Raw genomic sequence first — 54,664 nt, forward strand, 5'->3', positions numbered from 1 at the left:
CGACATCCCCGCCGAGGACCTCGACGCCCGGGCCCTGAACCTGCTGCGCGAGCGCGGCATCGCCGACAGCGGCGATCACGTCATCCTCACCCGCGGCGACCACATGAACGCCCACGGCGGGACCAACACGGTCAAGGTGCGGGTCATGGCGCCGTGATGCCGCGACCCGGCGTTCCGGCGTTCCGGCGTTCCGGCGGCCCGGCGTTCCGGAATCGGGTGTTGCGAGGGCACGGGTGGCTGCCTAGAATGTACCGATCAGTTCATTTTCAGGCAGCCGACTGCCAGGGAGTCAGCGAATCCATGACCACATCGACCCATTCGCAGCTGTTCAGCCCGGTGCGCCTCAAGGGGCGCGAGCTGGCCAACCGCGCCGTGCTGGCACCGATGACGCGGGTCAGCGGCACCGCCGAAGGGCACGCCACGGCGGCGATGCGTGACTACTACCGCGATTTCGCCGCGGGCGGCTTCGCCACGCTGATCACCGAGGGCATCTATACCGACGAGGCGTACAGTCAGGGATACCTCGGTCAGCCGGGCCTGGCCAACGACGCCCAGCGCGACAGCTGGCGGCCGGTGGTGGAGGCGGTGCACGAGCAGGGCGGGGTGTTCATCGCCCAGCTGATGCACGGCGGCGCCCAGACTCAGGGCAACCGTTTCCGTGACGATACCGCCGGCCCGTCCGCCGTGGCGCCGAAGGGCGAGCAGCTCGGCTTCTATGGTGGCCAGGGCCCCTACCCTGTGCCGCGGGAGATGAGCGAAGCGGACATCGAGGCGGTCATCGCCGGCTTCGCCGATGCCGCCCGGCGCGCCCGCGAGGCCGGCTTCGACGGGGTCGAGCTGCACGCCGCCAACGGCTATCTGCTCGACCAGTTCCTCTCCACCGGCTTCAACCGGCGCAGCGACCGCTGGGGTGGCAGCATCGAAGGGCGCCTGGCCCTGCCCCGGGCGGTCATCCGGGCGGTGCGCGACGCGGTCGGCGAGGATTTCCTGGTCGGTATCCGTCTTTCCCAGGTGAAGGTGACCGATCCGGACTATCGCTGGGCCGGTCTGGACGAGGCCGATGCCCTGCTGCGGGGCGTGGCCGAGGAGGCTCTGGACTACGTGCACCTGTCCGACATCGACGCACGGGCACCCGCCTTCGAGGGCACCGAGAAGAGCCTGGCGGCCCTGGCGCGGGAGCGTGTCGGCGTGCCGGTCATCGCCAACGGTAATCTGGGCGATCCGGCGCTGGCGGAAGCGGTACTGACCGCCGGCGAGGCGGATCTGGTGGCGGTCGGCAAGCTGGCGCTGGCCAACCGGGACTGGCCGCGGCGCGTGCGCGAGGGCCTGCCGCTGACGGCGATGGATTTTGCTATGCTGGCCCCGCACGCCAGCCTGGCCAACGAAGCGCAATGGCGAGAACGCAATGGAGTCTCCGCAACCCACAGCGACACCCGGGAAACCGCCGCTCCGGCGTAAGGGCGAACATACCCGACGCCGCATCGTCGATGCTGCCGCCGAGCTGTTTCACGCGCGCGGCGTCGACGGCACCGGCCTAGACGCCATCCTGCGCCGGGCCGGTGCCGGCAAGAGCCAGTTCTACCAGCACTTTCGCAACAAGGATGCGCTGGTCGCGGCGGTGCTGGGCGATTTCGAGGCACGCCTCGAGGCGTCCATGGCGCCGCTGCGCGGCGAGATCGTCACCCTGGCGGACCTGGAGCGCTGGCTACTCGGCTTCATCGAGGAGCTGGAGGCGCTGCACTGCCGGCGCGGCTGCCCCGCGGGGACCATCGTCGCCGGCCTTCACGAGAGCGAGGACGGCTATCGCGAGGCCGTGAAGACCTGTTTCGTCGGGGTCGAGGCGGCGCTGACGCCGGTCATCGCTGACCTGCAGGCGCGCGGTGAGATCGCCGCCACGGCGCCGCCCGCATCCCTGGCGGCCTTCGTCATGGCCCTGCAGCAGGGCGCGGCGACTCTGACCAAGGCGCAGGGCGACGCCGCGCCCGCCCGCGAGGCGATCCGTCAGGCCGTGGCACTGCTGCGGGGCGGCGCCTCGGCCTGAGTCTGAGTTCAGGCGCCGGCGCCGCCGGCTCCCTCCCAACCTTATACGGCCTGTCCGGCCGCCCTACAGCCCCAGCTTGCCGCGCAGGGTCGAGAGATCCTCGGCCAGCACGGTCACCGGGCCGACCAGGGCGCGGCGGTCCTTGTCACTGACCTTCTCGTAGCTGACGAAGCCCGCCTCGGGGTCGTTCGCCGCCAGCCGGTAGTGGGCGAGCGTCGCCTCGACGGCGGCGAAGTTGTCCTCGACGCGTTCGACGAACGCCGGGTCCTCCTCGGCGATCAGCGGCTTGAACAGCGCGAAGATCTTCTGCGAGCCGTCCACGTTGCCCTGGAAGTCCCACAGGTCGGTGTGGCTGTAGCGATCCTCCTCGCCGCTGACCTTGGTCGCGGCCACCTCCTCCATCAGTGCCGCGGCGCCGCCGACCACCTTGGCCGGCGGAAAGGTCAGGCCCTGTACGCGGGATTCCAGATCCTTGACGTCGCTCATCAAACGCCTGGCATAGGGGGCCAGCCCGTCGGTGGTCTGCTGCTTGAACAGGCCGTACTCGAGGCGGTGGAAACCGGTGAAGTCGGGGTCGTCGACGCCCTTCTCGTAGTCGTCCTCGCGGGCGTCGATGCTGGCATCGAGGTCGGCGAACAGCTCGGCGACCGGCTCGATGCGCTCGTAGTAGACGCGGGTCGGCGCGTACAGCGACTGGGCGCGCTCCAGCTCGCCGGCCTCGATGGCCCGGGTGAAGTCGCGGGTGTGGCCGACGAAGGCGTCGAGGTTATCGAGCACGTAGAGCTTGTACTCGGCGACCGGCTCGACCAGCGCCTCGGGCTCGACATCTGCCCGGGCGGGGCCCTGCAGGGCCATGAGGCCGAAGGCGGCAGCGGCAATCAGCAACGAACGGGATGACATGCAATGACTCCTTGATCGGGGGTGGGGTGGTGGATCGGCATCAGGTCGCGGTCGCCTCGAGCAGCGCGCGACCCAGGTAGTCGGTTGCGTCGACGACGCCCGGCAGGGTGAAGAAGTAGCCGCCGCCGACCGGCTGGATGTACTCCTCCAGCGGCTCGCCGTTGAGGCGGTTCTGCACGGTGATGAAGCCCGCCTGCAGATCCGCCTGGTAGACGATGAACAAGAGGCCCATGTCGAACTGGCCGTTGGCCTCGACGCCGTTGGAGTAGTTGAACGGCCGGCGCAGGATGCGATGTTTCTCGAAGCCTGGCGTGCGGGGGTTGGCCAGGCGGATGTGGGCGTCGAGCGGGGTGATCCTGCCCTCGGGATCGGCGGCGTAGTCGGGCGTGTCGTGTTCCTGCGCGCCGTCCAGCGGCGCGCCGCTGGCCTTGTGGCGGCCGAACACGGCTTCCTGCTCGGCCAGCGGGGTGCGATCCCAGCGCTCCACGTAGTTGCGGATGATGCGCACCACCTGATAGCTGCCGCCCCGGGTCCAGGCCGGCTCCTCGGGGTCGTCGCCGGTCCAGATCAGCGCGTCCATCAGCGTCGCGTCGTCGGTGTCCGGGTTGGCGGTGCCGTCGCGAAAGCCCAGGTAGTTGCGCGCGCTGGGCGTCGGGCCGTTATCGCGGGGTGGCACCACCGGGACCGTGCCCTCCTGCTTCCAGCGCACCATCAGCAGCCCCGGGGTGTGCTTGATGAGATCGCGCAGGGCGTGAAGGGTGGTGTCGTGGGTGTTGGCGCAGATCTGCAGCGACAGGTCGCCGTGGCAGCGCTCCGGCTCCAGGGCATCGTTGGGGAAGCCGGTCATGCGCTGCAGGTGACGCGGCCGGGCGTCGGCCAGGCCGAAGCGCGTATCGAACAGCGAGGCGCCGAGCGAGACGGTGACGGTCAACCCGTCCGGGGCGATGGTCGGCCCGAGGATGCCGGAGTCCGCCGGCGGGTAGGCGGGGTCGCGCTCGGGGTAGGTACCGCCTTCGGTCAGGAAGGCGATGCGCTCGGTGAGGGTGCGCAGCAGGCGTTCGAGCCCGGTGCGGTTGCGGGCCAGTACGTCGCAGGCGACCACCATGCCGGCCGCCGGTCGCGGGGTGAGAATGCCCTGCTGGTGGCGGCCGTGGAAGGGGTAGGCCTGCGCCGTGGTGGTGCTGACCGGGGCACCGGTGACGGCATGATCATCGGCGGCCCGGGCCGGCCGTCCCAGGCCGCCGGCGGCGACCCCGACGCCGGCCGCGCCGAGCCCCTGCAGGAAGCGGCGGCGGTCCAGCGTGAACGGGCAGCGTGAGGTGTTGTCGGGTTGGTCACTCATGGCGGAAACCGTGATAGTGCAAACGATGACGCGTCAGCCGTTCAGGGCCAGCGCGGGATTGAGTTCCTGAAGGGTGTCTGCCAGCGCCCGGGTGTCTGCCACCAGGGCGTCGCGGTCGGCGCCGTCGCCGGCCGTGGTGCTATCGGGCAGGGCCTTCTCGAGTGTGTCGAGCGCGTCGTGCAGGCGTTGCCGCAGTGGCGGGGCGCGACGCTTGAGCAACGGATCGAGCAGCGCGACGATCTTGTCGGCGCCCTGGGTCAGGCCGCGCAGGTCGAGTCGCTCGCGGGCATCGAGTGCCGATTGATCGGCGCCCGGGTCGCCGCTGTGGTCGAGCCAGACCTGCAGTGCCCGGGCGCTGCCGTCGGCCAGCCGGGCCGGGGGGATCGACGCCTGGCGCAGGCGCGTCGTCAGCGTCCGGGCGTCTTCGCCCAGCTGCGCGGCGACCGGTGCCAGCCCCTCGGTGCTGCCCGCCGTGAACAGGCTGTGGGCCAGACGCTGGAAGCCGACGAATTGCGGGTCGTTCTCGCGGCGGGCGAAGTCGCTGGCGCGGGCGTTGAGGCGCTGGTCCAGGTCGCTGAACAGCCCGGTGGCCATCGCCAGGCGCTGGTCGATCAGCCGCGCCCGGCGGTAGGCGGCTCGGGCCGAGCCGAGATCCCCGGCGGCGATGGCCTGGTGCAGGGTGTCGGCGGCGTCGGTCAGCCGGCGGCCCTGCAGGGTGAGATAGACCTTGTACTCGGCCAGGGCACCGATGAAGTCCTGGCGCGCCAGGCGGGCCACCGGCGCCGCCTCGTCGTTGGCGGTGACGTGCAGCGTGCCGCGAGGGTTGCTCAGCAGGCCGCAGGTCATGGTGTAGTCGCCGGGGGCAAGGCGGGCGGTCAGCGGCTGGTGAAGGCCGGGGGCGATGTTCTCGCGCTCCTCGAGCACCATCACCCCGTCGAGAATCTCCCACTCGATGGCACGGTCGGAGGCGTTGACGATGGTGAAGGTGGTGTCACCGGCGGGCACGTTGAGTGTCTCGGGCCGGCAGCCCTCGGCGGTGACGACCAGCCGGGTGCCGGCGTCGGTGCGGTCGCGGGCGTCCAGCGTCAGGGCGAACAGCCCCAGCGCGGCCAGCATCGCCACGGTGGCGGCCAGGACGCCCAGCTTGAGCAGGCGCGGTGACGGGGCAGGGGATTGGCTCATGGCGGCTCTCCGGTCAGCGGGCATCGGCCTGCGGGGTGACGACCCGCGCCGGGGCAGGACGGAAGAAGATCAGCAGGGTAATCAGCAGGTAGCCCACGTAGACCACGGCCTCGCTGAGCGTGGGGGCGGGCTGGTAGCCGAACACGCCCGAGAACACCGCGCCCAGCGGCGAATCCAGCGGCAGGCTGCCGCCGAGATCGAAGAGCACCTGCTGGGCGTGGTTCCACAGCCCGGCCTCGTGCAGGGCGCGCACGGCGCCGGCAAGCAGGCCGGCGGCCACCAGCAGGATGAACAGCCCGGTCAGGCGGAAGAAGTGCGCCAGGTTGAGCTGCAGGCTGCCGCGGTAGATGGCCAGGCCCACCGCCACCGAGGCGAGGATGCCCAGCAGGGCGCCCAGCGGGGCGGCGCTGCCGGCGCTCTGCTGGAACACCGCGAGCAGGAAGAACACCGATTCCAGCCCCTCGCGGGCGACGGCGAGAAACACCATGCCGATCAGCGCCAGGGTGTGGCCCCGGCCGCTGGCGAAGGCGTCGTCGAGAGCGCCGGTCAGTGCCTGGCGCATGCCCCGGGCGGCGCGACGCATCCAGAAGACCATCCAGGTCAGCACGCCCACGGCGACCAGGCCGACGAAGGCTTCAAACAGCTCCTGCTCGCGCTGTGGAAACTCGGCGCTGGCGAACTGCAGGCCGGCGCCGACGAGCAGGGCCAGCGCCGTGGCCAGGAAGATGCCGATCCAGACGGCGGGCATCCAGGCGCCGCGGCCGGTCTGCTTGAGGTAGCCGGCGATGATGCCAACGATCAGGGCGGCTTCGAGCCCTTCGCGCAGCATGATGAGAAAGGGAACGAGCATGGCGGAGTCCTGATGAGACGAGGTGAAAGGACGCATTCTCGATAAAGAATGAGATTCGTTATCGAATGCAAAGAGTACTCCTTCCTCAAGGGCGGCGGCAAGTCGGCCGGGATGGCAGAATGTCGCGAAGCATCACGACAGCCGATCGAGGGAAACAGCGATGACGGAAACAGCGAATGCGGGAACGGTATCCGGAGGCGCGTCGCCCGGGGACAAGGGCCTGCCCGAGACCGGAAGCGACCTGCTGGCGGACGTGAGTCTGCCGGCGGCGGTGATCCACGAGCCGGCGCTGGCCCACAACCTGGCGTGGATGCAGCGCTTCGCCGAGTCCCACGGCGCGTATCTCGCGCCCCACGGCAAGACCACCATGGCGCCGGCGCTGTTCAGGCGCCAGCTCGATGTCGGCGCCTGGGGCATCACCCTGGCCACCGCGCCGCAGTGCCGGGCGGCCTTCACCGCCGGGGTGACGCGCCTGCTGATGGCCAACCAGCTCGTCGGCCGGGCCAACATGGCGATCGTCGCCGACCTGCTGGCCGCCGGTGCCGAGTTCTGCTGCGTGGTGGACGGCGCGGACAACGTCCGCGAGCTGGGGACCTTCTTCGCCGACCGGGGGCAGACCCTCGACGTGCTGATCGAGCTGGGCGTGCCCGGCGGGCGCACCGGCTGTCGCAGCGTGGAACAGGTCGAGGCACTGGCGCGCCGGATCGCGGCCGAGCCGGCGCTGCGCCTGATCGGCCTGGAGGGCTACGAGGGCGTGGTGCAGGCGGCCGATCCGGTCTCGGCGGTGCGCGACTATGCCGCGCGGCTGGTCGAGGCGGCGCGGCGGCTCGATCGGGCGGGGCACTTCCCGGTCGACACACCGATCATCACCGCGGCGGGGTCGGCCTGGTACGACCTGGTGGCCGAGGTCTTCGAGGCGTCCGGGATCACGGCGCGCCTCACGCCGGTCCTGCGCCCCGGCTGCTACGTGGTCCATGACCACGGCATCTATCGCGAGGCCCAGCAGGGCGTGCTGGCGCGCCACCCGGCCCTGCACGAGGGCCTGCGCCCGGCGCTGGAGGTCTTCGCCCAGATCCAGTCGATGCCCGAGCCGGGCCTGGCGATCGCCGCGCTCGGCAAGCGCGATATCGGCGCCGATACCCTGCCGGTGCCGCTGCGTCGCTTCCGCGAGGGCGGGCGTGCCGATCGGCCGCTGGACGTGACGGGCTGGCGGGTGACCCGGCTGATGGATCAGCACGCCTTCCTGGCGCTGCCGGCGGAGGCTGGGGGAGGGGATGACGTGCGCGTAGGCGACATCGTGGCCTTCGGCGCCTCGCACCCCTGCTTGACCTTCGACAAGTGGCGCCGGGTATTGCGCGTCGACGGCCACCTCGCGGTGCAGGAGGTCATGGAAACCCGCTTCTGAACCCGCGGCCTGCTCAGCGGGCGAGCTGCCAGTGGAACATGCCCGCCTTCTTGCGCAGGCTCGTGGCGACGATCGGGGGCTCGGTGGGCCGGCCCGCCAGGTCGTGGCAGACGTGCAGCGGCAGCAGATGCTCCTCCCGCGGGTGGCAGAAGCGGGCATGGGGGGCGCGCTCCCAGTGGACCAGCCGTTCGGCACGCCCCGGCGCTCGGAAGACCTCGCGGCACATCGCCACCTGCGTTACAGCTACATGGAGCCGGAGGCCGGCGATCCGCCCTACTGGGACTGACCAGGACTGGCGGCCGCTCCACCTACGACACCGGCCCGCATGGCGGTATTCCCACCCTGCTCGGCGAGGTGGCGAGATACGGCATCTTCGGGCGTGCCGGTCAGCCCGCGGAACATGCCCATCGAGCCGATCAGGGCCGACGACTCGTAGGGCACAAATACCCGCTCCCCCTGGGCCGCCATGTCGGGAAGGGTCTTGATGTAGGACTGGCCGAGCAGGTAGCTGACCACCGTGCGCTTGTGGTCTTCTCCCTCTCCGAGAGCCTCCAGCACCAGCTTGATGGATTCGCGTTCCCCCTCGGCACGCAGGATGGCCGACTCCTTGTCGCCTTCCGCGTTCAGGATCGCTGACTGGCGCTCCCCTTCCGCCCGAGCAATCGCCGCCTGCTTGTTGCCCTCGGCCTCGGTGACGGTCGCGCGACGCTTGCGCTCGGCCGCCATCTGGAGCCGCATGGCTTCCTCGACTTCTTCGGGCATGCTGATGTCCTGAACCTCGACACGAGTGATCTTTACTCCCCACTTTGAAGCCGGTTCCTCCATCGCGGACTGGATCTGGTCGTTCACCTCCGACCGGCTCTCGAACAACTTGTCGAGCTCCATCTTGCCGACGACGCTACGCAGTGTTGTCTTGGCCAGGACCTCTACCGCCTGCACGACGTTCTCGACCTCATAGACCGCATTCTTCGGGTCGATAATCTGGTAGTAGAGGGCGCCATTGATCCTGACCGTGACATTATCCGTCGTCACCACTGGCTGACCCGGGAAGTCCATCACGGTCTCCCGGCGATCGATGCGCGTTTCTTGCCGGCTGACGGCGGTGTATTCGTCGCCCCGCTTTTCATAGCGAATCATCGTGATGGCGCGTGGCTGCTCGATGAACGGGATAATGACGTTGATTCCGCTCTCGATGACACGGTGAAACGAGCCCAGCCGCTCGATGACCATCACTTCCGACTGGCGCACAATGACCAGCCCCTTGACGATGATGAGAATGCCGATCAGGACAATGATCAGCGCCAGCACGGTGGCCGGAGAAAACAGCAGCGCATCAGCCATGGGAGGCTCCTTCTTCTGGGTGGTTTTCCAGGTGCACGATGGCGGTGGCTCCCTCGAAATGATCGAGGATGACGGGCGTGCCGTCCGGCAGGGCCATTTCCCCGCTGCCGGCCACCCGCAGCCGATAGAGATCGCCCTTGATCTTGATGACAGTGGCCCGGTCGAAATCGCGTGTCAGGGTCTTGAACCGCTGGCCGGATTCCTGGCCACTGCCGGTGTTGCCGTACTTCATCCCCCTGGGGGAAAAGTGCGGCTGGAGTTTCCAGACGGCGAGTGGCGCCAGCACGCCCGAGAAAATGCCCATCGCCAGTAGCTGCATGCTGTACGAGGCATCCAGGGCCGCCACGACGGCCGTGAGCAGTGCCGCGGCCCCCAGCGCCAGCATGACGACACCGCCTGTCAGCAGTTCGGATAGCCCCAGCAGCAGAGCGATCAGGACCCATATCACCGGGGGACTCCAGCTCATCATTGTGGTCTTGCCTCCTTGTCGCTGCAGGGGGCCGGTTGCCCGGCCCGGGGTGTCGATCAGACTCGAGCCGCCAGATCCGCGAGGTTCACCAGGGTCAGCTTGCCGTCGCGGAGGAAAGCCCCCGTATCGGCGTAGAAGACGTTGCCCAGCCAGCGGGGCTCGGGGACGGGGGTGTGCCCCACCACAACGGCATCAATACCACCAATCGGCGTGATGTCGCCCTCCTTGATGCGGGACCGACTCCAGATGGTTGGCTCCAGGAGCGATTCGGGGCTTTCCCGCAACCCGTTCCAGTTCCGGGGTGGCTCGGCATGACAGATGCCGATGCGCTTGCCATCGACCACCACCTCCCGACCGAGCGGCAGGTAACGGGCAGCCTCCTCCAGCAGGGTTTTCACCTCGCGGGCATCCTCGCCATGAATCCAGCCGCCCCCGTTCGTCTGCCAGAGATCCCAGTCATGCCGAGTCCCCTGGTCGCCGAGCGCCGTCAGCGCCAGCCATTCGTGGTTGCCAAGCACGCAGTGGCAGAACGGCTCGAATACCAGTGACAGGCAATCGAACGAGCGAGCGCCCCTGTCGATCAGGTCGCCGACACAGAACAGCCGGTCCCGCTGACGATCGAAGTCCACGGCTCGCAGCGCGTCCTGCAGGGCGTCGTACTGGCCGTGGATGTCGCCCACCACGAAGTCGCGCCCCTCGGTATTTTCTTCATGGACGACAAACGCGGGGTCGGCCTTCAGTCCGGGCGTATACAGCCCGGCGAGTTGACGGAGCTGGTCCGCAACAGCCGCCCGGACCGGGGAATCCTCCTCATTGTCCTTGTCGATCACATCGGCAAGGGTGTCCAGCGAGTGATAACCGTCCGGCAGCAGGTGCCCGTGCACGTCGGCAGTGGCCGATAGAAAGCTCAGGGTCTCGCGGTCCATGCCGAGCCTGGGGTCGACCACCACCCTGGCCTGGCCGTCACGAACCTCAATGGTGAGCATGTCTGCGCCCTCCGTTGCGAAAGCGGATCGGGGCTGCACCCCGACCACGCCGATTGTCACGATACCCGCGCGCGAGACGCGTCCTTGAAGAGCGCTTCGGCGGTCGCTCTCCTGTTCTCGTTGAGCCTGCGGGCCTTGTCCGGCTGGCTGCCGACCTTCTCGCCGATAATGAGCCAATCGGTGCCGGTGCCGATAGCGCTTTTGCGCCACACCCGTGGCGCCCGACTGGAGGCGGCGGGGCCGGCGCGCTAGGCTGGGCGCGACCGCGCCGGGCAGCGCCGGCCTCGCTCGCCGACTTTGTAAACATCCTCTGACAGGGAATCGTCATGCCTCATCGCCCCTTCATCCGCGCGCTCGGGCTGAGCGCCTGCGGCCTGGGCCTCGCGCCATGCGTCGCGGTGGCCGTGGAAAGCCGTTCTGCCGCCCAGCCTGACACGGATGTCATCACCGTCACCGCCCCGCGTCTGACGCGCGAGCTCTACGCCACGCCCGCCGCCGTGTCGGTGATCGACCGCGAGGCGATCGCCCGGGGCCAGCAGCGCGTGCGCCTCGATGAGTCGCTGGCCGGCGTCCCGGGCCTGTACCTGCAGAACCGCTACAATTTCGCCCAGGGCGAGCGCGTGTCGATCCGCGGCTTCGGCGCGCGTACCCCCTGGGGCGTGCGCGGCATCACCGTGGTCGTCGATGGTATCCCCTACACCCTGCCGGACGGCCAGGCCCAGCTCGATGCCATCGACCTCGACAGCGCCGAGACCATCGAGGTGATCCGCGGTCCGGCGGCGGTGCCCTACGGCAATGCCGCCGGCGGGGTGATCGACGTCACCACCGCCAGCGGCGAGAGCGATCCGGGTAGCGCGATCCGCGTCGAGGCGGGCAGCGACGGCTATCGCAAGCTGTCGGTGCAGAACGGCGGCACCGAGGGACCTTGGTCGCATCACGTCAGTGCCTCGGCGATGGACTACGACGGCTATCGCGAGCACAGCGCCGCCCGCAAGTATCTGCTCAACGCCAAGCTGAGCCGCGAGCTGGGCGATGACCGCAAGATCACCGCCGTCCTCAACCTGCTCGACAGCCCGTTTGCCGAGGATCCCGGCGGCAAGACGCTCGAATCCGTGGAGGAAGACCGTCGGGCCGCCATGGATACGCGGGGGTACTACGACTACTCGCCGGTCGATATCGACTCGGGGCAGGAGGTCGACCAGCAGGTCATCGGCCTGCAGTACGAAGACCTGTCCGCCGGGCCCGGGGCGCTCACCCTCAAGGGCTTCTACCTGCATCGCGACTATCAGCAGCAACTGGCCTTCGCCGGGGGCGACCGTGACATCACGGACGTGCAGAACTACATCGCCTACGATCGCGACTACTACGGCGGCAGCGCCGAGTATCGCCAGTCGCTGACGCTCGCCGGGCTGCCCCTGCGCTACATGACCGGCGTCGACGTGGCGCGTCAGGTGGACGACCGTCACAGCGACGACGTGCTGATCGATGGCGAGCACGTGCGTCGCTCCCAGGACGAGACCCAGCAGGCGACCTCCATGGGCGTCTTCGCCCAGGGCGACCTGGAGCTCACCGAGCGCTGGACGCTCTCGCTGGGCACGCGCTACGACCGGGTGCGTTTCGACATCGACGATCACCGGCTCGATGACGGCGACGACAGCGGCGACCGGACCTTCGGTCAGTGGAGCGGCAGTGCGGGGCTGAGTTTCCAGTACCTGCCCGACCACCAGTTCTACCTGGCGACCGGTACCGCCTACGAGACGCCGACCTTCTCGGAGTTCGCCAACCCCGACGGCGGCGGCTTCAACCCGGACATCGAGCCGCAGGCGGCGTGGAACCGCGAACTCGGGCTGCGCGGCACCTTCGACAACGGGCTGGATTATGACCTCGCCGTGTTCTCGACCCGGGTCAGGGATTCCCTGGTGGCCTACGAGAATGCCGCTGGCAAGAGCTACTATCGCAATGCCGGCAAGAGCACCCGCGAGGGCATCGAGACCCAGCTGGGCTGGCAGTTCACCCCGAGCTGGCGTGTCGACAGCGCCCTGACCCTGGCGAGCTACGCATTCGACGACTACCGCGTCGACGGGCAGGACTTCGATGGCAACCGCATTCCCGGCGTGCCGGAGCGGACCTGGGTCAACCGATTGTCATGGCAGGGGCTCGACCGGCGCTTCGCCACCCTGGAGACCCGCTACATCGGCTCGATGGCCGCCGACGACGCCAACGACGAGACGATCGACGCCGTCTGGCTGGTCAACCTGCGCGCCGGCGACGGCTGGCGTCTGGGCGGCGACACCGTGCTCGAGGCCTATGCCGGGGTGCGCAACCTGTTCGATCGCGAGCACTACGCCAACGTGATCATCAACGCCAGCCACGAGCGCTACTATGATCCGGCGCCGGGGCGCACGGTGTATGCCGGGGTGGGCGTCGAATTCTGACGACTGATGCAAAAACGCCCCCGGCAGGGCCGGGGGCGTGGCAGGGCCGATCTCGAGGGCGGGCTCAGTCCTGGTAGTTGGTCTCGGAGTAGAGCACGCGGGTGCGCAGGGTATGGTCGACCTGCTTGAGTGCTTCGAGGGCCTTGGCGCCATAGGCCTTGTCGACGTCGATCACCACGTAGCCGACCTTCTCGTTGGTCTGCAGGAACTGGCCGGAGATGTTGATATCGTTCTCCGAGAGCACGCGGTTGATCTCGGACATCACGCCCGGCACGTTCTCGTGGATGTGCAGCAGGCGATGCTTGTCCGGGTGGGCCGGCAGCGCCACCTCGGGGAAGTTGACCGAGGTGATGGTGGTGCCGTTGTCGGAGTAGGTGATCAGCTTCTCGGAAACCTCGACGCCGATGTTCTCCTGGGCCTCGAGGGTGGAACCACCGATGTGCGGGGTGAGGATCACGTTGGCCAGCCCGCGCAGCGGCGAGACGAACTCCTCGTCGTTGCTCTTCGGCTCGCTGGGGAAGACGTCGACTGCCGCGCCCAGCAGCTTGCCGGCCTTGAGCGCCTCGGCCAGGTCCTCGATGACCACGGTGGAGCCGCGCGAGGCGTTGATGAAGATGCTGCCCGGCTTCATCAGCGCGAACTGTTCCTTGGTGATCATCCAGCGGGTCGAGGGCACGTCCGGCACGTGCAGGGTGACCACGTCGGCACGGGCCAGCAGCTCTTCCATGCTGCCCACCTGTCGGGCGTTGCCCATGGCCAGCTTGGTGACGACGTCGTAGTAGATGACGTCCAGGCCCACCGACTCGGCGAGCACCGAGAGCTGGGCGCCGATGCTGCCGTAGCCGATGATGCCCAGGGTCTTGCCGCGGGCCTCGTGGGAATTCTTCGCCGACTTCAGCCAGCCGCCCTCGTGAGCGCGCGTGCTCTTCTCGGGAATGCCGCGCAGCAGCATGATGGTCTCGGCCAGCACCAGCTCGGCCACCGAGCGGGTGTTGGAGTAGGGGGCGTTGAACACCGGGATGCCGCGGGCCAGTGCGGCGTTCAGGTCGACCTGGTTGGTGCCGATGCAGAAGCAGCCCACCGCGGTGAGCTTCTCGGCGGCGGCGAAGACCCGCTCGTTGAGCTGCGTCCGCGAGCGAATGCCGATGAAGTGCACGTCGCGGATCTTCTCGATCAGCGTCTCTTCGTCCAGCGAGGTGGAGAGGTGCTCGATGTTGGTGTAACCGGCGTTCAGGAAGTTATCCACCGCGGACTGGTGAATGCCCTCGAGCAGCAGGATCTTGATCTTGCTCTTGTCCAGGGACGTCTTGGCCATTGTCGATTCAACCCTTTCGTCGACTGACGACGCGAATTGGCGTCGGGAATGTGGAGTCTGTTGGCGGCGTTTCGAGCGGCAACGGCCCGTGGCGGGTACGAAAGGTGAGGGCCGAGCCAGGCATGGGACAGCGCAACAGGGCACACATGGTACCACACCGGCCTGTCGGCGGGATGAAAACGCTGCGTGTCCGGCATGAGCGAAATCGAAGTGGCGCCGGCGCCCGGGGCAGACGCACCCCGGGGATGAGCGTGTATACTGTGCGCCCAGACCCTGATACTGCGGCGCCGCCTGCCGGGCGGCCCGTGTCGATGAGCGAGACGCGCCATGGCAGACCAGGAAAGCGCAGCGCCCGGCGCTGACGAGGCAACCCCCGACGACTTTGCCGGCACCCTCGACCGGCTCGAGCAGCTGGTGGCCCGGCTGGAAGCCGGCGAGCTGTCGCTGGAGGCGTCGCTGGCCGCGTTCGAGCAGGGCGTGCGCCTGACGCGCGAGGCCCAGCAGCGTCTCGACGCCGCCGAACTGCAGGTCCGTGCCCTAGTGGAACAGCCCGACGCCAGTCTCGCGGATGCGCCCTTCGCCGCCGATACTCCGCCGGAGGACGGCCATGCTCGCTGACGCACGGGACGGGACGCAGCACCTGAGTGCCGACCGCGAGCGCATCAACGCGCGCCTGGAGGCGCTGTTCGCGGACCGCGCCGCCCCCGCCGAGCGGCTCGACGCGGCGATGCGCCACGGCGTGATCGGCAACGGCAAGCGCCTGCGCGCGATCCTGGTCTATGCCACCGGGCGCGCCCTGGGGGCCGACCTGGACGCCCTGGACCCGGCGGCGCTGGCCATCGAGCTGGTCCACGCCTACTCGCTGGTCCACGATGACCTGCCGGCGATGGACGACGACGACCTGCGGCGCGGCCAGCCCACCGTGCACAAGGCGTTCGACGAGGCCAGCGCGATCCTCGCCGGCGACGCCCTGCAGACGCTGGCCTTCGAGGTGCTCGCCGAGGCCGCGCATCCCCGCACGGCGGCGCTGGTGGGCACCCTGGCCCGGGCCGCCGGCCGTGGCGGCATGGCCGGCGGCCAGGCGCTGGACCTCTACGCCGTCGGTCACCGGCTGGATGCCGAGGCGCTGGCGACCATGCACCGCTACAAGACCGGTGCGCTGATTCGCGCCGCGGTGCGCATGGGCGGGCTCGTGGCGGTGCCCGAGGCGGACCCGCGGCTGGCGGCGCTGGACCGCTACGCGGCGGCGGTCGGCCTGGCCTTCCAGATCCAGGACGACATCCTCGATGTGGTCGGCGACACCGGCACCCTCGGCAAGGCCGCGGGCGCCGACGCCGCCCGCGACAAGCCGACCTATCCGGCGCTGCTGGGTCTCGACGGCGCCCGCGCCCGTGCCGATGCCCTGCGCGACGAGGCGCTGGCGGCACTGGCGCCGCTCGGCGAGGCCGGCGAGCCGCTGGCGGACCTGGCCCGTTACATGATCGAGCGCGACTACTGAGCCAGCATGGTATCGATGACTCCCCGGCCGAACCGCCGCGACCCGTGTCGCCCGCCCTTGCCGAAGGCGCCCGGGCGTGGCGCGAGCCTGCCCATCGAGCCGTGCCTCAACCGACAGAAGACAAGCCCATGAAGCTGTTCGACGAGATTCCGGTCGAGCGCCCGGCCACGCCGCTGCTCGACACCATCGACACGCCCGCCGACCTGCGTGCGCTGCGCCCGTCGCAGCTGGCCCAGCTCGCCGACGAGCTGCGGGCCTTCCTGCTCTACAGCGTGGGCTGCACCGGCGGCCACTTCGGCGCCGGGCTGGGCGTGGTCGAGCTGACCCTCGCGCTCCACCACAGCCTGGAGACGCCCCACGACCGGCTGGTCTGGGACGTGGGCCACCAGGCCTATCCGCACAAGATCCTCACCGGACGGCGCGAGCGGATGGCGACCATCCGCCAGCTGCACGGCCTGGCGGCGTTCCCCAAGCGCGACGAGTCGGAATACGACACCTTCGGCGTCGGCCATTCCAGCACCTCGATCAGCGCCGCCCTGGGCATGGCGCTGGCCGCCCGCACGAAAGGCGAGAAGCGCCGCGTGTGCGCGGTGATCGGCGACGGCGCGCTGTCGGCGGGCATGGCCTTCGAGGCGCTGGCCCACGCCGGGCACGTCGATGCCAACCTGCTGGTGGTGCTCAACGACAACGAGATGTCGATCTCCGAGAACGTCGGCGGCATGGCCAGCTACCTGGCGCAGATCTTCGCCAGCAAGACCTACATCAACGTCCGCGAGGGCGGCAAGAAGGTGCTCTCGCGCCTGCCCGGCGCGCTGGAGCTGGCGCGGCGCACCGAGGAGCACATGAAGGGCATGGTCAGCCCGGCGACGCTGTTCGAGGAGATGGGCTTCAACTACATCGGCCCCATCGACGGCCACGACCTGAACGCCCTGGTGCACACGCTGGGCAACCTGCGCGACCTCGACGGCCCGCAGTTCCTGCACATCAAGACTTGCAAGGGCAAGGGCTTCCGGCCGGCGGAGGCCGACCCGATCGGCTATCACGCCATCACCAAGCTCGAGAAGGCCGCCCCCGAGCCGGCGCCCAAGGTGGAGCCGCTCGCCCCCGCCGGCCAGCCGCCGGTGGCCCCCCGGGCCCAGCCGCGCAAGTATTGCAACGTGTTCGGCGACTGGCTGTGCGACATGGCCGCCGCCGACGAGCGGCTGATCGGCATCACCCCGGCGATGCGCGAGGGCTCCGATCTGGTGCGCTTCTCGCAGGAATACCCCGGGCGCTACTACGACGTGGCGATCGCCGAGCAGCACGCCGTGACGCTCGCCGCGGGCATGGCCTGCGAGGCCATGAAGCCGGTGGTGGCGATCTACTCGACCTTCCTGCAGCGCGGTTACGATCAGCTGATCCACGATGTGGCGGTGCAGAAGCTCGACGTCACCTTCGCCATCGACCGCGCCGGCCTGGTCGGCGAGGACGGCCCGACCCACCATGGCGCGCTGGATCTCTCCTACCTGCGCTGCGTGCCGGAGCTGGTGGTCATGGCGCCGGCCGACGAGGCCGAGTGCCGGGCCATGCTCAGCGCCGCCTATCACCATCCCGGGCCGGCGGCGGTGCGCTATCCGCGCGGCAAGGGGCCGGGCACGCCGATTCCCGAGCACCTCGAGCCGCTGCCCATCGGCCGGGCCGAGTGGCGCCGCGAGGGCGCCGGCGACATCGCGCTGCTGGCCTTCGGCAGCCTCAACGGCCCCGCCGGCGAGGTCGCCGAGCGGCTCGACGCCACGCACCTCAACATGCGCACGGTCAAGCCGCTCGACCGCGAGGCGGTGCTGGCCGCGGCGCGCGGGCACCGGCTGCTCGTCACCCTGGAGGAGAACGCCGTGGCCGGCGGCGCCGGCAGCGGAGTGAACGAGCTGCTGGCCGAGGCCGGCGAGCCGGTGGCGGTACTCAACCTGGGGCTGCCCGACGCCTTCATCGAGCATGGCAAGCCGGCCGAGCTGCTCGCCGACTGCGGGCTCGACGCCGACGGCATCGAGGCGGCGATTCGCCGGCGTCTCGCGGCCCGACCTTCCGACGACTGACACGAGGATCGCATGCTGACCGTAATACTGATCGGTGCGTTGCTGGGCCTGTGGATCGGCGGCCCCCTGGGGCTGCTGATCGGCGGGGGGATCGGCTACTGGATCGCGCGGCGCTGGCGACGCAGTGCGCTGGGGCGTCTGGCCGGGGCCCGGACGCAGTTTCTCGAATCGACCTTCACGGTGATGGGCTGCCTGTGCAAGGCCGACGGCCGTGTCTCGGAGGACGAGCTGGAAGCCTCGCGGCGCATCTGGGATCAGCTGCGGCTCGACGAGGGCCAGCGCGCCCGCGCGCGGGCCGACTTCAACCGCGGCAAGGCGGCGGACTTCGACCTGGACGCCGAGCTGGCGCGGCTGCGCCCGATCGTCGGCCAGCAGAGTGCCCTGCGTCAGGTGTTCCTGCAGATCCAGCTCGCCGCGATCGCCGCCGACGGGCGGCTCGATCCCGCCGAGCACGAGATGCTGGTGCGCGTGGCCCGCGGGCTGGGCTGCAGCGAGAGCGAGGTCGCCCAGATCGAGGCCATGCTGCGCGGCGCGACCGCCGGCGACGCGGGGCAGGGCGGGGCGCCCTCCGCGCAGGCGCTGGAGGACGCCTACCGGGTGCTGGGCGTCGAGCCCGGGGCCAGCGACAGCGAGATCAAGCGTGCCTATCGCAAGCTGATGAGCGAGAACCATCCCGACAAGCTGGCCGCCAAGGGCCTGCCCGAAAGCATGCGCGAGATGGCCGAGAAGCGCACCCGCGAGATCACCCACGCCTATGACCTGATCAAGCAGGCCCGCGCCGAAGCGGCCTGATCACGCCTTCCCGGACGCGCCCTCCCTGAGCGGGCCCGCCGCGAACGCGGACCCGGCGGAGAGAGCGCCGGGGCCGTCTTGCCGGGCATCGCGCAGGGCCCGGGCCCACCATTGCAAACGGGGGAGCAGCCGCGCCAGCCGCCGATCCTCGCCCAGCGGCGCATAGAGCTTGCCGCGTGCCCCCAGCCGCTCCCAGGCATCGATGAAATCCACGTTCTCGCCCAGCGGAATCGCCTGACGGTCGACGAGCCACGGGCGCAGCCGCTCGATGGCCGCGCGGCCGCCGTTCCTGCCGCCGTAGGTGAGAAAGCCCACCGGCCGGGCATGCCAGGCCTCGGCGGGAGTGGCGAACAGCGCTGCCAGGTCGGCGGTGCCGGTCACCGGCTGATCCGGCAGGATGACCAGGAAGGCATCGGTCCGGTGCAGCCGGCGGTTGGCGTCGGCCTCCCACGGCGCCGGGAGGACGAACTCGGCGACCAGGTCGGCGTGCCCGGCCAGCCGACGCTGTGCCCAGTCGGCGACGCGACGCGAGAAGCGCCGGTGACAGGTGCTGCCCGGGAGCAGGGCCAGGGAGAGCGGCGGTGCGGTCATGACGTGGCTCCTTTGACGGTAACAGGGTCATGACGCACTCTAGAAGCTCAAGTTAACTTGAGGTCAAGGCCATGGCACGACGGGTCGATCCGCACAAGCAGGCGCTGTCGGTCGGGGACGTGGCGGCGCGCAGCGGGGTGGCGGTGTCCACGCTGCATTTCTACGAGGAAAAGGGGCTGATTCACGCCTGGCGCAACGCCGCCAACCAGCGGCGCTATTCGCGCGATGTGCTGCGTCGGGTGGCGGTCATCAGGATCGCCCAGCGTACCGGGGTGCCGCTGGCCGAGATCGGTGCGGCCCTGAACACGCTGCCCACCGGGCGCACGCCCACCGCCGAGGACTGGCACCATCTGTCGGCCGGGTGGCGCGACGCGCTGCAGGCGCGCATCGACGCCCTGGTCAGGCTGCGCGACCAGCTGGATGGCTGCATCGGCTGCGGCTGCCTGTCGCTGGCGTGCTGCCCGCTGCGCAACCCCGAGGACGTGCTGGGCGAGACGGACTCGGGGGCGTGCCGCCTGGCGCCCTGACCGATGCTCAGCCGGAGGGGCCGAGCACCGCGGTGTAGACCGCGAAGTAGTGGCAGGCGCTGCCGCCCAGCACGAACAGGTGCCAGATGGCGTGGTGGAAGGGGATGGCGCGCACCGCGTAGAACAGCACGCCCACCGTGTAGGTGATGCCGCCGGCCACCAGCAGGCCGAGGCTGGTGTCGGACAGCGAGGCACCCATCTCGCCGGAGGCCACCACGATCAGCCAGCCCATCAGCAGGTAGACGGCGACCCGCCAGCCGCCGAAGCGCTGCGGCCAGAGCAGCTTCAGGGCGATGCCGCCCGCGGCCAGCGTCCAGATCACCGCCAGCAGCGTCCAGCCCAGCGGGCCGCGCAGGTTGACCAGCAAAAAGGGCGTGTAGGTGCCGGCGATCAGCGCGTAGATGGCGCAGTGGTCGGCGATCTTGAAGGCCCGCTTGAGGCGCGGGTGGCGAAAGCCGTGGTAGAGCGTCGAGACGGTGTAGAGGCCGACCAGGGTCGTGCCGTACAGGCTCACGCCGACGATCTTCCAGGGGTCGACGTGCGCCGCCAGGCTGGCCAGCACGATCAGCACTACCATGCCGGCGAGGCTCAGTGCCGCACCGAGACCGTGGCTGAGACTGTGCAGCCACTCCTCGAGGCGGGTGTAGGTGGTTTCCGGAGTGTTCATCAGCACCTCCCGCGGTTCGGCCGGGGGCGCGGGCGAGCCCCTACGGCTTGCGTTCGATGTCCACGTCGTCGGCCGGCGTGAAGTCGTCCAGGGCCATCAGGTGGCCGAGCTTGCCGGCCTTGGTCGACAGGTAGTGCTCGTTGTGCGGGTTGCGACCCGTGGTCAGCGCCAGGCGTTCGCTCACGGTCACGCCGTCCCGGGTCAGGGCGTCGACCTTGCGCGGATTGTTGGTCATCAGCTTGAGCGAGGACACGCCCAGATGCTCGAGCATGGGCACGCAGAGATCGTAGCGGCGCAGGTCGGCGCCGAAGCCCAGATGTTCGTTGGCCTCCACCGTATCATAGCCCTGATCCTGCAGATGGTAGGCGCGGATCTTGTTGAGCAGGCCGATGCCGCGGCCTTCCTGGCGCAGGTAGAGCAGCACGCCGCGGCCCTCGGCGGCGATGCGCTTGAGCGCCTCCTGAAGCTGATAGCCGCAGTCGCAGCGCATTGAGAACAGGGCGTCCCCGGTCAGGCATTCCGAGTGCACGCGGCCCAGCACGGGCTCGCCGGTCGCCACATCGCCGAGCGTCAGGGCGACGTGATCCTTGCCGGTAGCCTCGTCCTCGAAGCCGTGCATGGTAAAGGTGGCCCAGGGGGTGGGGAGCCTGGAGGCGGCGATGAAGCGAATCGTCACGGTAACCCTCGACTGCGGACCGGCGGGGCACCAGCGCCCGGCCGATGAAGACGCCCATGATAGCAGGATCGCCGGGCGAGCTCATCCGGTGCGGTGGGGCACAGGGCCGCATGGCTCGCCCTGCGGCGCGCATCCGTTACAATGAGCCAAATCCGCCAGCAGCGAGAGCCCCATGGAACTCAAGAACGATCGCCTATTGCGCGCCCTGGCCCGCCAGCCGGTGGACTGCACCCCGGTGTGGATGATGCGTCAGGCCGGGCGCTACCTGCCCGAATATCGCCGGGTGCGCGGCGAGGCGGGCAGCTTCATGGACCTGTGCCGGGACACCGCGCGGGCCTGCGAGGTGACGCTGCAGCCGCTCGAGCGCTACCCGCTGGATGCCGCGATCCTGTTCTCCGACATCCTGACCATCCCCGACGCCATGGGGCTGGGGCTGTACTTCGAGACCGGCGAGGGGCCCAAGTTCAGAAAGCCGGTGCGCAGCCAGGCCGAGGTCGAGGCGCTGCGCCTGCCCGACGCCGAGCGCGACCTGGACTACGTCATGAACGCGGTGAGCACGATCCGCCGCGAGCTCAACGGCCGGGTACCGCTGATCGGCTTCTCGGGCAGCCCCTGGACGCTCGCCACCTACATGGTCGAGGGCGGCTCGAGCAAGGACTTCCGCCACGTCAAGGGCATGCTCTACGGCAACCCGGAAGCCATGCACCAGCTGCTCGACCTGCTGGCCCACGCCGTGACCGACTACCTCAACGCCCAGATCCGGGCCGGTGCCCAGGTGGTGCAGATCTTCGACACCTGGGGCGGCGCCCTGTCGACCCCGGCCTACCTGGAATTCTCGCTGCGTTACATGGAGCAGATCGTCGCCGGGCTGATTCGCGAGCACGACGGGCGCCGCGTGCCGGTGATCCTGTTCACCAAGAACGGCGGGCAGTGGCTCGAGCACATCGCCTCGACCGGCGCCGACGGCCTGGGGCTCGACTGGACCACCGAGCTGTCCGACGCCCGTTCCCGGGTCGGCCACCGGGTCGCCCTGCAGGGCAATCTCGACCCCAGCGTGCTGTTCGCCCGGCCGGCGGCGATCCGCGCCGAGGTGGCGCGCATCCTCGACAGCTACGGCCTCGGTGCCGGGCATGTCTTCAACCTGGGGCACGGCATCAGCCAGCACACCGACCCGCAGCGGGTCAGCGACTTCCTCGAGGCACTCCACGAGCTGAGCCCCGCCTATCATCCGCAGGACTGACGGCGTGGCGAGGCGCACCGTCTGGGGGCTGGCCGCGCTGAGCGTCGCCGCGGCCATCGCCTGGGGCAGCCTGGTCCCGGCCGATGCGCTGCCCCCGGACCTGCCGTGGGACAAGCTCAACCACCTGGCGGCCTACGCCGGGCTGGCCGGGGCGCTGGGCCTGGCCGGCTGGCGATTGCCGGTCGCCGGCACCGCCGCCGTTCTCTATGGCGTGCTCATCGAACTGGCCCAGCTCGGCGTGCCCGGCCGGGCCGGCGGCGACCCGCTGGATATCCTCGCCAACACCCTGGGTGTGCTGCTCGCCTGTGGCGGCTTGCTGGCCTGGCGCTGGCGGCCCGTGTCCCGAGGCCGGTCCTGAGACCTTTCCTCACCCCTCACCCCTGCAGCAGATACAGGCACAGCGACAGCGTGAGCAGCGAGCCGAGCGTCGTCAGCAGGATGGTGCGCGAGACCACCGCGGCCTCGCGCTGGTAGAACTCCGCCAGCATGAACGGCCCCGTGCCGGTGGGCAGGGCGCTCATCAGCAGCGCCGACTGCGCCCAGAGCGGCGGCAGGGCGAAGACGTGGTAGGCCAGCACCCAGGTGATCAGCGGGTGGGCGACCAGCTTGAGGCCGACCAGCCCCAGGGTGCCCTGGGCCGTGCCGGGCTGGCGGCGGGCCAGGAACAGCCCCAGCGAGACCAGCGCAGCGGGGGTGGTGGCGTCGCCGAGCAGACGCAGGAAGGTGTCGGCGGCGTGGGGCAGCGACAGGCCACCGATCGCCCACAGGGCGCCGAGGATCGGCGAGACCACCAGCGGGTTGCGGGCCAGCGCCCTGCCCACCTTGAGGCCGGCGCGGGCCGCGGAGCGTTCGCTCTGCAGCCCCACCTCGATGCACACCACGGCCAGGCCGAACAGCACGCAGGCCACGAACAGCGTGGCGATCAGCGCCGGCTCCAGGCCGGGGTCGCCCAGCACCAGCAGGCTCAGCGGGATGCCCACGTAACCGGTGTTGGCGTAGGCGGCGCCCAGGGCGTCGATGCTGGCATCCACCAGATGGCGTGTCGCGCGCCGCCGGTAGACGAGGGTCAGGGCGAAGATGGCCAGTGTGCCGATGGCGACCACGGCGATGAACTCGGGGTGCCAGACCTCCGCCCAGGTCGCCGTGGCCGTGGCGCGAAACAGCAGTGCCGGCAGGCACAGCCAGACGACGAAGCGGTTGAGCTCCGAGGCGGCGGTCTCGCCCAGCCGTTCGGTGCGGCGGCACACGTAGCCCACCAGGATCAGCCCGAAGATGGGCAGGATGACATTGACGACCGACGACATTGGCGCAGCTTCCCCATCGTGTTGCGTGGCGCCACCCTGGCGGGCAGGGCGGCGCCGCCCGACGGGGCCGGTGCGGCGCGAGGTGTTCCGTCGGCTGGCAGAAAGCTTTCTAGCCTAAGGGGGTTTGCTCACGTCGTCCATGTCGGCGGGGAGAAGCGCCGCTGCGAGCGTCTCAGCCTCCGGCCGCCCTGGGCGAGTCATCGTCGGCGCCGTGCAGGCGTGTTTTGAGCGAGGGCTCGCGGCGGGTGACGCGGGGCTCGCCCACCGCCTCGGCCGGGGCGACCGGCGAGACGGCGTTGACCCAGCGCTGCTCGGGGTCGTGAACCGCCGGGCGGCGGTCGATCGCCCGGGTCATCACCGCACCGGGGCCGTGCGGGTCGCTCAGGCGGTGCGGCAGCATCAGCAGTTCGGCGAGCAGGCGCACACCGACGCTGGCCAGCAGCCAGAGGCTGACGGCCATCACCCAGCTCGGCCAGCCCGCCACCCAGCCGTCCCGGCTCAGGGCCGGGGCGTGGAGCGCCAGCCAGCCCAGCGCGGTGACGAGCAGGGCCAGCTGGGCCGTGACATGACAGAGCACCAGGGTGCGTCGCGGCAGGGGGCGGCGCAGCAGCAGGAAGTCGCGCATCGTGGATCTCTCTCCTTGGTCATCGCGTCTTGCAGGGCGCCCCGGGGCGCCGGGACGGGCGACGCGGTCGCGGTCCGGCAGTCCCTGCCGGTTAGTTGATACTAACACCGCGGCCGTGTCGGCGCGAAATCCCACGATGGGCGACGACGATTCACTCCCGGTGCGGCGATTCCTCCTGTTCCTGCGGGTCGCGTCCGCTGCCGGCGCGCCGGGGCGGCAGGTCGGCGCCCTCCTCGGGGTCGGGACGCGAGCCCTCCGCGGGGCCCGGCGACGAATCCGCCGCCGCCTGCAGCTCGCCGGTGAAGGCCTTGAGCCCCTCCAGCAGCGGACTCAGCGAGTGCCACAGCGCCTCGTCGTGGAGCAGGTCCTTGACGCCCAGCACGCCGGGCGCCGGATAGGCCTCGCGGGCTTCCTCGCGGGAGGCGGCGCTGATGCCCCGGGCGGCGGCGTCGAGCCAGCGCTGCAGGTCCTCCGGCGGCACCCGGCCGAGGGTGCGCAGCAGCACGAAGAGGTTGGCGCCGCCACGCACGCCGCCCTCGCTTTCGAGTTCCCCCGCGATCAGCCGCGAGGTTTCCGGCAGCGACTCGAGGGCGTCGTTGAGCAGGCGGAAGATCTGGCGGCGGTGCAGGTTGTCGATCAGCCGCGCGAGTTCGTCGTGGGCGTCGGGCGCCGTCTTGCCGCCGAGGGCGCCGGCGGGGACGCGGTCGGACTTGATTGCCTGGGCCATCAGAATCGCTCCGGGTCGGTGGATGCCTGGGGCGGGCGGTGGTAGTCGCTGCGCGCCCACTTGCGCTCGACGCCGATGTCGTGGATCGGGATGCGCCGGCCGTTGCGGTGATTGTTGCGCGGCAGCGGCGAGGGGCCGTCGACCTGGAGCACGTCCATCTTCACGGCGATCTCCTTGTAGGCCGGCGTTTCCACGGCGACGTCGGCGTGATCGCCGGTCAGGCGGTTGACGTTGCCTTCGCGGGTGTGCAGCGGCACGTACAGGCCGTGACCGACGACGCGCTCGGTGACCAGCACGCGCAGCTCGATCTCGCCGCGCCGCGAGGTCAGCCGTACCCGGCTGCCGGTCTCGACGCCGCGCTCGCGGGCCAGTTCGGGGCTGACCTCGACGAAGACTTCCGCGAGCTTGTCATTGATGCGCCCCGCGCCGGTCAGGTTGCCCTCGTGGAAATGCTCGAGGACGCGGCCATTGTTGAGATGCAGGTCGTACTCGTCGTCGATGCGCTCGGGGGAGTCGCGCCACACGAGCGGATGAAGGCGCGCCATGCCGTCGTCGAAGTGGAACTCGAGGTCCTCGTAAAGGCGCGGGGTGTCGGTGCCGTCGGCGGCCACCGGCCACTGCAGCGACTTCCAGCCTTCCAGTCGTTCGTAGCTGACCCCGGCGAACAGCGGGCTGAGGGCGGCCACCTCGTCCATGATCTCGGACGGGTGGGCGTAGTGCCAGGGGTGTCCCAGGCGCCGCCCCAGGTCGGCGAGGATCGCCCAGTCGGGGCGCGCGTCGCCGAGCGGTTCCATGACCTGGTAGAGGCGCTGGATACGCCGCTCGGTGTTGACGAAGGTACCCTCCTTCTCGACGCTCGGCGCCGCCGGCAGCACCACGTCGGCGTACTCGGCGGTACGCGAGAAGAAGATGTCCTGCACCACCATGAAGTCCAGCCGGCCGAAGTTCTCGCGCACGTGGTTGGCGTTGGCGTCGACCAGCGCGCTCTCCTCGCCGATGATGTACATCGCCCGGAGCTTGCCCTCGCTGACCGCGTTGATCATCGAGTGGTTGTTGAAGCCGGCCTTCTCCGGCAGCCAGTCGACGCCCCAGCCGCGGCGCCAGTGCTCGCGGGCCTCGGCGTCCTCGACCGACTGGTAGCCGGGAAAGATGTTGCACAGCGAGCCGAAGTCGCTGGCGCCCTGGACGTTGTTGTGGCCGCGCATCGGGTAGCCGCCGGTGCCGGGGCGGCCGTAGTTGCCGGTGACCAGCAGCAGGTTGGAGATCGCCGTGCTGGTGTCGGAGCCGTAGGTGTGCTGGGTCACGCCCATCGCCCACACGCCGCAGACCCGCTCGGCGCGGCCGATGCGCTCGGCGGCTTCGATGATCGCTGCCTCGCTGAGGCGGGTGATCTCGGCGGCGTAGGCCACGGTGAACGGCGCCAGCGAGCGGCGGTATTCCTCGAAGCCGTGGACGTGGGCGTCGATGAAGTCGCGATCGGCGTAGCCGTTGTCGATCAGGTAGCGGGTCACCGCGCACAGCCACACCAGGTCGGTGCTGTTGCGCGGCTGCAGGAACAGGTCGGCGCGCTCGGCCATCTCGTGACGGCGCACGTCGGCGACGATGTGCTGCTGGCCGTGGTGCTTCTGGGCGCGCTTGAGCGACGAGGCGATCACCGGGTGGTTCTCGGCGGTGTTGGTGCCGACCATCAGGATCAGGTCGGCCATCTCCAGATCCTGGATGCTGCCCGAGTCGCCGCCGTAGCCCACGGTACGGAACAGCCCGGTGGTGGCCGGGTTCTGGCAGTAGCGCGAGCAGTTGTCGACGTTGTTGGTGCCGATCACCGCCCGGGCCAGCTTCTGGGTCAGGTAGGATTCCTCGTTGGTGCACTTGCTCGAGGCGACGAAGGCCAGGGCGTCGGGGCCGTGGGCGTCGCGGACCTCGCCGAGCCGACGCGCCACCAGGTCGAGCGCCTCGTCCCAGCTGGCCTCGCGGAAGTGATCGCCCTCGCGGATCAGCGGCCGGGTCAGGCGCTTCTCGCTGTTGACGAAGTCCCAGCCGAACTTGCCCTTGATGCAGGTCTTCACGCCGTTGGCCGGGCCGTGCTCGGTGGGCTGGATCTTGAGGATCTCGCGGCCCCGGGTCCACATCTCGAACGAGCAGCCCACCCCGCAGTAGGTGCATACCGTCTTGGTGCGCTGGATGTCGGCGTGGCGCTGGGTGCTGTCGAGCTCCGAGAGCGTGAAGATCGGCCCGAAGCCGGTGGTCGGCTCGAGGCCCTTGATGGCGTTGGTGAGCGGGCGCTTGATGTCCCACGGCATCGCCGTCAGCGGCCCGGCCCGACCGAGCATGTCGTTCTCCATCAGCGCGTTGCATGGACAGACGGTGACGCACTGGCCGCAGGACACGCAGCTCGACTGGTCGGCGACCTCGCCGCCGTCCCACAGCACGCGCGGGTGGTCGCGTTCCCAGTCGATGGTCAGCGTCTCGTTGACCTCGAGGTTCTGGCAGGCCTCGACGCAGCGTCCGCAGAGGATGCACTGGTCGGGATCGTAGGTGTAGAAGGGGTGCGAGGTGTCCTTCGCGTAGGGCTTGGCTTCGTAGGGGTAGCGCTGGCCGGGCACGCGCATGTCGCGCACCGTGTTGTGCACCTCGCAGTTGCCGTTGTTGTTCTCGCACACCGAGCAGTACAGCTCGTGGCGGGCGATCACCCGGTCGATGCCCTCGTGGCGGGCGTCATCGGCCTCCCGGGGGGCCAGCTCGATGGCCAGGCCCTCTCCGGCCTGCAGGGTGCAGCCCCGGGTCAGGCCGTCGTCGGTCTGCACCCAGCAGGTGTCGCAGGTTTCCAGCGGGCCGAGCTGCGGGTGGTAGCAGAGGTGGGGCAGGTCGATCCGGTGACGTTCCAGGCAGGCGATCAGCGGCTCGCCCGGGATGGCCTCGAGGGGCCGGCCGTCGACATGGATCGTGCAGCGCGCTTCCGTTTGCGCCTCGTCGTGCATGGTGGTTGCTCCCGTCCAGAGAGACACGGTCGGGCCGGTCGTCGGTTTCCGGCCGCGTATCGTTATCGGAATCCATTCAGCCTTTCAGTAAAGAGGCTCGCGCCCGGGCCCGCCATAGGGGAAAACCCCAGGTCGAGCGTCTAGGCTGTAGGGGCGCCGAGCCCATCGGCGTCGTGCCATGGAGGGGACACCGAGGAGCTGTCATGCCAACCACCGCCGCGGTTCATCTGGTCGAAAGCGGCCTGGCGCCGCTGGCACTGCCCGAGGCCTGGACGGGCCGGCTGCCCTGGCCGGTGCGTCGCCACGCCAGCGGTCGCGCCTTTCTGGACGCCTGGCAGCCCGGCATGGACGCGGCCGCCTGCCTGGTCTGCGATCTGCGCCTGCCCACCATGACCGGCCTCGAGCTGCAGCGGCGCCTGGCGGTGCGGGACGACGAGGCGCCACCGCTGCTGCTGCTGGCCGGGCGCGACGATGCCGCACTGGGGCTCGAGGCGATGCGCGCCGGGGCGGCGGACGTGCTGCTGCGGCCCGTCGATGGCGAGCGGCTTCGCGAGCGGGTCTGCCGGATGGTGTCGCACCACCTGACGCGCCGTCGCTCGCGGCATCGCCGGCGCGTCATGCGCGAGCGCCTGGCGCGCCTGACGCCCCGCGAGCGGGAGGTGCTCGCGCATGTCGTCGACGGCGACACCAGCAAGGCGATCGCCGCGAAGCTCGGCATCAGCCCCAAGACGGTCGAGCTGCACCGTGCGCACATCATGGCCAAGTTCGAGGTGGGCTCGCTGGCGGCCCTGGTGCGCGGCTGGATGCTCTGCGAGACGCCGTGAAGGCGCCGTCGCCGCCGGAAGCGCGCATCGACGTTGCTTGGCGTATCGCTATCGCCCATCCTGAAGGGGAAGGCCGCCCGGGAGGGGCGGTGTGCCCGTTCAGTCGCCGTTCCGGACATCGGAGCGGCGTGTCATCGACGCTGAGCCAGCGGTTATCACGGAACAAGGAGACTCCATGAGTACCACCTACATCATCGCCACCGACGCGGCCCGCGCCCGGGTCTTCGCCCACGCCGCCGGCGTGATGCGCGAAGTCGAGGATCTGGTCCATCCCGAGAGCCGCGAGCACATCGGCGACCTGCGCACCGGCGGCAAGGGCGATGCCGGCGGCGGCGCCCACCTGCGCCAGACCGGCAACGCCGATGCCACCCTGGAGAAGCACGCCATGTTCTTCGCCAAGGAAGTGGCCCATTACCTCAAGCAGGCGCGTTCGCAGGGCAAGGCGGACCATTTCGTGATTATCGCCGAGCCGCGTTTCCTCGGTCAGCTGCGCGACAAGCTCGATGACGCGACGCGCAAGCTGGTGGTCAAGGAGCTCGACAAGGACCTGTCCAAGGCGACCAAGGAGCAGATTGCCGAGACGCTGGGCAAGCCCTACGCCTGACGCTCGCCGTCTTCCAGCCTTTCCGCCGCCGGCCTCCGGGCCGGCGGTGTCGTGTGCGGGAATGTCGGGCGCGGTTCTCGATTCAAGTTGCCGGGGAAGCTGCCGATAGCCGGGAAGGGCCCATGCAGCCCACGACCGATAACAAGAACGACCCCGACACTTCCGGCCTGAGCGAGACTTCCGATGTCCTCCCTGAAACGACGCCTGCAGGTGGCCTGTGTGGCCATTATCGCCGTCGCCATGCTGGCGGCCGGCGCGGTGAGCTACGTCACCATCCGCGCCCATTACGAAACCACCCTCGACGACAACCTCTCCACCCTGGTCGACGGCAGCCGCGACACCATCGAGACCTGGATCGCCGACCGGCGCGCCATGATCGAGGCGGCCCGCCAGCCGGTGACCGGCGGCGCCATGCAGGCGGCGCTGGTCCAGCTGGCCGAGGCCGGCGGCTTCGAGATGACCTACGTGGGGACCCCGGGCGGCCGCTTCGTCTCGTCCAACGGCTGGCAGCCGCCGGCGAAGTACGACCACCGCGAGCGCGGCTGGTACAAGGCGGCCAAGGCCGCCGGCCACACCATCGTTTCCAAGCCCTACATCGACGCCAGCAGCGGCAAGCCGATCGTGACCTTTGCCACGCCGGTCGAGCGCGACGGCACGCTGTGGGGCGTGATCGGCGGTGACGTGATGATCGACAAGATCGTCGACACCGTCTCGGCGATCCGGCCGACCCCCGACAGCTTCGCCTTCCTGAGTACCGGCGATACCCTGATCGCCCACCCCGACACCTCGCTGACGCTCAAGCCGCTCTCCACCCTGAGTCAGTCGCTCGACGGCGCGCTGCTGGACCGATTGGCCGCGGGGGACGGCTGGCAGGCGGTGAACGTCGGCGGCCGTACCAAGCGGCTGGCGGTGACGCCGATCGCCGGCACCGACTGGCGGCTGGGCGTCGCGCTCGACCAGGCCCAGGCCACCGCCGGGCTGCAGGCTGTCCTGAAAACGCTGCTGATCACCCTGGTCATCGCCACCGGGGCTGCGGCGGTACTGCTGGGGCTGTGGCTCAAGCGCATGCTCGCCGGGCTCGAGCGAGTGCGTGACGCCCTCGAGGACATCGCCTCGGGCAGCGGTGACCTGACCCGGCGCCTGCCGGCCCAGGGGCGCGACGAGGTGGCACGCATCGCCGATGGCTTCAACCGCTTCGTCGACAAGCTCGAGCACGTGCTGATCGACGTGCGCGACAGCAGCGACTCGGTGAGCACCGCCTCTTCCGAGATCGCCCACGGCAGCCAGGATCTCTCGGCCCGTACCGAGTCGGCGGCGTCGAGCATCCAGGAAACCTCGGCATCGATGGAAGAGCTCGCCGGTACCGTCGAGCACACCGCCGACTCGGCACGCCAGGCGGATCAGCTGGCCGCCTCGGCGGCGGACGTCGCCTCGCGGGGCGGCGAGGCGATGAGCGAGGTGGTGCAGACCATGGACGACATCGAGGCCTCGTCGCGGCAGATCGCCGAGATCGTCACGCTGATGGACGGCATCGCCTTCCAGACCAACCTGCTGGCGCTCAACGCCTCGGTGGAGGCGGCGCGGGCCGGCGAGCAGGGCCGCGGCTTCGCGGTGGTGGCCGGCGAGGTGCGCCAGCTGGCCAGCCGCAGCGCCGACGCCTCGCGCCAGATCAAGGCGCTGGTCGACGCCTCCGCGACCAAGACCCGCAGTGGCACCGAGCGGGTCCGCGCCGCGGGGGCGACCATGGAGGAGATCGTCGACAGCGTGAAGCGGGTCACCGACGTGCTCGGCGAGATCAACGCCGCGACCCGCGAGCAGAGCCAGGGCATCGGCCAGGTCAACCAGGCGGTGGCCGACCTGGATCAGGCGACCCAGCAGAACGCGGCGATGGTCGGCCAGACCGCCACCGCCGCCGAGGAGCTCCGCGCCCAGGCCCGGCGGCTGGCCGCGGCCGTGGGTGGCTTCACGCTGAGTACCCGATCCCGCGAGGCGCTGCCGGGCGTCGGATCCACGGCGTCCTCGTCACCGGCGCCGCGGGCACTGACCGAGACGGTCTGAGGCGACAGCGGGCGGGTCGCGCCGGCGGCCCGCCCCGGTTCAGCCGAGCAGCTGCGGATTGGCCTGCCAGACGTGCCAGGTCAGCGCCGTGGCCAGCGTGACCCAGGCCAGGTAGGGCAGCAGCAGCGCGCCCGCCGGCCGACTCTCCCGCCAGAAGGCGACCAGCGTCGCCGCGATCAGCGCCCACAGGGCAAGCGTGCCGACGAAGGCGGCGGCCCCCAGGTGCCAGACGAAGAACAGCCAGCTCCACACGGCGTTGACCGCCAGCTGGATCAGGAACAGCGTCAGCGCGCCGCGCGCGTCGCGAAACCCGGCCTGGCGCCACACCAGCCAGGCGGCGATGGCCATCAGCGCATAGAGGGTCGTCCACACCGGACCGAAGGCCGCGGCGGGCGGCGCCCAGGCTGGCTGCGCGAGACGGGCGTAGAAGGTGGCGGCATTCACCGAGGCGACCGCGCCGATGCCGGCGGCGGCGAAGCACACCGCGAACCAGCCGAGGAGTCCGGCGCCCTGACGGCGCCGCGAAGGTACGGGCATGAACCCTCCCTGTCCAAGTCTGAAGTGTACTTAGTATAGTAATTGTTAAAGTTCCTGGCAGTCCTGCCGATTCTTCTTCTCTGTGTATCCGTATCTGTGTATCCATATCCCACTCATCCGGCTCGTGCATCCCTCCGGGATGACGAGGGAGAACATGACTCATGCGCAACCTGTCAGTGAAGCAAGGCCTCTTCATGGCCTTCGGCCTGATGGCCCTGATGATCGTCCTGATCGGCGGGCTCGGCTATTACGCCCATGACGTGAGCAGCCGCGGCCTGCACGAGCTGGCCGATATCAACGTCGAACAGGTCAACACCCTCAACCGCACCCAGGTCAATCTGGCCCAGGGGCAGACCCGGCTGGTCAAGTTCGAGAACTTCCAGCAGCGCGGCAACGAGGCCGAGGCGCAGGCCTGGCTCGAGAAGGCACAGCGTTCCTTCGACCAGGCGACGGCCCGCTTCGCCCAGTTCGAGCAGGTGGACCTGCCGGCGGGCAGCGAGCGGCAGTCCTACGTGAAGGCGATCACCGAGGCCTACCAGCAGGCGGTCAGCGCCCCCTTCCTCAAGGCACTCGAGGCCGGTGACGTGCAGGCGCTGCTCGCCAACGATGACGCCTTCCTCGAGAACTACGGCCGGTTCGCCGACGCCGTCGATGCCTTCGTGCATTACGCCGAGAAGCGTGGCAATACCCTGATCGCCGAGGATGCGAGCTTCGCCGGCCTGGCCAATGTGCTGGGGCTGGTGCTGATGGGCCTGGCGGTCGTGCTGTTCGCGGCGGTCATGGTGGCCGTCAAGCGCTGGTTGCTGGAACCCCTGGACGCCGCGGTGGCGCACTGCGAACGCATCGCCGAAGGTGATCTGACCAGTGACATCCGTAGCCGGCGCGACAACGAGATCGGCCAGCTCTACACGGCGATGGCATCCATGCAGGCCGGGCTCCGGCAGCTGGTCGGCACCCTCAAGGCCAGCAGCGACACCGTGGCCACCGGCGCCGCGGAGATCGCCGCGGGCAGCGAGGATCTGTCGTCGCGTACCGAGCAGCAGGCCTCGGCACTGCAGGAGACCGCCTCGAGCATGGAGCAGATCGCCTCGACGGTACGCCAGAACACCGAGACCGCCGAACAGGCCAACAACCTGTCGAGCACGGCCGCCGACCAGGCCGAGAGCGGCGCCGGCGAGGTCGAGCAGACCGTGGCCCTGATGCAGGAGATCGAGTCGAGTTCGAAGCAGATCGGCGAGATCATCGAGGTCATCGACTCGATCGCCTTCCAGACCAACATCCTGGCGCTCAATGCCTCGGTCGAGGCGGCCCGCGCCGGCGAGCACGGCCGTGGCTTCGCCGTGGTGGCCAGCGAGGTGCGTACCCTGGCGACCCGCACCGCCGAGTCGTCGCGGGAGATTCGTGGCATGATCGAGCAGATCTCGCGGACGATCACCTCCGGCTCCGCCCAGGCCGGTCGCAGCGGGGAAAAGATCCACGAGGTGGTGGCCTCGATTCGCCGCGTCGCCGAGCTGATCGACGAGCTGGCGATGTCCGCCCGTGAGCAGAAGGCCGGGGTCGAGCAGGTCGGCGCGGCGGTCACCCAGATGGATTCGGTGACCCAGCAGAATGCCTCGCTGGTGGAGGAGACCAGTGCCGCGGCCGGTTCACTGCGTGGCGAGTCGCAACGCCTGGCGGAAATGATCGCGCGCTTCCGCCTGGAGGGCGGCACGCCGGCCCGGGCCTTGCCGAGCGCGGCCGCCGACGAGACCCGCCGGGCGACACCGGTGAGCCAGGACGCCCCGGCTCCCCGGCGTCGTCAGACGGTAGCGGACACCGGCAGCGATGAGCCGGAGTGGAGCGAGTTCTAGGGTCTAGCGATCGCTGGCGTCATCCGCCGTCATGCGTCGCGGCGCCAGCCAGGTGTCGGCGAAGGTGGCGGCGGGAGACGGCCGCCCCATCAGGAAGCCCTGGATCAGGTCGATTTGGTAGGGCTTTAGCCGCTCGAGCTGCTCGGCGGTTTCCACGCCCTCGGCGACCACCGTCAGGCCCAGCTCGCTGGCCAGCCCCGTCACCGCGCCGAGGATGGCGCGGCTGCTGCGGGTGCCGTCGTTGAGGCGGCGGATGAAGGTGCGGTCGACCTTGAGCTCGTTGAACGGCAGGTCCTGCAGGTAGCTGAGCGACGAGTAGCCGGTGCCGAAGTCGTCGATGGCGGTGAAGCAGCCCAGCGACTGCAGGCCCCGGAGTATGGCGGCCGCTGCCTGCGACTGGTCGAGCAGGCAGCTTTCGGTCAGCTCGAAGCCTACCAGTCTGGCAGGCAGGTCGTGATGGGCGAGGCGCTGGCCGACCCACTCGGCCAGCCCGCTCTGCCAGAACTGGCGGGGCGAGAGGTTGATCGCCACCGGAACCGGGTCGAGCCCCGCCTGGTGCCAGGCGCGCAGCTGGCCCATGATGACGTCGATGAGCTGCTCGCCCAGGGGCAGGATCAGCCCCGAGCTCTCGGCCAGCGGAATGAAGTCGCCGGGCGAGATCATCCCCAGGGTCGGATGCTGCCAGCGCACCAGCGCCTCGGCCCCGCGGATCTGACCGCTGTCGCGGTCGAACAGGGGCTGGTAGTGGACCACCAGGCCGTCACCGGTCTCGGCGGTGTTGCGCAGTGCGGTTTCCAGGGCCAGCCGCTGGCTGTCCTGGGCATGCATGTCGGCGCGATACAGGCGGTAGGTGTTGCGGCCCTCCTGCTTGGCACGGTACATCGCCGCGTCGGCATGGTGCACCAGGGACTCGGCATCGTCGCCGTCGGTGGGGTAGAGGCTGATGCCCACGCTGCAGCCGATGCGGAACTGGCGACCGCCGAGCGTGAAGGGCGAACTGATGGTGTCGATCAGCCGTCGTGCCACCCGTGCGGCCTCCGCGGGCGAGCGGACCTCGGGCAGCAGGGCGATGAACTCGTCGCCGCCCAGCCGCGCCAGGCTGTCATCCTCGCGCAGCTCTGCCGACAGACGCCGGGCGACCTGTACCAGCAGCTCGTCGCCCAGGGCATGGCCGAGGCTGTCGTTGACCTGCTTGAAGTGATCGATGTCGATGAAGACCACCGCCAGGGGCTGGTCCTGGCGGTGGGCGTGGCGGATCGCCAGGGAGAGCCGGTCCTCCAGCAGGCGCCGGTTGGGGAGCTGGGTCAGGGCGTCGTAGTAGGCCAGCCGGCGCACGCGTTCCTCGTTCTCGCGCAGGTGGGTGATGTCGTTGAACAGTGCCGCGAAGTTGGTGATCTCGCCCTGCTCGTCGCGCATCGCGGTGATGGTCAGCAGCTCCAGATAGAGCTGGCCGCTCTTGCGCCGGTTCCAGATCTCGCCTCGCCAGAAGCCCCGGCTCTGCAGGGCCTCCCACATCTGCCGATAGAATGCGGCGTCGTGGCGCCCCGAGGAGAGCATGGCCGGGGTGCGACCGACCGCCTCCTCGAGGGTGTAGCCGGTCATGTGGGTGAAGGCCGGGTTGACGAACTCGATGCGGGTCCGGGCGTCGGTGATGATGATGCCCTCCAGCGACGAGTCGATGACCCGTTCGGCCAGCTGCAGGTGCTTGCGCGACTGGGCCAGGGCATGATCGCGCTGTTCCAGGGCCTGGCGCAGGTCATCGAGATAGAGCTGCTCGGCGCCGGCCAGCATGTCCTCGAAGCCCAGCAGGCCGATCACGGCCCCGGCCTCGTCGAGCACCGCGAGATGACGCACGTGATGGTCGATCAGCAGGTCGCGGGCATGGATCAGCACGTCGTCGCGACGCACCGTCAGCAATGGCTGGCTGGCCAGCTCGCCGACGGGAGTGGCACCGGGGTGGTGGGCGATGAAACGCACCAGGTCGCGCTCGGTGAGAATGCCCAGATCCGTGCCGCAGCGCACGATCACCGCGTCACTTGCCTGGCGGCGCATGGTCTCGGCAGTCTCGTCGAGCGAGGCGTCGTGGGCCACCACCTGCGTGACGGGGCGCATTGCCGCGCTCACGTCACGCAGCTTCAGATAGGGCTCGATGCCCTGGCGCAGCACCACGTCGGTCCGCGAGACGATGCCCAGCGGCTTGTCGGCCGCATCGACGATCAGCGCGTGGTGATGATCGTCGTTCTTGAAGCGTACCGCCGCCTCGCCGATCGGCGTGTCGGGCGAGAGGGTGACCAGCGACGGGTTCATCACCGCGGCGATGGGGCGGGTCAGGGAGACGGGATCGGCGAAGTCGACCCGCAGGCTGTCGTGCTCGGTCCAGATGCCGACCACCCGCTCGCCCTCGACCACCAGCATCGAGCTGCAGCGGCGCTCGGCCATGCGCGCGGCCGCCGTGTGCAGGGGCGTGGCCGGGGAACAGGTAAGCAGGCCGGTCTGCATGATGTGCTCGATGGGCAGGTTGTGCGGCATGGCGGACTCTTGCGGACGTTAAGGTTACGGGACGGTGTCCAGCATATCCGAGTGCCATGCCAAGGCAAGCCTGTCTCTGCAAGTCATTGATTTTTTCGTGGCTTCAAGGAACGGTGTCAGTTTTGTTGCGATTTATTCGGCGGCCGGCTTGACGAGCCCCTCTGATAGGTAGCAAGCTATCAGTCTGGTTGCGGCGAAACGCCGCACCCTGCACACCACCGAAGGAGGGTGTCATGAAGGTACTCAATCGCCTTTTCTCCATGCTGGCCGCCGTGGTCGTCTCCGCCATGCTGCCGTTCACCGTCGTCACCGAAAGCGAGGCGAACGCGTTTCAGGATGTCCACGGCACGTCCGGCGTGACCACCAGCATCGCCGGCAAGGAAAGCGACGGCGGCGAGGCCCGCTGAATCCCGACCTGATCCTCAGGCCCCGTCGGCCCGCCCCGGCCGGTCACGCAGCAGGGCGAGCAGTTCGCGCTCCAGCGTGAAGACGTGGGGGTCGTCGACACCCAGCTCGCGCAGTGCCTCGGCCAGCTTCAGGAGATAGTCCCGGTTGGCGCCGCTGGGTCCGTGCGACGCGGCGATCCGCCGCGCGATCTCGGACTCGGGCGCCGGGCCGGCAAAGGCCGCGTTGTCCTCGCCGGCGATATACACCACGCCGGTGTCCTGCCCGCCATCCGCGAACGTCAATTCCGTGATCACGCGCAGATAGCCATTCTTCTCGCGCACGTCCAGCGGCGCGAACACGTCCGGCGTGATGCGGTAGGCCATGCCGTGGCAGACGGCGCCTGCCTCGGCGACCAGGGTCGCCACCCGACCCGGCGCCTCGGGCGTGCCGCGATGATCGTGCGATGCCTGCCAGAAGCGTCGCGTCCAGCCGCGAATCGACGCCGGGCGCCGCTCCCGGTAGGGAAACCCCGCCTTCCAGATCAACGACCCGTAGCCGAACAGCCACACCGAGTCGTGCTGGTCGAAGTGGGTCATGCGGCGATTGAGCGCGGTGGTGTCGAGGGTCATCGGCCTGGCATCTCCGGTGGTTCGAGGGATAGGACGGGGTGTCGTTTTACCAACTCCTGGCAGCGCTTGCACCATCGCGGTGCGTAGCCCGTTCGGCTATGCTCGAAGGCCGGCCGAACGGCCGGTCCGTTTCCTGTCGATGGCCGCGACGCACTCGCGGCCATCGCTCGTCGTGGAGGTCGAGATGTCATCGTCGCTGCTGGGTATCCTGATCATGTGTGCCGGCGTCTTCTGTCTGGCGCTGGGTGACGCGGTGTCCAAGTGGCTGGGCGGCACCTACGATCCGATTCAGATCATCTTCTTCCGCACCCTGATCTCGCTGCCGTTGATTGGCCTGCTGGCGTGGTGGCGTGGTGGCTGGCCGGCGCTCAAGACGCGCCGGCCGGGCGTGCACCTGCTGCGTGGGCTGATCTTCACCGGCACCATGTTCTGCTTCGTCACCGGGCTGACCCTGCTGCCGCTGGCCGAGACTACGGCGATCGCTTTCGCCGCGCCGCTGTTCGTCACCCTGCTTTCCGGGCCGCTGCTTCATGAGCGGGTCGAGCGCCTGCCGGCGCTGGCGTCGCTGGTGGGGTTTCTCGGCGTGCTGATCGTGGTGCGCCCCGGCGCGGCCGGCTTCCAGTGGGGCGCGCTGATCGTCATCGGGGCGGCAATCTGCTATGCGCTGATGATGATTACCGCGCGGCGCTACGGCGGCAAGGAGCGCCTGTGGGCGATGGTCTTCTACGCCACCCTGGTGCCGCTGGTGGTCAGCGCCCTGCTGCTGCCGAGCGTGTGGCGCACCCCGCAGGGCATCCACTGGCTGGGGTTCATCTGCTCGGGGGTGCTGGGCATGGGCGCGGTGTCGTTCATCACCCTGGCCTTTCGCTACGCGCCCGCCGCGCTGGCCGCACCCTTCGACTACACGGCGATGGTCTGGGCGGTACTGCTGGGCTGGTGGCTGTGGGGCGAGGTACCGGATGTTTGGGTCTTCGTCGGCGCCGGGGTGATCATCGCCAGCGGCCTGGCCATCGCCCTTCACGAGCGGCGGGTGGCGATCAAGGCCCGGCCCAGCAGTACCTGACGGCCCGGGCGGCGGGTCAGGCGCGAATGTAGGCCCAACCGTCGGCCTGCAGTTCGGCCAGGGTGACCACGGCAGCCTCGACCTCCTCGAGCCCGGCGGGCTTGTCGAGCCCCTGGGCATTCAGGGTGTTGCGGCACAGGCGCAGCCAGCCGTCGCTGTCCGGGTCGGGCTCGGCCAGGGCGGCGGCCACGGCGCCGCCGTTGGCGATGATCAGCACCTCGGCACCGGGGCGCGACTTGATCAGGTTGCGGGCGTTGCGCCGCGCCCGGGCCAGGCCGTCGGCGGTGGGGGCGTGGAGCAGGACACGAAGCGTACTCATGACGGGGTTTCCTCGTGGGTGGCGGCAACGCCGATATGCTGTTCCAGGCGCTGCACGTATTCACGGAAGCCGGCCTGCCCGCGACGCTGGTCGAGCGGCAGGTCGACGGTGACGATGTCGCGGACGCCGGCCGGGGCGTGCTCGTCGGGCTTGGCCAGGACCACGACGCGGTCGGCGAGCAGCACTGCTTCCTCGATATCGTGGGTGACGAAGACGATCGCCGCGTCGCTGCGCCGGCGCAGCTCGGCGAGCTCGCCCTGCAGGCGCTGGCGGGTCAGGGCGTCGAGCGCCGAGAACGGCTCGTCCATGAACAGCACCCGCGGCTTCACCGCCAGCGCCCGGGCGATGCCCACGCGCTGCTGCTGGCCGCCGGAGAGGGTGCGCGGCCAGCGCTCGGCCAGCGGGGCCAGGCCCACCAGCTCCAGCGGCGCCATGGCCCGGGCGCGGCGTTCGGCCCGCGACAGGCCGAGCCCCTCGAGGCCCAGTTCGACGTTGGCGCGCACCCGCCGCCAGGGGAACAGCCGCGGCGCCTGGAAGACCATCGACCAGGCGCGGCTCGCCGGCTCGCCGGCGGCGGAGAGGTGCACCTCGCCGTGCTGCGGCGTGAGCAGGCCGGCCAGGGCGCGCAGCAGGGTCGACTTGCCGACGCCCGAGGCGCCGACCACGGCGACGAACTCGCGCGGGGCCACGTCCAGGTCGACGCCGTCGAGCACCACGTCGCCGGCGAAGCCCAGGCGCACGCCGCGCGCCGAGAGCACCGCGTCGGCGGCGGGGCTCGGGGATGTCAGTTCTGCCACCGCAGGGCCCTCCGCTGGATGCTCATGAACAGGAAATCGAACAGCGCATAGAGCGCGGCGATGGTCAGCATGTAGACCACCACCACGTCGGTGGCGAGCAGCCCCGAGGCCTCCATCATGCGCTGGCCGATGCCGGGGATGCCGAACAGCTCGGCGGCGACCACCGTCATCCAGCCCTGGCCGAGCCCGGCGCGCAGCCCGCCGAGGATGCCCGGTGCTGCCGCCGGCAGGCTGATCTTGGCCAGCCGCGCGGTGAAGCGGCCCTGGCCGAAGGCCTGGGCGACCTCGTAGTAGCCGTCGTCGACGGCACGCACCGCACTGTAGCTGGTGAAGTAATTGATCCAGAACACGCCGATGCTGATGATGAACGCCGCGGCGGTCTCGGTGACGCCGAACCAGATGATCGCGAAGGGGATCCAGGCCAGCGGCGGGATCGGGCGCAGCAGCCGCGCCAGCCAGCTCTGGGCGGCGTCGAAGGTGGGCACCAGCGCCGCGGCGACCCCCACCGCGATGCCCAGTACCGAGCCGATCGCCAGCCCCACGCTGTAGTGCGACAGGCTCGCCAGCACCACCTCGAGCCAGATGCCGTCGTGGATCTCGGCCCACAGCACGGCGGGGATCGACGACGGCAGCGGGACCAGGTTGCCCGGCAGCCAGCCCAGCCGCAGGGCGAGTTCCCACAGCGCCACCAGGCCGATGAGGCTGGCGGCGCTGATCAGGGTGCGTCGGTGGCGCGCCAGGCGCTTCATGGCGTCTCGCTCTCCCCGGCCCCGGCCGTCACGGCGTCATAGATCGAGGTGTCGAACAGCGCGTCGACGTCCACCGGCTTCTTCAGGGTGCCGATGCGCTTCTGGAAGTCGGCCATGGTGCGGGTGGCGTCGACGATGGCGTGCGGGTCGGCCAGGTAGTTGGACGACGGCGAGGCCAGCGCGGTCTTGACGGTGTCCTCGCTGATCAGCCGCTTGCCGACGAAGTCGCGCACATAGGGCGCGGCCTGTTCCGGGTGCTGCTGGAGCAGCTTGGTGGCGCGCACGTGCAGGGCGACCAGCTTCTTGATCGCCTCGGGGTGGTCCTTCATCGCCGCTTCGCGCACCGCCAGCACCGCGCCGGGCTGGTTGGGCAGCATGTCGCTGCCGCGGGCCACCACCCGGGCATCCGGGTCGCGGCCCTGGACGACGCTCAAGATCGGCTCGAGGGTCGAGGCGGCATCCACCGCGCCGGCGAGCAGCGACTGCTGGACCCGCGAGGCGCCCATGGTGACGATGTCGACCGCGTCGGGATCGACGCCGACCTGTTCCTGCAGCCAGTAGCGCAGCACGGTGTAGGGCACCGAGCCGCTGGGGAAGGTGGCGATCTTGGGCTTGCGGTCGTGCTCCTCGGTGAAGCGGGCGATGGCGGTCGCCGCGTCGTTGCCGTCGAAGGCGTCGGCGAAGTCGCCGCGGGCGATCAGGCCGATCTGCTCCTGGATGCTGGACGCCACCACCTTGAGCGGCACGCCGTTGGCACGCGCGACCATCGCCGGACCGATGCCGAAATTCATCACGTCGAGCTTGCCCGAGGCCAGCGCCTGGACCATCGCCGGGCCGCTGGAGAAGCGCGTCAGCTTGAGGTCGAGCCCGGCCTCGTCGGTCCAGCCGGCGCCCTCCATCACGAACAGCTGGGCCACCGGCAGGATCGGCATGTAGCCGACCTCGAGGGTGGTCCTGTCATCCTGGGCGAGGGCGGCACTCGGCAGCAGGGCGGTCAGCGCGAGCGCGCCGACCCACTGGAACAGTCGTCGCATGGGGGATCTCCGGGCGGTTGTTGTCAGGCCCGAAACTATAGCGACTCGCCGCCCGCGAAGAAATTTCTGCCTCTATGATCTTGGAATAACCATATTCCTCGTTGTCGGGGTGAGCCTGATGACCGCCGTCGTGGCCGGTTAGGTCCCGTCGCGTTCGCTGTCGTCGGGCTCTGGCGCGGGTGTTTCCGCGGCGTCCTGCTTTCCGCTCGCCAGGGCCTCGATGCGATCGCGGTACTGGCGATAGGTGTCGCTGTCGGACGCGGTCCCGTTCAGGTTGTGAAACAGGTCGGTCAGGCGGGTGAAGGTCGCGCGGATGGCTGCCTTGTCGGCGAAGGGGCCGCGCATCGCCACCACGTGGTCGAGCAGCTCGAGCATCGCCTTCTGACGCGCCAGCGGCGTCGAGACATCGACCGGGTCGAAGGCATCCTGCTGCAGGTAGACGCGATCGACCAGCGCCGCCTGCTGGTGAGTCAGGAAGTCCGCGTCGCTGATGCCCTCCTCGCCGGTGACCTGCATCATCCGCTGGATGTCGTCGCCGTCGCGCAGCAGTTGCTGCAGGCGCTCGACGCGGCGGCGCCAGTCGTTGCCCATCTCGCGGCGGAACCAGGGGTCGAGCTGATCCCGGTAGCGCGACCAGGAGATCAGCGGGTCGACCGCCGGGTAGAAGCGCCGGTAGGCGCGGTCGTAGCTCAGCCCCAGGAAGGTCTTGACGGTGTTGAGGGTGCCCTGGGTGACCGGCTCCTCGAAGTTGCCCCCGGCCGGCGAGACGGTGCCGATCAGCGTCAGGCTGCCGGTGTCGCCGGCCGGCGTCTGGACCACCCCGGCGCGCTCGTAGAGCTGGCGGATCGACGACTCCAGGTAGGCGGGGAAGGCCTCCTCGCCGGGGATCTCCTCGAGGCGCCCCGAGGTCTCGCGCATCGCCTGCGCCCAGCGCGAGGTGGAGTCGGCGATCAGCAGCACGTCGTAGCCCATCTGACGGTAGTACTCGCCGAGGGTGATGCCGGTGTGGATCGATGCCTCGCGGGCGGCCACCGGCATCGACGAGGTGTTGCAGATGATGATCGTGCGGTCCATCAGGGTGCCGCCGGTGCGCGGGTCGGCGAGCTGGGGGAACTCGTTGATGGTCTCGACCACCTCGCCGGCCCGCTCGCCGCAGGCGACGACGATCACGATGTCGACGTCGGAGTAGCGCGAGATCAGGTTCTGCAGCACCGTCTTGCCGGCGCCGAACGGCCCGGGGATGCAGGCGGTGCCGCCCTTGGCGATCGGGAAGAAGGTGTCGATCAGGCGCAGGGAGGTGGTCAGCGGGGTGTCCGGGTAGGCGCGCTGCGTGCGGCCATCGGCCTGCAGGGTCGCGGTCAGCGGTCGGCGCACCGGCCAGCGCTGGGCCAGCGTCACCGGGTGCTCCTTGCCGTTGTCGTCGCGCAGCCGGGCGATCACCGCGTCGAGGGTGACGCTGCCGGCCTGGACCCAGGATACCGTGAAGCGCCCCGCCCAGCCGAAGGGCACGAAGATACGGTGGGCGAAGCGCCCTTCCTGAACGCTGCCCAGCACGTCGCCGGCGACCACCCGGTCGCCGCTGCGTACCGTCGCCTCGAACGACCAGCGCTGCTGGCGGTCCAGCGCCGGCACGTCGAGACCGCGCTGCAGGAAGCGTCCGCCGATCGCCTCGAGCCGCGGCAGCGGGTTCTGCAGGCCGTCGTAGACCTGACCGAGCAGCCCCGGGCCGAGCGTCACCGCCAGCTGCTCGCCGCTCTGGATTACCGGGTCGCCGATGCCGACCCCGGCGGTGTCCTCGTAGACCTGGGCGTCGGCCTCGGCGCCACGCACCCGCAGCACCTCGGCCTCGAGGTGGGTTCGCTCCATGCCCGGGTCGGGCGGCAGGCAGAGATGGACCACCTCGTTCTTGACCCAGCGGCCGGCGTCGGGATCGTCGAGCCGCAGGGTGACCACGTCGTCGTTGATGGCGATCACGTGGGCGGTGGCGTCCGGGGTGTCGGGAACGGTGGCGGTCATGAGTCGGCCTCGAGGGATGCGTCCAGATCGGGGATGGCGTCGAGCAGCGCCCGGAAGCGTTCGCCGGCCCGGCGTTCGTCGCGCTGGCAGCCGCGCTCGACCAGCGACCAGCGCAACAGGTAGTGGACCACCGCCGCGAGCCCGTAGGGCGGCTCGGGGCGCCGGCGGTCGAGATACTGCCAGGCCAGCTCCAGAAGGGCCTGCTCGGTCGCCGCGGCGTCGCCGGCCTGGATCAGCGGCGCCAGGGTCTCCAGCCAGGGGTGCTGGTGGGCCAGGGCGAAGGTCGGGTGCGTCCAGTGCTCGCGCAGCGCACGGCCCACCCGCGGCGCCTCGCCGAGCACGCCGGGGTCGGCCTGGCCGTCGCGACGGGCGCGCAGGGCGGCGGTGAGCACCTTCAGGCTCAGCCACCAGTGCAGCCACTCGCGCAGCGGCGGCGAGTCGAGCTCGGCGAGCAGCCGGGCGGCGTCGCACAGCAGCGCGGCGGCGTCCGGCGGCGGGTCGGCCCGCGGCGGCCGGATTAGCGCCTCGATGCGCGCGATCCGAGCCCGGTCGCCGGGCGTGAGCATGGCCAGGCGCTGCTCGAGGCGGACCCGCGAGATCGGCGGGCGCTCCCAGTGGAAGGGGCGGCGCAGCGCCGGCAGGGCGCACAGCAGGGTGACGTAGCGGTAGGCGTCGTCGGCCACGGCAGGCTCCCGGTCAGGCGATCACGCCCTCGAGCAGCGCCCGGAAGCGCGGCTGGAGGTGGCGCAGCAGCAGCCCGGCGATCGCCCGGTCGCTGAGATCGACATGGATGTGGCCGTCGTCGAGCACGAAGCGCACCCCGGCCTCGACGGCGTCGTCGCCCTTGAGAACGATGCCGCGCTCGAGCATCGCCCGGGCGACGCGGGCGAGCAGCGCCGGCAGGGCGCCCTCGTGCAGGGCCTCGGGGTTCTCGCGCAGCTCGTCGATGCCCACCACCCGCGAGGGCAGCAGTGCCTCCCCGCGGGCGTCCTCGGGCAGCGGCGCGCGGCGTGCCGCCTCCTGGATCAGCCGGGCGAGCAGCTCCGGGTCGTCGAGGGTGTCGTGGATCAGCGTCTCCAGCTCGCCGGCGAACTGCTGGCTGAAGGTGTCGCGAGCGGTCAGGCACAGGTCGCGATAGGCCAGGGTCAGGGCCTGGCGGCCGGCCTCGCGCAGCCGCTCGGCCTCTTCCTCGGCCTCGCGGGTCAGTCGCGCGGCCTCCTCGCGGGCCTGGTCGACCAGCCAGGCGGCGCGCTGCTCGGCCTCCTCGACCAGCCGGGTGGCCTCCTGCTGGCCGGCCTCGACGCCCTGCTCGCGCAGCGTGTCGAGCAGTGCCTGGATGCCGTGGCTGTCGGGCTGTGACGGTGTGCTCATGACGCGCTCCTCACTGCGGCAGGGCGCCGCTCAGCACCAGGGCGAAGACGAAGGTGAACACCGCGAAGCCCTCGACGATCGCCGCCGGGGCCAGCGACAGGCCGAACACCTCGGGCTTGTTCTTGACGGTGTCGATGGCGCTGACCAGCGAGCGCCCCTGGTAGACGCCGTTGAACAGCAGCGCCACGCCCGACAGCACCCCGATCGCCGCCAGGCCCGGGGCGTTGGTCAGGGTCACCCCGCGATTGAGCGAGAACATGATGACGATCCCCAGGATCGCCTGGGTCGAGGGCATCGCCGCCAGGCCGATGTACTTGCCGTAGCCGCTCTCGACGTCGAGCATCGCCCCGGCCGCGGCCTGGCCGGCCAGGGTGCAGCCGATCGAGCTGCCGATGGTGCCCAGCGCCACCGGGGCGTAGATGCCGAGCCAGCCGAGCACGAGTATCACTTGATCCACGTCGATTCCTCCTTGTTGGCGAATGCCTGATAGGGGCGACCCTCGCCCTTGATGCCCCAGCGCAGGAACTCGATGAGATTCAGGCGCAGGCCGTGGACGACCCCGCCCATCAGCGCCAGCGCGAAGTTGAGGGCGTGGCCGAGCAGCAGGACCACCAGGAACAGCAGCGGGCCGGCGCCGGCCGCGGCGTGGCCCGCGTCGACGGCGAGCTGGTTGAAGGTGACCGCCAGCGAGGCGCTCGACAGCCCCAGGGCGAACAGGCGCATGTAGCTCAGCGCGTTGCCGAAGGCCTGCGACAGCCCGCCCAGCGAGATCAGGCCGCCGCCCAGGCGCTGGGCGGCGTGGCGCCAGCCGTCGAACGGCGTCGCCCGCGAGAACAGCAGTACCAGCAGCGCGCCGCCGGCCATCAGGGCCAGCCAGGGCAGCCGCGGCGTCGCCAGCGCGCCCTGGGTGACGCGCCACAGCGCGAAGCCGCCGCCCAGCAGCAGGATCCAGCCGAGGTTGCCCAGCGCCAGCCGTCGCGGCTTGGCGTACCAGGCGGCCAGGGCGTTGGCGGCGATCAGGTGCAGCACGCCGATGGCGATAGACAGCGTCATCATGGCGCCGAAGTCGTCGATCGACAGCCACTGCAGGGCGGCGAGCGGCGACCCCGGCGGCGGAGCGAGGCCGAAGTAGCTGCCCAGCAGGATGCCGTAGAGCAGTGCGCCGCCGCTCATCGCCAGGCCCATGCTGCCCAGGCGGCGGCCGATGACGCTGCGCTTCCAGCGCCGCCGGGCCAGCCACACCAGGGCGCCGAAGGCCAGCGCATAGCCGGCGTCGGCGAGGATGATGGCGAAGAACAGCACGAACGAGACGTAGACCATCGCCGAGGGGTCGGCGCTGCGGTAGCCCGGCAGCTGGAAGAACTTCACCGCCTCCTCGCCGCCGGCCAGCCACTCGGGATTGTCGAGCAGCACCGGCGGTTCCTCGTCGGGGCGCGGCGCTCGCTCGCGCAGCGCCACGTCGCCGTCGCGGCACAGCGTCTTGAGCGTCGTCATCGCGCGGCGCGGCACCCAGGCGTCGAGCACGAACAATCGCCCGTCGTCGTCGCCCTCGCGCATCACCCGGCCCAGTTCGGCGTCGTCGGCGGCGCGGGCCAGCTGGTCGGCGAGGCTGGCGATCCAGCGGGTCAGCACGTAGCGTTCGGCATCGAGCTCCTCGAGCTCGCCGTGGGCGGCCTGCTCGAGGGCGCGGATATCGGTCAGCGAGCGCCCACCGGTGTGCGAGCGGGCGAACGGCACCTGCTCGGGCGTCGGCTCGTCGGCGGCGATCACCACCAGGTAGAGGTTGCGGTGGTCGCGGTTGACGATCGCCCAGGGCAGCGCGATGGCGTCGATCGCCTCGCGGCGGCCGAGCGGCACCAGGTAGAGCCACAGGCGGCGGCCGCCGAGCTCCTCGAGCGGCGGGAAGCGGAACTCGCCCCAGGGCGCCAGGGCGCGGCGGTGGCGGCGCAGCAGCGTCAGGCGGTCGACGACGTCCTCGCGGCGGCGGCGGTTGGTGTGGATGGTCTCGAGCAGCTTTGCCAGCTCGGGCGTCTCGGCGGGGCGCTGCAGGCGGCGACGCAGCGGGCTGTCGAGCAGGTAGTCGAGGGCCGCGCGCAGCTCGAGGTGCTCGCGGCGGTCCTCCTCGACGGCCTCCCCGCGCATGATCACGTGGGCGACGCCCAGCGCCTGCAGGCGGCGCAGGATCTCGCGCTTGCGCTCGGCCAGGCCGATCAGGGTCACCCGCTGCATGGGGGCGATGCTCATCGCGTCGCCTCCCGCCCGCCGGCGGCGAGCTTGCGCTTGGCCAGCTTGGCACGGACCACCGCGGCGCGTTCCTGGTCGGCGAGGTACAGCTCGATGCGGGCGATGGCCTTCTCGACGCGCGGGATCATCACCTTGGAGAACAGGTTGACGCGCTGGGTGACGGTGCGCACGGCGTCGTCGAGGCGCGCGAGCCGACGCGCCTCGACGCGGGTCTCGACCTCGAGGCGCAGGCGGGTCTCGAGGCGCTCGACCAGGGTGTCGATCCAGTGCGGCTGGACCAGCCGGTCGTAGGGCGTGCGTTCCAGGGTCAGCTCGGCCAGCGTCGGCAGGCTCACGCCGACGCGGTTCTCGCGGCCCAGGCGCAGCGTGGCCACCCGCACCAGCCTTTCCAGCGGAACGTCGGTATCGGCGAGCATCGGCAGCTCGCGGCCCACCGCGGCCTGCTGGCGCTCGGCACGCTCGCGCAGGGTCGCCAGGTGCTCGGCGCTCTGCTGGCGCTGGATCAGCAGGGTGCGCTGCTTCATCTCCAGCGCCGGCAGGTAGCGGCGGTAGAGCGTGCGCTGGCGCTCAAGACGACTCAGGGAGCTCTTGTTGAGGGCGGGTGTCTGCATGCTCGGGCCAGTAGGTTTCCTTGAGGGACTGCTTGATCACCACCTCGTCGGGCGTGAAGCACTCGGCGAGCAGTGCCCAGCAGGCATCCAGCGCCGCCTCCAGCGGCTGGCGCACGTCGAGGCGCATGAAGCGCTCGCGGAAGGCGGCGGCGAAGCGCATCAGGCGGCGGTCGCGATCCGACAGCTCGAAGGCCATCGCCTGCTTCTGCTCGGCCTCCACGCCCTCGGCGTAGTAGCGGATCATGGCATTCATCAGCGCGCCGTGATCCTCGCGGGTCTGCTTGCCGATCACGTGCTGCTTGAGCCGCGACAGTGAGCCGAACGGATCGAGCATGCCGTCGTGGAGGTAGAACTGCCCCTCGGTGATGTAGCCGGTGTTGTCGGGCACCGGGTGGGTGACGTCGTTGCCCGGCATGGTGGTCGCCGAGAGGATGGTCACCGAGCCGGCGCCGCGGAAGTCGCAGGCCTTCTCGTAGCGGCGCGCCAGCTGCGAGTAGAGATCGCCCATGTAGCCGCGGTTGGAGGGGATGTGCTCCATGGCGATGCCGATCTCCTTGAGGGCGTCGGCGAAGGCGGTCATGTCGGACATCAGCACCAGCACCCGCTTGCCCTCCTCGACCGCCAGGCGCTCGGCCACCGCCAGCGCCAGGTCGGGGATCAGGGTGCGCTCGACCACCGGGTCGGAGGCCAGGTTGGCGAACATCACGGTGCGCGACAGCACGCCGGCGTCCTCGAAGGCCTGCCGGAAGGTGTGGAAGTCGTCGAAGATCAGCCCCAGCCCGGCGAACACCACCACGTCGGCGTCGGCCTGGATGCCGATGCGCGCCAGCAGGGCGTTGTAGGGCTCGCCGGGCACCGAGAAGATGGGGATCTTCTGGCTCTCCACCAGGCAGTTGAAGACGTCGATCATGGGGATGTCGGTGCGGATCATGCGCGAGGCGAGGATCCGAGACATGGGATTGACGGTGGGCCCGGCGATGGCGATGCGGCGATCGTCGGCCAGCCTCGGGCCGCCGTCGATCGGACGGCCGGCACCGTCGAAGACCCGGCCGTAGATGTTCTCGGAGTAGATGGCGCGCAGCATCTCGCCGAGAAAGCGGATGCCGGCGCGGCTGGACAGGCCCTTTGTGCCGGCGAACACCTGCAGCGAGGCACTGTCGTGGGCCAGGCGCACCACCTGGGCCAGCGAGAAGGGGCGGCCGTCCTGCTCGATCAGCGCCAGCTCGCGGTTGCGCGGCATCAGCCCCATGCGCCGGGCGGCGGCCACGTCGATCTCGACGATGTCGCCGACGATCGCGGTGATGCCCTGAAACGAGGTGACGGTTTCCGCCATGCGACGCCTCCTTCGGCGGCTCGGGCCGCCCCGGTTGACGAGGGTGGGCCGCGGCGCGCCCGGCACCGTCGTGGACCCGGGTCCAGCATACTGCGCTGCAGCGTAATCCCCAATCGTCGCGGATTCGCCGTCGCGAGCGGAAGGGGTTCATTTATCCGTCTGATTTTTCAGGGTTGCTTGCCGTGATTCAGGTGGGCGGCAAGGATTCGCTGCTGTCACTCAGCCCCATAAAACGCGCGAGTCTTGATATGGATCAAGCGTGGCAGGGCGGTGGCTCGAGGAACGAGCTCAGGGGGGAGAGGCGGGAGCAACGAGGTCCCGGCCGGGCGGCCGGGACCGAGGGCTCACTTGTCGAGCTTGACCATGCGCAGGTAGGGCTTCTTCTCGTCCCAGCCCTGCGGGAAGCGCTGCTTGGCCTCCTCGTTGGACAGCGCCGGCACGATGATGCAGTCGTCGCCCTTGTTCCAGTTGACCGGCGTGGCGACCTTCTCGTTGTCGGTGAGCTGCAGGCTGTCGAGCACCCGCAGGATCTCCGCGAAGTTGCGGCCGGTGCTGGCCGGATAGGTGATGGTCAGCCGCACCTTCTTGGCCGGGTCGATGATGAACACGCTGCGCACCGTCAGGGTATCGTTGGCCTTGGGGTGGATCATGTCATAGAGCGTGCTCACCTTGCGGTCGGCATCGGCCAGCAGCGGGAAGTTCAGGGCGTGCCCCTGGGTTTCCTGGATGTCGCCGGCCCAGGCCTTGTGGTCCTCGAGCGGGTCCACCGACAGGCCGATGGCCTTGGCGTTGCGCTTCTCGAATTCCGGCTTGAGCCGCGACACCTCGCCCAGCTCGGTGGTGCAGACCGGGGTGAAGTCCTTGGGATGCGAGAAGAGGATCACCCAGTTGTCGCCGACCCACTCATGGAAATGAATGGTGCCTTCGGTACTTTCCTGCGTGAAATCCGGGGCGGTATCACCGAGATGCAGTGCCATATCGAACCTCCTTGGTTGGAACCGATGAGAAACATCGTGACTCGCTACTATGACATCGGGGCCCTTGGCGGGGGAAACAACCCCTCGGGCCAGGAAAAGCGCCGGACGGCATGAAAACCGGCCTCAGGGCGCCGGCCCCGCCACACCGAGAAAATGCTCCTGCCAGTAGTCGATCTGCAGCGGCGTGGTGGTCACCTCGCGGCCGCGGCCCGGTGCGTGGATCATCCGGCCGCCGCCCAGATAGATGCCGACGTGAGTGGCGCGGGCCCCTGAGCCGAAGAATAGCAGGTCGCCGGGACGGGCGACGTCGCGCGCCGGCAACGCCTCGTACTGCTGTTCGGCGGTGCGCGGCACCTGCAGGCCGGCGGCGCGGTAGGTCATCTGCACCAGCCCCGAGCAGTCCACGCCCCGTGGCGATGCCCCGCCGAAGACGTAAGGCGTGCCCAGCGCCTGGCGGGCATTGGCAAGGATCATCGCCCGTTCGATGGACAGCGGCGCCGCCTGCCCGCCGCCGAGGTCGGCCGTCTGCAGCTGCGGCCCGGCGCATCCGGCGAGACCGAGCACGGCCAGCAGCAGAACGAGATACATGGCGGCGAAACGCCGGTGCGGCGAGGTGGCGACCCCGGGGTAAACGGCGGTGGCCGCGGACAACGGGGCGCAATACGGCATGCGGCGGACTCCGGGGGATTCTCGATGGGTTTTCGGTCAAGCCTAGCCGGAGGGGGCGCTGGCGGCCAGGTGATAAGTATGTGTTATAGTCATTCCTTCAAAGAATAATGATGCGTTAAGGAGTCAAGCATGAAGTCATCCAGCCATACCGTTCACTGGCTTTCCGCCATCCTGGCCGTCGGCACACTCGGCGCCGGCAGCGCCGCGTTCGCCCAGGCGGACGACCCCGTGACCTTCGCTGTGCCGCCCTGGCCGGGCGTCACCGTCAAGACGGCACTGGCTACCCAGCTGCTCGACACCCTGGGCTATGCGTCCAAGCAGCAGCAACTGGGGACTACCATCACCTATCAGGCGATGAACCAGAACGAGGTCGATGTCTTCCTCGCCGGCTGGCTGCCCGCCCAGCAGAGCATGTACGAGGCGGCGATGAAGAAGCAGACCCTCGTCGACCTGGGCAACAACGTCGACGGTGCCCGGATCGGCTTTGCGGTGCCCACCTACGTCTATGAGGCCGGCGTGACCTCCGCCGAGGATCTGAACGCACCGCAGAACGCCGAGCGCTTCGGGCGTACCGTGTACTCCATCGAGGCCGGTACCGGGATGAGCGATCAGCTCAACGCCGGCGCCGACAAGAACCTCTACGGGCTGGGCGACTGGAAGCTTTCCGAGACCTCCACGCCGGGCATGCTGGGCGCCGCCAAGGCGGCCATGAACGAGCACCAGTGGATCGTCTTCGCCGGCTGGACGCCGCACTGGATGAACATCGAGTACGACATCACCTACCTGGACGACCCCAAGGACCTGTGGGGGCCGAACGGCGGGCGCAGTGACGTCAAGACCCTGGTGACCCAGGCGTTTGCCGACGCCAACCCCAACATCACCCGGCTGCTCGACCAGCTGGTGTTCACCGCCGACGATCAGAGCGCGATGATCCGCGGCTACGGCTACGAGGAGAAGCCCGCCGACAAGGTGGCGGTGGAGTGGATGCAGGCTCACCCGGCCAAGGTGAAAGGGTTTCTGGACGGTGTGACCACCGCCGATGGCAAGCCTGCCTGGCCGGCGGCCAAGGTGGCCTTCGACCTGGACGCCTGATACGACGTAGGGACTGGTACCCGAGAAGGGACTGATACCCGACATGACGAGGCCGCCCATCGGGCGGCCTCGTTCGTTGCAGGCGCGTCTGACGGGGCGGCTCAGGCGAAGGCGTAGGCGTCCATGGCCAGCGCGCCGTATTCCACGCTGTGGTGCAGCCGCTCGGCCCGTCCTCCGGCGCCCATGGCCACCAGCAGCGGCAGGAAATGCTCGGGCGTGGGATGGTTGGCCAGTGCCTGGGGCGCGTGCTGCCAGTCGAGCAGGGCCTCGCGGTCGCCGGCGATCAGCCGCTCGTGGACCCAGTCGGTGAATTCATCGACCCACGCCGGTGTCGGTGCCTCGAGAGGCGCCATCGAGCGCAGGTCGTGGGTCAGGCTGCCGGAACCGATCACCAGCACGTCATCGTCACGCAGGGAGCCGAGCCGCTCGCCGAGCGCGGCCAGCTCGGCATTCGCTCGGCCCCTGGGCAGCGACAGCGATACCACCGGCACGTCCGCTTCGGGGAACATCAGCGACAGCGGCACCCAGGCGCCGTGATCCAGGCCGCGCTCCACCGGTGCGGCGCCGAGTTCGTGGGCCAGTCGTCCGGCCAGCACCGGGTCGCCCGGCGCCGGATAGTGGCGCTCGAACAGTTCGCGGGGGAAGCCGCCGAAATCATGGATCGTTTCGGGCTGTTCGCTGGTGCTGACCTGCAGTTCGCGGCTTTCCCAGTGAGCCGAGACGACCACCGCCGCGGTGGGGCGAAGCCGGCGGCCCAGTTCGCGCAGGAAATCGTGGGCCGGGGTGCGGGTCAGCGCCAGCATCGGCGAGCCGTGAGAGAGGAAGAGGCTGGGTAGCATGGTGGCGATCTCCGAATGGGTAGGCGCCGCCCGCAGGCGGCGCCGGGGTCAGGCGAAGCGCGGATGTAAGATCAGGCGGCCGCCGCCGAGCCCGGCCTGCACCAGCAGGGCAAGGGTCCAGAATACCGGGAATTCCCAGCCGCCGCCGTCGCTGGAAAACACCCAGCCGTTGCCGGCGTGTACCCAGGTGGCGCCGAGCAGCAGCGGAATCAGCGCCAGGCTGATCCAGCGCGTGTAGAGGCCCAGCAGCAGCGCCAGGCCGCCGCCCACTTCCGCCAGGATGGCCAGGTAGGCGAAGCTGCCGGGCAGTCCCAGCGACTCGAAATAGCCGACGGTGCCGGGCACCGTGAAGACGAACAGCTTGAGCAGGCCGTGGGCCAGGGTCATGGCCCCTAGCGCCACACGCAGCAGGGTGATGGCGGCGGGTTGCAGGGCGTCGAGCGGGGTCGAGGGGGCTGTATGGCGGGTCATGAGAGGGGTCTCCGTCAGCGAGGGTTGCCGTGAATGGCCTCACTCTATTCGCATGGACGGCGGAGATAATCTTCAGATCTGGCAAAGGACTGTTGCGCTATCAGCGACAGTTCCGCCACATCACAGGCCCAGTTCCCGCTCCCAGCCGGGCGGGTCGCCCCAGGCCTCGGCCAGGGTGTTCAGGAAGTGGTCGACCTTGGCCGGCAGGTGGCGCCGGGCGGGGTAAAGGCCGTGGACATCCAGGCTGACCGTGGGTTCCTCGAGCGCGATCGGCACCAGACGCCCGCTGGCGATGCTGTCGGTGATCAGGAAGCTGGGCTGCTGGGCGATCCCCAGCCCGGCCTCGGCGGCGTGGGTCAGCACATCGCCGTTGTTGCTCTCGAGCGGGCCGCGCACCGTGAAGCCGCTGCCGCCGAACTGCCAGTCGCCGCCCCGGCCGCCGGTGCGGTAGCGCAGGCAACGGTGACTCTCCAGATCCGCCAGACGGCGCGGCGTGCCGTACCGGGACAGGTAGTCGGGCGCGGCGCACAGCAGCAGCTTGCAGCGGGTCAGGCGTCGGGCGACCAGGCTGGAATCGGGCAGGCTGCCGATGCGGATCGCCAGGTCGTAGCCCTCCTCGAGCAGGTCGACCCGCCGGTCGTTGAGGTCGAGGCGCACCTCCAGGGCGGGGTGCTCGGCCATGAAGCGGGCCACCAGCGGCGACAGATAGCGGGTACCGAAGCTCATCGGGCCGTTGAGGCGCAGTCGACCGCGCATCTCGGTGGTGCCGCTGCCGACCTCCGCGTCGGCGTCCTCCAGGCTTTGCAGGATGCTCTGGGCGCGTGCCAGATAGCGCTCCCCCGCCTCGGTGAGATGCAATCGGCGGGTGGTGCGCTGCAGCAGGCGCACCCCCAGGTGTTCCTCGAGCGCCATGACCTGGCGGGAAACACGCGTGCGCGACAGATCCAGTGCCTCGGCGGCACGGGTATAACTGCCGAGTTCGGCGACCCGCACGAAGGCGGTCATGGCGTCGAGCCGGTTCATGGGCATGTGATCCGGGGTATCGGGCCCTCGCGGAAGGGCCCGGGGTAAAGACGGGTCAGGCGCCGACGTTGCCCATCAGCGCCGGCTCGACGATCTCGATCCAGTAGCCGTCCGGGTCCTTGACGAAGGCGACGTTCTTCATCTTGCCCTGTTCCGGGCGCTTGACGAACTCGACGCCGTTCTCGTCGAGCCACTGGACGGCGCTGCCGAGGTCAGGGACCGAGAAGCAGATGTGGCCGAAGCCCTGGGGCTCGCTGTTGCCGTCGTGGTAGGCGAAGTCGGCCTGGTCCTCGGTGCCCCAGTTGTGGGTCAGCTCCAGCAGGCCGCGCTGGTTGAAGGTCCAGATGGTGCGGTCGCAGGTCTGCTCGGGGACCTCGTCCTCCTCCTCGAGGCGTGCCAGGAAGTAGAGGGTGAACTGCATCTCCTCGAAGTCCAGCTTGCGCAGCACGCGCATGCCGAAGACCCGGCTGTAGAAGGCCAGCGAGCGCCGCGGATCCTTGACCCGCAGCATGGAGTGATTGAGCGTGAAGCCGGCGGTTTCCGGCGGCACGTGAGTCTCGACGCCGGGGTGTTCTTCGGTGAACAGGGTCATGGGAGCTCCTTGCACAAGAATCGAGGGGCGCCTGGTCGCCGGCGCCCCGGGGCCGTCCGCCTAGCCTGCCACGCCGCCCCGTC

The 54,664-nt window shown here is 69.9% G+C and carries 55 protein-coding genes; 19 read left to right on the forward strand and 36 right to left on the reverse strand.

Features of this window, described 5'->3' with window-relative positions; genetic code table 11:
* From ACTCB7_RS07945 to ACTCB7_RS07955, 3 genes are all read left to right on the forward strand, one after another.
* Positions 1-157: pyruvate kinase alpha/beta domain-containing protein (locus tag ACTCB7_RS07945; protein WP_463006273.1), on the forward strand; the 157-nt coding region annotated here is incomplete at its 5' end.
* 143 nt (positions 158-300) lie between these two features.
* Positions 301-1,458, forward strand: coding sequence for an oxidoreductase (locus tag ACTCB7_RS07950; protein WP_224416047.1), 1,158 nt, complete (start codon positions 301-303; stop codon positions 1,456-1,458).
* On the forward strand, positions 1,406-2,041 hold the full coding sequence (locus ACTCB7_RS07955; RefSeq protein ID WP_224416046.1) for a TetR/AcrR family transcriptional regulator: 636 nt from the start codon (positions 1,406-1,408) through the stop codon (positions 2,039-2,041). Before ACTCB7_RS07950 ends, ACTCB7_RS07955 begins: the two co-directional genes overlap by 53 nt.
* Positions 2,042-2,104: 63 nt before the next feature.
* Here the strand turns inward: ACTCB7_RS07955 and efeO (ACTCB7_RS07960) are convergent, their stop codons facing one another.
* The 4 genes from efeO (ACTCB7_RS07960) to efeU are packed head-to-tail and all read right to left on the reverse strand — an operon-like array spanning position 2,105 to position 6,315.
* Entirely contained in the window at positions 2,105-2,941 is an 837-nt protein-coding gene (gene efeO, locus ACTCB7_RS07960; protein ID WP_224416045.1) for an iron uptake system protein EfeO, read from the reverse strand.
* Positions 2,942-2,981: 40 nt separating this feature from the next.
* A complete protein-coding gene (efeB, locus tag ACTCB7_RS07965; protein WP_463006235.1) occupies positions 2,982-4,283 on the reverse strand; it encodes an iron uptake transporter deferrochelatase/peroxidase subunit in 1,302 nt (433 codons plus the stop codon).
* 33 nt (positions 4,284-4,316) lie between these two features.
* Positions 4,317-5,465, reverse strand: coding sequence for an iron uptake system protein EfeO (gene efeO, locus ACTCB7_RS07970; protein WP_463006236.1), 1,149 nt, complete (start codon positions 5,463-5,465; stop codon positions 4,317-4,319).
* Positions 5,466-5,478: 13 nt separating this feature from the next.
* On the reverse strand, positions 5,479-6,315 hold the full coding sequence (gene efeU / locus ACTCB7_RS07975; protein ID WP_463006237.1) for an iron uptake transporter permease EfeU: 837 nt from the start codon (positions 6,313-6,315) through the stop codon (positions 5,479-5,481).
* A gap of 160 nt (positions 6,316-6,475) precedes the next feature.
* Here efeU and ACTCB7_RS07980 point away from each other — a divergent pair, with 160 nt between their 5' ends.
* On the forward strand, positions 6,476-7,720 hold the full coding sequence (locus ACTCB7_RS07980; RefSeq protein ID WP_463006238.1) for an amino acid deaminase: 1,245 nt from the start codon (positions 6,476-6,478) through the stop codon (positions 7,718-7,720).
* 13 nt (positions 7,721-7,733) lie between these two features.
* Here ACTCB7_RS07980 and ACTCB7_RS07985 read toward each other — a convergent pair whose 3' ends face one another.
* The 4 genes from ACTCB7_RS07985 to ACTCB7_RS08000 are packed head-to-tail and all read right to left on the reverse strand — an operon-like array spanning position 7,734 to position 10,516.
* On the reverse strand, positions 7,734-7,946 hold the full coding sequence (locus ACTCB7_RS07985; protein WP_463006239.1) for a hypothetical protein: 213 nt from the start codon (positions 7,944-7,946) through the stop codon (positions 7,734-7,736).
* A gap of 47 nt (positions 7,947-7,993) precedes the next feature.
* Positions 7,994-9,061: an SPFH domain-containing protein gene (locus ACTCB7_RS07990; RefSeq protein ID WP_463006240.1), complete on the reverse strand. Its 1,068-nt coding sequence runs from the start codon at positions 9,059-9,061 to the stop codon at positions 7,994-7,996.
* A complete protein-coding gene (locus ACTCB7_RS07995; RefSeq protein WP_463006241.1) occupies positions 9,054-9,530 on the reverse strand; it encodes an NfeD family protein in 477 nt (158 codons plus the stop codon). Before ACTCB7_RS07995 ends, ACTCB7_RS07990 begins: the two co-directional genes overlap by 8 nt.
* Before the next feature lie 56 nt (positions 9,531-9,586).
* Positions 9,587-10,516, reverse strand: coding sequence for a metallophosphoesterase (locus ACTCB7_RS08000; protein ID WP_463006242.1), 930 nt, complete (start codon positions 10,514-10,516; stop codon positions 9,587-9,589).
* Between the two features lie 326 nt (positions 10,517-10,842).
* Between ACTCB7_RS08000 and ACTCB7_RS08005 the strand changes: the two genes are divergently transcribed.
* Positions 10,843-12,951 (forward strand): TonB-dependent receptor family protein, encoded by a 2,109-nt coding sequence (locus tag ACTCB7_RS08005; protein WP_463006243.1) that lies wholly within the window; start codon positions 10,843-10,845, stop codon positions 12,949-12,951.
* Between the two features lie 64 nt (positions 12,952-13,015).
* Here the strand turns inward: ACTCB7_RS08005 and serA are convergent, their stop codons facing one another.
* The gene (serA, locus tag ACTCB7_RS08010; protein WP_463006244.1) at positions 13,016-14,266 is read right to left on the reverse strand and encodes a phosphoglycerate dehydrogenase; all 1,251 of its coding nucleotides are present in this window, start codon (positions 14,264-14,266) and stop codon (positions 13,016-13,018) included.
* Positions 14,267-14,593: 327 nt separating this feature from the next.
* Here serA and xseB point away from each other — a divergent pair, with 327 nt between their 5' ends.
* From xseB to djlA, 4 genes are all read left to right on the forward strand, one after another.
* Complete coding sequence (gene xseB, locus ACTCB7_RS08015; RefSeq protein ID WP_463006245.1) at positions 14,594-14,884, forward strand: exodeoxyribonuclease VII small subunit; 291 nt, start codon at positions 14,594-14,596, stop codon at positions 14,882-14,884.
* A complete protein-coding gene (locus ACTCB7_RS08020) occupies positions 14,874-15,764 on the forward strand; it encodes a farnesyl diphosphate synthase (protein WP_463006246.1) in 891 nt (296 codons plus the stop codon). The genes xseB and ACTCB7_RS08020 overlap by 11 nt, the downstream gene beginning before the upstream one ends.
* A 128-nt stretch (positions 15,765-15,892) precedes the next feature.
* Entirely contained in the window at positions 15,893-17,836 is a 1,944-nt protein-coding gene (gene dxs / locus ACTCB7_RS08025; protein ID WP_463006247.1) for a 1-deoxy-D-xylulose-5-phosphate synthase, read from the forward strand.
* Positions 17,837-17,848: 12 nt separating this feature from the next.
* A complete protein-coding gene (gene djlA, locus ACTCB7_RS08030) occupies positions 17,849-18,628 on the forward strand; it encodes a co-chaperone DjlA (protein ID WP_463006248.1) in 780 nt (259 codons plus the stop codon).
* Here djlA and ACTCB7_RS08035 read toward each other — a convergent pair whose 3' ends face one another.
* The gene (locus ACTCB7_RS08035) at positions 18,629-19,219 is read right to left on the reverse strand and encodes an NAD(P)H-dependent oxidoreductase (RefSeq protein WP_463006249.1); all 591 of its coding nucleotides are present in this window, start codon (positions 19,217-19,219) and stop codon (positions 18,629-18,631) included.
* A gap of 71 nt (positions 19,220-19,290) precedes the next feature.
* Between ACTCB7_RS08035 and soxR the strand changes: the two genes are divergently transcribed.
* Positions 19,291-19,746, forward strand: a complete 456-nt coding sequence (gene soxR, locus ACTCB7_RS08040) for a redox-sensitive transcriptional activator SoxR (protein WP_163647913.1) — start codon at positions 19,291-19,293, stop codon at positions 19,744-19,746.
* Between the two features lie 7 nt (positions 19,747-19,753).
* Here soxR and trhA read toward each other — a convergent pair whose 3' ends face one another.
* Together trhA and ribA are read right to left on the reverse strand one after the other, a co-directional pair.
* Positions 19,754-20,413 (reverse strand): PAQR family membrane homeostasis protein TrhA, encoded by a 660-nt coding sequence (trhA, locus tag ACTCB7_RS08045; protein ID WP_463006250.1) that lies wholly within the window; start codon positions 20,411-20,413, stop codon positions 19,754-19,756.
* 40 nt (positions 20,414-20,453) lie between these two features.
* A complete protein-coding gene (ribA, locus tag ACTCB7_RS08050; RefSeq protein WP_163647911.1) occupies positions 20,454-21,089 on the reverse strand; it encodes a GTP cyclohydrolase II in 636 nt (211 codons plus the stop codon).
* 172 nt (positions 21,090-21,261) lie between these two features.
* On the opposite strand from ribA, the gene hemE reads away from it, so the two are divergent.
* Together hemE and ACTCB7_RS08060 are read left to right on the forward strand one after the other, a co-directional pair.
* Entirely contained in the window at positions 21,262-22,329 is a 1,068-nt protein-coding gene (gene hemE, locus ACTCB7_RS08055) for a uroporphyrinogen decarboxylase (protein ID WP_463006251.1), read from the forward strand.
* 4 nt (positions 22,330-22,333) lie between these two features.
* Positions 22,334-22,687 (forward strand): VanZ family protein, encoded by a 354-nt coding sequence (locus tag ACTCB7_RS08060; RefSeq protein ID WP_463006252.1) that lies wholly within the window; start codon positions 22,334-22,336, stop codon positions 22,685-22,687.
* A gap of 16 nt (positions 22,688-22,703) precedes the next feature.
* Here the strand turns inward: ACTCB7_RS08060 and ACTCB7_RS08065 are convergent, their stop codons facing one another.
* From ACTCB7_RS08065 to fdhF, 4 genes are all read right to left on the reverse strand, one after another.
* Positions 22,704-23,633, reverse strand: coding sequence for an AEC family transporter (locus ACTCB7_RS08065; protein WP_163647909.1), 930 nt, complete (start codon positions 23,631-23,633; stop codon positions 22,704-22,706).
* A gap of 172 nt (positions 23,634-23,805) precedes the next feature.
* Positions 23,806-24,258 carry a hypothetical protein gene (locus ACTCB7_RS08070; protein ID WP_224420421.1) on the reverse strand — a complete coding sequence of 151 codons (453 nt, stop codon included), beginning with the start codon at positions 24,256-24,258 and terminating at the stop codon, positions 23,806-23,808.
* A 151-nt stretch (positions 24,259-24,409) separates the two neighbouring features.
* Positions 24,410-24,985 carry a hypothetical protein gene (locus tag ACTCB7_RS08075; protein WP_224420422.1) on the reverse strand — a complete coding sequence of 192 codons (576 nt, stop codon included), beginning with the start codon at positions 24,983-24,985 and terminating at the stop codon, positions 24,410-24,412.
* A complete protein-coding gene (gene fdhF, locus ACTCB7_RS08080; protein ID WP_463006253.1) occupies positions 24,985-27,963 on the reverse strand; it encodes a formate dehydrogenase subunit alpha in 2,979 nt (992 codons plus the stop codon). The genes ACTCB7_RS08075 and fdhF overlap by 1 nt, the downstream gene beginning before the upstream one ends.
* Positions 27,964-28,166: 203 nt before the next feature.
* On the opposite strand from fdhF, the gene ACTCB7_RS08085 reads away from it, so the two are divergent.
* The 3 genes from ACTCB7_RS08085 (at position 28,167) to ACTCB7_RS08095 (ending at position 31,449) form a co-directional block, all read left to right on the forward strand.
* Positions 28,167-28,787, forward strand: coding sequence for a response regulator transcription factor (locus ACTCB7_RS08085; RefSeq protein WP_463006254.1), 621 nt, complete (start codon positions 28,167-28,169; stop codon positions 28,785-28,787).
* Positions 28,788-28,962: 175 nt separating this feature from the next.
* Entirely contained in the window at positions 28,963-29,391 is a 429-nt protein-coding gene (locus ACTCB7_RS08090; RefSeq protein WP_224416016.1) for a host attachment protein, read from the forward strand.
* Positions 29,392-29,574: 183 nt separating this feature from the next.
* A complete protein-coding gene (locus ACTCB7_RS08095) occupies positions 29,575-31,449 on the forward strand; it encodes a methyl-accepting chemotaxis protein (protein WP_463006255.1) in 1,875 nt (624 codons plus the stop codon).
* Between the two features lie 39 nt (positions 31,450-31,488).
* On the opposite strand, the gene ACTCB7_RS08100 is transcribed toward ACTCB7_RS08095, so the two are convergent.
* Positions 31,489-31,986: a TspO/MBR family protein gene (locus ACTCB7_RS08100; RefSeq protein WP_463006256.1), complete on the reverse strand. Its 498-nt coding sequence runs from the start codon at positions 31,984-31,986 to the stop codon at positions 31,489-31,491.
* Between the two features lie 161 nt (positions 31,987-32,147).
* Between ACTCB7_RS08100 and ACTCB7_RS08105 the strand changes: the two genes are divergently transcribed.
* Positions 32,148-33,836, forward strand: coding sequence for a methyl-accepting chemotaxis protein (locus ACTCB7_RS08105; RefSeq protein ID WP_463006257.1), 1,689 nt, complete (start codon positions 32,148-32,150; stop codon positions 33,834-33,836).
* A gap of 3 nt (positions 33,837-33,839) precedes the next feature.
* Here the strand turns inward: ACTCB7_RS08105 and ACTCB7_RS08110 are convergent, their stop codons facing one another.
* Positions 33,840-36,365, reverse strand: coding sequence for an EAL domain-containing protein (locus tag ACTCB7_RS08110; protein WP_224420427.1), 2,526 nt, complete (start codon positions 36,363-36,365; stop codon positions 33,840-33,842).
* A gap of 233 nt (positions 36,366-36,598) precedes the next feature.
* On the opposite strand from ACTCB7_RS08110, the gene ACTCB7_RS08115 reads away from it, so the two are divergent.
* The gene (locus ACTCB7_RS08115; protein WP_163647900.1) at positions 36,599-36,772 is read left to right on the forward strand and encodes a hypothetical protein; all 174 of its coding nucleotides are present in this window, start codon (positions 36,599-36,601) and stop codon (positions 36,770-36,772) included.
* Between the two features lie 15 nt (positions 36,773-36,787).
* Here ACTCB7_RS08115 and ACTCB7_RS08120 read toward each other — a convergent pair whose 3' ends face one another.
* On the reverse strand, positions 36,788-37,381 hold the full coding sequence (locus ACTCB7_RS08120; RefSeq protein WP_163647899.1) for a gamma-glutamylcyclotransferase: 594 nt from the start codon (positions 37,379-37,381) through the stop codon (positions 36,788-36,790).
* Positions 37,382-37,565: 184 nt separating this feature from the next.
* Here ACTCB7_RS08120 and ACTCB7_RS08125 point away from each other — a divergent pair, with 184 nt between their 5' ends.
* A complete protein-coding gene (locus ACTCB7_RS08125; RefSeq protein WP_463006258.1) occupies positions 37,566-38,444 on the forward strand; it encodes a DMT family transporter in 879 nt (292 codons plus the stop codon).
* Between the two features lie 16 nt (positions 38,445-38,460).
* Here the strand turns inward: ACTCB7_RS08125 and ACTCB7_RS08130 are convergent, their stop codons facing one another.
* The 13 genes from ACTCB7_RS08130 to ACTCB7_RS08190 form a co-directional block, all read right to left on the reverse strand.
* Entirely contained in the window at positions 38,461-38,763 is a 303-nt protein-coding gene (locus ACTCB7_RS08130) for a DsrE family protein (protein ID WP_224416010.1), read from the reverse strand.
* On the reverse strand, positions 38,760-39,560 hold the full coding sequence (locus ACTCB7_RS08135; protein ID WP_463006259.1) for an ABC transporter ATP-binding protein: 801 nt from the start codon (positions 39,558-39,560) through the stop codon (positions 38,760-38,762). The genes ACTCB7_RS08130 and ACTCB7_RS08135 overlap by 4 nt, the downstream gene beginning before the upstream one ends.
* On the reverse strand, positions 39,548-40,309 hold the full coding sequence (locus tag ACTCB7_RS08140) for an ABC transporter permease (protein WP_463006260.1): 762 nt from the start codon (positions 40,307-40,309) through the stop codon (positions 39,548-39,550). The genes ACTCB7_RS08135 and ACTCB7_RS08140 overlap by 13 nt, the downstream gene beginning before the upstream one ends.
* Complete coding sequence (locus ACTCB7_RS08145) at positions 40,306-41,343, reverse strand: ABC transporter substrate-binding protein (RefSeq protein WP_463006261.1); 1,038 nt, start codon at positions 41,341-41,343, stop codon at positions 40,306-40,308. Before ACTCB7_RS08145 ends, ACTCB7_RS08140 begins: the two co-directional genes overlap by 4 nt.
* Before the next feature lie 138 nt (positions 41,344-41,481).
* Positions 41,482-43,359, reverse strand: coding sequence for a V-type ATP synthase subunit A (locus tag ACTCB7_RS08150; RefSeq protein ID WP_463006262.1), 1,878 nt, complete (start codon positions 43,357-43,359; stop codon positions 41,482-41,484).
* On the reverse strand, positions 43,356-44,042 hold the full coding sequence (locus ACTCB7_RS08155) for a DUF2764 family protein (protein ID WP_463006263.1): 687 nt from the start codon (positions 44,040-44,042) through the stop codon (positions 43,356-43,358). Before ACTCB7_RS08155 ends, ACTCB7_RS08150 begins: the two co-directional genes overlap by 4 nt.
* A gap of 13 nt (positions 44,043-44,055) precedes the next feature.
* The gene (locus tag ACTCB7_RS08160) at positions 44,056-44,730 is read right to left on the reverse strand and encodes an ATPase (RefSeq protein ID WP_224416004.1); all 675 of its coding nucleotides are present in this window, start codon (positions 44,728-44,730) and stop codon (positions 44,056-44,058) included.
* A 10-nt stretch (positions 44,731-44,740) separates the two neighbouring features.
* Entirely contained in the window at positions 44,741-45,187 is a 447-nt protein-coding gene (locus tag ACTCB7_RS08165) for an ATP synthase subunit C (RefSeq protein ID WP_163647889.1), read from the reverse strand.
* Positions 45,175-46,974, reverse strand: coding sequence for a V-type ATP synthase subunit I (locus ACTCB7_RS08170; protein ID WP_224416003.1), 1,800 nt, complete (start codon positions 46,972-46,974; stop codon positions 45,175-45,177). Before ACTCB7_RS08170 ends, ACTCB7_RS08165 begins: the two co-directional genes overlap by 13 nt.
* Complete coding sequence (locus tag ACTCB7_RS08175) at positions 46,971-47,585, reverse strand: V-type ATP synthase subunit D (protein ID WP_224416002.1); 615 nt, start codon at positions 47,583-47,585, stop codon at positions 46,971-46,973. The genes ACTCB7_RS08170 and ACTCB7_RS08175 overlap by 4 nt, the downstream gene beginning before the upstream one ends.
* Positions 47,542-48,918: a V-type ATP synthase subunit B gene (locus tag ACTCB7_RS08180; RefSeq protein WP_463006264.1), complete on the reverse strand. Its 1,377-nt coding sequence runs from the start codon at positions 48,916-48,918 to the stop codon at positions 47,542-47,544. The genes ACTCB7_RS08175 and ACTCB7_RS08180 overlap by 44 nt, the downstream gene beginning before the upstream one ends.
* A gap of 344 nt (positions 48,919-49,262) precedes the next feature.
* Positions 49,263-49,895 (reverse strand): peroxiredoxin, encoded by a 633-nt coding sequence (locus ACTCB7_RS08185; protein WP_463006265.1) that lies wholly within the window; start codon positions 49,893-49,895, stop codon positions 49,263-49,265.
* 123 nt (positions 49,896-50,018) lie between these two features.
* Entirely contained in the window at positions 50,019-50,483 is a 465-nt protein-coding gene (locus tag ACTCB7_RS08190) for a C40 family peptidase (RefSeq protein WP_463006274.1), read from the reverse strand.
* 210 nt (positions 50,484-50,693) lie between these two features.
* On the opposite strand from ACTCB7_RS08190, the gene ACTCB7_RS08195 reads away from it, so the two are divergent.
* Positions 50,694-51,656: an ABC transporter substrate-binding protein gene (locus ACTCB7_RS08195; protein WP_463006266.1), complete on the forward strand. Its 963-nt coding sequence runs from the start codon at positions 50,694-50,696 to the stop codon at positions 51,654-51,656.
* A 101-nt stretch (positions 51,657-51,757) separates the two neighbouring features.
* Here ACTCB7_RS08195 and ACTCB7_RS08200 read toward each other — a convergent pair whose 3' ends face one another.
* The 4 genes from ACTCB7_RS08200 to gloA form a co-directional block, all read right to left on the reverse strand.
* Positions 51,758-52,495, reverse strand: coding sequence for a dioxygenase family protein (locus ACTCB7_RS08200; protein WP_463006267.1), 738 nt, complete (start codon positions 52,493-52,495; stop codon positions 51,758-51,760).
* 48 nt (positions 52,496-52,543) lie between these two features.
* Positions 52,544-52,966, reverse strand: a complete 423-nt coding sequence (locus tag ACTCB7_RS08205) for a DoxX family protein (protein WP_463006268.1) — start codon at positions 52,964-52,966, stop codon at positions 52,544-52,546.
* 120 nt (positions 52,967-53,086) lie between these two features.
* A complete protein-coding gene (locus ACTCB7_RS08210) occupies positions 53,087-53,989 on the reverse strand; it encodes a LysR family transcriptional regulator (protein ID WP_463006269.1) in 903 nt (300 codons plus the stop codon).
* A 55-nt stretch (positions 53,990-54,044) separates the two neighbouring features.
* On the reverse strand, positions 54,045-54,581 hold the full coding sequence (gloA, locus tag ACTCB7_RS08215; protein WP_224415996.1) for a lactoylglutathione lyase: 537 nt from the start codon (positions 54,579-54,581) through the stop codon (positions 54,045-54,047).
* Between the last annotated feature and the right edge of the window lie 83 nt (positions 54,582-54,664).

The organism is Modicisalibacter sp. (genome assembly GCF_055145905.1).

Excerpts from the sequence above, each read along its gene's own strand:
- ACTCB7_RS08190 (WP_463006274.1), bottom strand. The coding sequence starts at position 50,483 with ATGTATCTCGTTCTGCTGCTGGCCGTGCTCGGTCTCGCCGGATGCGCC.
- ACTCB7_RS08205 (WP_463006268.1), bottom strand. The coding sequence starts at position 52,966 with ATGACCCGCCATACAGCCCCCTCGACCCCGCTCGACGCCCTGCAACCC.
- ACTCB7_RS07995 (WP_463006241.1), bottom strand. The coding sequence starts at position 9,530 with ATGATGAGCTGGAGTCCCCCGGTGATATGGGTCCTGATCGCTCTGCTG.
- ACTCB7_RS08125 (WP_463006258.1), top strand. The coding sequence starts at position 37,566 with ATGTCATCGTCGCTGCTGGGTATCCTGATCATGTGTGCCGGCGTCTTC.
- ACTCB7_RS07985 (WP_463006239.1), bottom strand. The coding sequence starts at position 7,946 with ATGTGCCGCGAGGTCTTCCGAGCGCCGGGGCGTGCCGAACGGCTGGTC.
- efeO (WP_463006236.1), bottom strand. The coding sequence starts at position 5,465 with ATGAGCCAATCCCCTGCCCCGTCACCGCGCCTGCTCAAGCTGGGCGTC.
- ACTCB7_RS08090 (WP_224416016.1), top strand. The coding sequence starts at position 28,963 with ATGAGTACCACCTACATCATCGCCACCGACGCGGCCCGCGCCCGGGTC.
- ACTCB7_RS07950 (WP_224416047.1), top strand. The coding sequence starts at position 301 with ATGACCACATCGACCCATTCGCAGCTGTTCAGCCCGGTGCGCCTCAAG.
- hemE (WP_463006251.1), top strand. The coding sequence starts at position 21,262 with ATGGAACTCAAGAACGATCGCCTATTGCGCGCCCTGGCCCGCCAGCCG.
- trhA (WP_463006250.1), bottom strand. The coding sequence starts at position 20,413 with ATGAACACTCCGGAAACCACCTACACCCGCCTCGAGGAGTGGCTGCAC.
- ACTCB7_RS08020 (WP_463006246.1), top strand. The coding sequence starts at position 14,874 with ATGCTCGCTGACGCACGGGACGGGACGCAGCACCTGAGTGCCGACCGC.
- ACTCB7_RS08130 (WP_224416010.1), bottom strand. The coding sequence starts at position 38,763 with ATGAGTACGCTTCGTGTCCTGCTCCACGCCCCCACCGCCGACGGCCTG.
- serA (WP_463006244.1), bottom strand. The coding sequence starts at position 14,266 with ATGGCCAAGACGTCCCTGGACAAGAGCAAGATCAAGATCCTGCTGCTC.
- ACTCB7_RS08075 (WP_224420422.1), bottom strand. The coding sequence starts at position 24,985 with ATGGCCCAGGCAATCAAGTCCGACCGCGTCCCCGCCGGCGCCCTCGGC.
- ACTCB7_RS08160 (WP_224416004.1), bottom strand. The coding sequence starts at position 44,730 with ATGAGCACACCGTCACAGCCCGACAGCCACGGCATCCAGGCACTGCTC.
- ACTCB7_RS08145 (WP_463006261.1), bottom strand. The coding sequence starts at position 41,343 with ATGCGACGACTGTTCCAGTGGGTCGGCGCGCTCGCGCTGACCGCCCTG.
- ACTCB7_RS08200 (WP_463006267.1), bottom strand. The coding sequence starts at position 52,495 with ATGCTACCCAGCCTCTTCCTCTCTCACGGCTCGCCGATGCTGGCGCTG.
- ACTCB7_RS08180 (WP_463006264.1), bottom strand. The coding sequence starts at position 48,918 with ATGGCGGAAACCGTCACCTCGTTTCAGGGCATCACCGCGATCGTCGGC.
- ACTCB7_RS07955 (WP_224416046.1), top strand. The coding sequence starts at position 1,406 with ATGGAGTCTCCGCAACCCACAGCGACACCCGGGAAACCGCCGCTCCGG.
- ACTCB7_RS08115 (WP_163647900.1), top strand. The coding sequence starts at position 36,599 with ATGAAGGTACTCAATCGCCTTTTCTCCATGCTGGCCGCCGTGGTCGTC.
- efeB (WP_463006235.1), bottom strand. The coding sequence starts at position 4,283 with ATGAGTGACCAACCCGACAACACCTCACGCTGCCCGTTCACGCTGGAC.
- xseB (WP_463006245.1), top strand. The coding sequence starts at position 14,594 with ATGGCAGACCAGGAAAGCGCAGCGCCCGGCGCTGACGAGGCAACCCCC.
- dxs (WP_463006247.1), top strand. The coding sequence starts at position 15,893 with ATGAAGCTGTTCGACGAGATTCCGGTCGAGCGCCCGGCCACGCCGCTG.
- ACTCB7_RS08065 (WP_163647909.1), bottom strand. The coding sequence starts at position 23,633 with ATGTCGTCGGTCGTCAATGTCATCCTGCCCATCTTCGGGCTGATCCTG.
- djlA (WP_463006248.1), top strand. The coding sequence starts at position 17,849 with ATGCTGACCGTAATACTGATCGGTGCGTTGCTGGGCCTGTGGATCGGC.
- ACTCB7_RS08100 (WP_463006256.1), bottom strand. The coding sequence starts at position 31,986 with ATGCCCGTACCTTCGCGGCGCCGTCAGGGCGCCGGACTCCTCGGCTGG.
- efeO (WP_224416045.1), bottom strand. The coding sequence starts at position 2,941 with ATGTCATCCCGTTCGTTGCTGATTGCCGCTGCCGCCTTCGGCCTCATG.
- soxR (WP_163647913.1), top strand. The coding sequence starts at position 19,291 with ATGGCACGACGGGTCGATCCGCACAAGCAGGCGCTGTCGGTCGGGGAC.
- ACTCB7_RS08000 (WP_463006242.1), bottom strand. The coding sequence starts at position 10,516 with ATGCTCACCATTGAGGTTCGTGACGGCCAGGCCAGGGTGGTGGTCGAC.
- ACTCB7_RS08140 (WP_463006260.1), bottom strand. The coding sequence starts at position 40,309 with ATGAAGCGCCTGGCGCGCCACCGACGCACCCTGATCAGCGCCGCCAGC.
- ACTCB7_RS08095 (WP_463006255.1), top strand. The coding sequence starts at position 29,575 with ATGTCCTCCCTGAAACGACGCCTGCAGGTGGCCTGTGTGGCCATTATC.
- fdhF (WP_463006253.1), bottom strand. The coding sequence starts at position 27,963 with ATGCACGACGAGGCGCAAACGGAAGCGCGCTGCACGATCCATGTCGAC.
- ACTCB7_RS08005 (WP_463006243.1), top strand. The coding sequence starts at position 10,843 with ATGCCTCATCGCCCCTTCATCCGCGCGCTCGGGCTGAGCGCCTGCGGC.
- ACTCB7_RS08035 (WP_463006249.1), bottom strand. The coding sequence starts at position 19,219 with ATGACCGCACCGCCGCTCTCCCTGGCCCTGCTCCCGGGCAGCACCTGT.
- ACTCB7_RS07980 (WP_463006238.1), top strand. The coding sequence starts at position 6,476 with ATGACGGAAACAGCGAATGCGGGAACGGTATCCGGAGGCGCGTCGCCC.
- ACTCB7_RS08175 (WP_224416002.1), bottom strand. The coding sequence starts at position 47,585 with ATGCAGACACCCGCCCTCAACAAGAGCTCCCTGAGTCGTCTTGAGCGC.
- ACTCB7_RS08070 (WP_224420421.1), bottom strand. The coding sequence starts at position 24,258 with ATGCGCGACTTCCTGCTGCTGCGCCGCCCCCTGCCGCGACGCACCCTG.
- ACTCB7_RS08210 (WP_463006269.1), bottom strand. The coding sequence starts at position 53,989 with ATGAACCGGCTCGACGCCATGACCGCCTTCGTGCGGGTCGCCGAACTC.
- ACTCB7_RS07990 (WP_463006240.1), bottom strand. The coding sequence starts at position 9,061 with ATGGCTGATGCGCTGCTGTTTTCTCCGGCCACCGTGCTGGCGCTGATC.
- ACTCB7_RS08110 (WP_224420427.1), bottom strand. The coding sequence starts at position 36,365 with ATGCCGCACAACCTGCCCATCGAGCACATCATGCAGACCGGCCTGCTT.
- gloA (WP_224415996.1), bottom strand. The coding sequence starts at position 54,581 with ATGACCCTGTTCACCGAAGAACACCCCGGCGTCGAGACTCACGTGCCG.
- ACTCB7_RS08185 (WP_463006265.1), bottom strand. The coding sequence starts at position 49,895 with ATGGCACTGCATCTCGGTGATACCGCCCCGGATTTCACGCAGGAAAGT.
- efeU (WP_463006237.1), bottom strand. The coding sequence starts at position 6,315 with ATGCTCGTTCCCTTTCTCATCATGCTGCGCGAAGGGCTCGAAGCCGCC.
- ACTCB7_RS08170 (WP_224416003.1), bottom strand. The coding sequence starts at position 46,974 with ATGAGCATCGCCCCCATGCAGCGGGTGACCCTGATCGGCCTGGCCGAG.
- ACTCB7_RS08105 (WP_463006257.1), top strand. The coding sequence starts at position 32,148 with ATGCGCAACCTGTCAGTGAAGCAAGGCCTCTTCATGGCCTTCGGCCTG.
- ACTCB7_RS08150 (WP_463006262.1), bottom strand. The coding sequence starts at position 43,359 with ATGACCGCCACCGTTCCCGACACCCCGGACGCCACCGCCCACGTGATC.
- ACTCB7_RS08195 (WP_463006266.1), top strand. The coding sequence starts at position 50,694 with ATGAAGTCATCCAGCCATACCGTTCACTGGCTTTCCGCCATCCTGGCC.
- ACTCB7_RS08120 (WP_163647899.1), bottom strand. The coding sequence starts at position 37,381 with ATGACCCTCGACACCACCGCGCTCAATCGCCGCATGACCCACTTCGAC.
- ACTCB7_RS08085 (WP_463006254.1), top strand. The coding sequence starts at position 28,167 with ATGCCAACCACCGCCGCGGTTCATCTGGTCGAAAGCGGCCTGGCGCCG.